71 protein-coding genes and 2 tRNA genes (2 of these 73 running past the window's edge) are annotated in these 56,716 nt (G+C 31.2%); 26 read left to right on the top strand and 47 right to left on the bottom strand.

The features are described 5' to 3' along the window. The 4 genes in view from cobT to topA are tightly spaced (at most 18 nt apart) and all read right to left on the bottom strand, a layout consistent with a single transcriptional unit that may run on beyond the window. Positions 1–188: the beginning of a nicotinate mononucleotide-dependent phosphoribosyltransferase CobT gene (gene cobT, locus HA148_RS02285; RefSeq protein WP_209129834.1), read on the bottom strand. 970 nt of this gene lie to the left of the window's left edge; 188 of the gene's 1,158 nt are visible here — the first part of the coding sequence; its start codon is at positions 186–188; its stop codon lies off the left edge, out of view. A 10-nt stretch (positions 189–198) separates the two neighbouring features. Beyond that, positions 199–837 (bottom strand): DUF2232 domain-containing protein, encoded by a 639-nt coding sequence (locus tag HA148_RS02280; protein WP_209129832.1) that lies wholly within the window; start codon positions 835–837, stop codon positions 199–201. A gap of 18 nt (positions 838–855) precedes the next feature. Beyond that, positions 856–1,359 carry a hypothetical protein gene (locus HA148_RS02275; RefSeq protein WP_209129830.1) on the bottom strand — a complete coding sequence of 168 codons (504 nt, stop codon included), beginning with the start codon at positions 1,357–1,359 and terminating at the stop codon, positions 856–858. 5 nt (positions 1,360–1,364) lie between these two features. Then, the gene (gene topA / locus HA148_RS02270; RefSeq protein WP_209129828.1) at positions 1,365–3,971 is read right to left on the bottom strand and encodes a type I DNA topoisomerase; all 2,607 of its coding nucleotides are present in this window, start codon (positions 3,969–3,971) and stop codon (positions 1,365–1,367) included. Positions 3,972–4,146: 175 nt separating this feature from the next. Here topA and HA148_RS02265 point away from each other — a divergent pair, with 175 nt between their 5' ends. Beyond that, positions 4,147–5,667, top strand: coding sequence for an NAD(P)H-quinone oxidoreductase subunit N (locus HA148_RS02265; RefSeq protein WP_209129826.1), 1,521 nt, complete (start codon positions 4,147–4,149; stop codon positions 5,665–5,667). A gap of 16 nt (positions 5,668–5,683) precedes the next feature. Continuing rightward, positions 5,684–6,370 (top strand): ABC transporter ATP-binding protein, encoded by a 687-nt coding sequence (locus tag HA148_RS02260; protein ID WP_209129824.1) that lies wholly within the window; start codon positions 5,684–5,686, stop codon positions 6,368–6,370. A gap of 2 nt (positions 6,371–6,372) precedes the next feature. On the opposite strand, the gene HA148_RS02255 is transcribed toward HA148_RS02260, so the two are convergent. Then, on the bottom strand, positions 6,373–7,122 hold the full coding sequence (locus tag HA148_RS02255) for a biotin--[acetyl-CoA-carboxylase] ligase (RefSeq protein ID WP_209129822.1): 750 nt from the start codon (positions 7,120–7,122) through the stop codon (positions 6,373–6,375). A gap of 75 nt (positions 7,123–7,197) precedes the next feature. On the opposite strand from HA148_RS02255, the gene HA148_RS02250 reads away from it, so the two are divergent. Beyond that, positions 7,198–7,683 carry a DUF721 domain-containing protein gene (locus HA148_RS02250; protein WP_245151979.1) on the top strand — a complete coding sequence of 162 codons (486 nt, stop codon included), beginning with the start codon at positions 7,198–7,200 and terminating at the stop codon, positions 7,681–7,683. Between the two features lie 5 nt (positions 7,684–7,688). Here the strand turns inward: HA148_RS02250 and ubiE are convergent, their stop codons facing one another. After that, the gene (gene ubiE, locus HA148_RS02245) at positions 7,689–8,390 is read right to left on the bottom strand and encodes a bifunctional demethylmenaquinone methyltransferase/2-methoxy-6-polyprenyl-1,4-benzoquinol methylase UbiE (protein ID WP_209129820.1); all 702 of its coding nucleotides are present in this window, start codon (positions 8,388–8,390) and stop codon (positions 7,689–7,691) included. 46 nt (positions 8,391–8,436) lie between these two features. Further along, positions 8,437–9,207, bottom strand: a complete 771-nt coding sequence (gene hisF, locus HA148_RS02240; protein WP_209129818.1) for an imidazole glycerol phosphate synthase subunit HisF — start codon at positions 9,205–9,207, stop codon at positions 8,437–8,439. A gap of 59 nt (positions 9,208–9,266) precedes the next feature. Here hisF and petP point away from each other — a divergent pair, with 59 nt between their 5' ends. From petP to HA148_RS02225, 3 genes are read left to right on the top strand one after another with little or no spacing between them, the layout of a single operon-like run. Next, the gene (gene petP / locus HA148_RS02235) at positions 9,267–9,491 is read left to right on the top strand and encodes a cytochrome b6f subunit PetP (protein WP_209129816.1); all 225 of its coding nucleotides are present in this window, start codon (positions 9,267–9,269) and stop codon (positions 9,489–9,491) included. A gap of 8 nt (positions 9,492–9,499) precedes the next feature. Further along, complete coding sequence (chlG, locus tag HA148_RS02230) at positions 9,500–10,447, top strand: chlorophyll synthase ChlG (RefSeq protein ID WP_011375987.1); 948 nt, start codon at positions 9,500–9,502, stop codon at positions 10,445–10,447. A gap of 1 nt (position 10,448) precedes the next feature. Then, positions 10,449–12,218, top strand: coding sequence for a transglycosylase domain-containing protein (locus HA148_RS02225; protein WP_209129814.1), 1,770 nt, complete (start codon positions 10,449–10,451; stop codon positions 12,216–12,218). Between the two features lie 9 nt (positions 12,219–12,227). Here HA148_RS02225 and HA148_RS02220 read toward each other — a convergent pair whose 3' ends face one another. From HA148_RS02220 to HA148_RS02190, 7 genes are all read right to left on the bottom strand, one after another. After that, on the bottom strand, positions 12,228–13,544 hold the full coding sequence (locus HA148_RS02220) for a 16S rRNA (cytosine(967)-C(5))-methyltransferase (RefSeq protein WP_209129812.1): 1,317 nt from the start codon (positions 13,542–13,544) through the stop codon (positions 12,228–12,230). A gap of 213 nt (positions 13,545–13,757) precedes the next feature. Next, the gene (locus HA148_RS02215) at positions 13,758–13,937 is read right to left on the bottom strand and encodes a hypothetical protein (protein WP_209129810.1); all 180 of its coding nucleotides are present in this window, start codon (positions 13,935–13,937) and stop codon (positions 13,758–13,760) included. Positions 13,938–14,042: 105 nt separating this feature from the next. Then, positions 14,043–15,533 carry a cryptochrome/photolyase family protein gene (locus tag HA148_RS02210; protein ID WP_209129808.1) on the bottom strand — a complete coding sequence of 497 codons (1,491 nt, stop codon included), beginning with the start codon at positions 15,531–15,533 and terminating at the stop codon, positions 14,043–14,045. After that, positions 15,530–15,661, bottom strand: a complete 132-nt coding sequence (locus HA148_RS02205; RefSeq protein WP_071813202.1) for a DUF2256 domain-containing protein — start codon at positions 15,659–15,661, stop codon at positions 15,530–15,532. Before HA148_RS02205 ends, HA148_RS02210 begins: the two co-directional genes overlap by 4 nt. 3 nt (positions 15,662–15,664) lie before the next feature. Then, positions 15,665–15,901, bottom strand: coding sequence for a TIGR03643 family protein (locus HA148_RS02200; protein ID WP_209129805.1), 237 nt, complete (start codon positions 15,899–15,901; stop codon positions 15,665–15,667). Between the two features lie 2 nt (positions 15,902–15,903). Continuing rightward, positions 15,904–16,296, bottom strand: a complete 393-nt coding sequence (locus HA148_RS02195; RefSeq protein ID WP_209129803.1) for a thiol-disulfide oxidoreductase DCC family protein — start codon at positions 16,294–16,296, stop codon at positions 15,904–15,906. 177 nt (positions 16,297–16,473) lie between these two features. Beyond that, positions 16,474–16,677 (bottom strand): hypothetical protein, encoded by a 204-nt coding sequence (locus tag HA148_RS02190; RefSeq protein ID WP_209129801.1) that lies wholly within the window; start codon positions 16,675–16,677, stop codon positions 16,474–16,476. A gap of 96 nt (positions 16,678–16,773) precedes the next feature. Here HA148_RS02190 and trmH point away from each other — a divergent pair, with 96 nt between their 5' ends. Then, complete coding sequence (gene trmH / locus HA148_RS02185) at positions 16,774–17,445, top strand: tRNA (guanosine(18)-2'-O)-methyltransferase TrmH (RefSeq protein ID WP_209129799.1); 672 nt, start codon at positions 16,774–16,776, stop codon at positions 17,443–17,445. A gap of 2 nt (positions 17,446–17,447) precedes the next feature. Here trmH and HA148_RS02180 read toward each other — a convergent pair whose 3' ends face one another. The 3 genes from HA148_RS02180 to HA148_RS02170 all read right to left on the bottom strand — a co-directional run bounded on the left by HA148_RS02180 (position 17,448) and on the right by HA148_RS02170 (position 21,732). After that, positions 17,448–18,203: an ABC transporter permease gene (locus tag HA148_RS02180; RefSeq protein WP_209130234.1), complete on the bottom strand. Its 756-nt coding sequence runs from the start codon at positions 18,201–18,203 to the stop codon at positions 17,448–17,450. A gap of 168 nt (positions 18,204–18,371) precedes the next feature. Further along, positions 18,372–20,180 (bottom strand): translation elongation factor 4, encoded by a 1,809-nt coding sequence (lepA, locus tag HA148_RS02175; RefSeq protein ID WP_011817927.1) that lies wholly within the window; start codon positions 20,178–20,180, stop codon positions 18,372–18,374. Between the two features lie 55 nt (positions 20,181–20,235). Then, positions 20,236–21,732: a malate:quinone oxidoreductase gene (locus HA148_RS02170; RefSeq protein ID WP_209129797.1), complete on the bottom strand. Its 1,497-nt coding sequence runs from the start codon at positions 21,730–21,732 to the stop codon at positions 20,236–20,238. Positions 21,733–21,802: 70 nt separating this feature from the next. Between HA148_RS02170 and HA148_RS02165 the strand changes: the two genes are divergently transcribed. Beyond that, positions 21,803–22,048, top strand: a complete 246-nt coding sequence (locus HA148_RS02165; protein ID WP_002805305.1) for a NifU family protein — start codon at positions 21,803–21,805, stop codon at positions 22,046–22,048. 23 nt (positions 22,049–22,071) lie between these two features. Here HA148_RS02165 and HA148_RS02160 read toward each other — a convergent pair whose 3' ends face one another. Beyond that, the gene (locus HA148_RS02160) at positions 22,072–22,329 is read right to left on the bottom strand and encodes a hypothetical protein (protein WP_025887572.1); all 258 of its coding nucleotides are present in this window, start codon (positions 22,327–22,329) and stop codon (positions 22,072–22,074) included. Between the two features lie 253 nt (positions 22,330–22,582). Between HA148_RS02160 and HA148_RS02155 the strand changes: the two genes are divergently transcribed. From HA148_RS02155 to HA148_RS02145, 3 genes are all read left to right on the top strand, one after another. Continuing rightward, positions 22,583–22,756 carry a DUF4278 domain-containing protein gene (locus tag HA148_RS02155; RefSeq protein WP_071813219.1) on the top strand — a complete coding sequence of 58 codons (174 nt, stop codon included), beginning with the start codon at positions 22,583–22,585 and terminating at the stop codon, positions 22,754–22,756. A gap of 77 nt (positions 22,757–22,833) precedes the next feature. Next, complete coding sequence (locus tag HA148_RS02150) at positions 22,834–23,628, top strand: methyltransferase domain-containing protein (RefSeq protein ID WP_209129795.1); 795 nt, start codon at positions 22,834–22,836, stop codon at positions 23,626–23,628. 36 nt (positions 23,629–23,664) lie between these two features. Continuing rightward, entirely contained in the window at positions 23,665–24,840 is a 1,176-nt protein-coding gene (locus HA148_RS02145) for an aminotransferase class V-fold PLP-dependent enzyme (protein ID WP_209129793.1), read from the top strand. A 28-nt stretch (positions 24,841–24,868) separates the two neighbouring features. On the opposite strand, the gene HA148_RS02140 is transcribed toward HA148_RS02145, so the two are convergent. The 4 genes from HA148_RS02140 to yidD all read right to left on the bottom strand — a co-directional run bounded on the left by HA148_RS02140 (position 24,869) and on the right by yidD (position 27,743). Continuing rightward, the gene (locus HA148_RS02140) at positions 24,869–25,573 is read right to left on the bottom strand and encodes an SDR family NAD(P)-dependent oxidoreductase (protein WP_209129791.1); all 705 of its coding nucleotides are present in this window, start codon (positions 25,571–25,573) and stop codon (positions 24,869–24,871) included. A gap of 84 nt (positions 25,574–25,657) precedes the next feature. Continuing rightward, positions 25,658–27,190 (bottom strand): UDP-N-acetylmuramoyl-L-alanyl-D-glutamate--2,6-diaminopimelate ligase, encoded by a 1,533-nt coding sequence (locus tag HA148_RS02135; protein ID WP_209129789.1) that lies wholly within the window; start codon positions 27,188–27,190, stop codon positions 25,658–25,660. Positions 27,191–27,199: 9 nt separating this feature from the next. Further along, a complete protein-coding gene (locus HA148_RS02130) occupies positions 27,200–27,502 on the bottom strand; it encodes a glutaredoxin family protein (protein WP_209129787.1) in 303 nt (100 codons plus the stop codon). Positions 27,503–27,506: 4 nt separating this feature from the next. Next, positions 27,507–27,743: a membrane protein insertion efficiency factor YidD gene (yidD, locus tag HA148_RS02125; protein ID WP_209129785.1), complete on the bottom strand. Its 237-nt coding sequence runs from the start codon at positions 27,741–27,743 to the stop codon at positions 27,507–27,509. A gap of 95 nt (positions 27,744–27,838) precedes the next feature. Here yidD and rpsD point away from each other — a divergent pair, with 95 nt between their 5' ends. The 4 genes from rpsD (at position 27,839) to cysK (ending at position 32,232) form a co-directional block, all read left to right on the top strand. Beyond that, positions 27,839–28,447, top strand: a complete 609-nt coding sequence (gene rpsD / locus HA148_RS02120) for a 30S ribosomal protein S4 (protein ID WP_209129783.1) — start codon at positions 27,839–27,841, stop codon at positions 28,445–28,447. A 77-nt stretch (positions 28,448–28,524) separates the two neighbouring features. Further along, a complete protein-coding gene (locus HA148_RS02115) occupies positions 28,525–29,688 on the top strand; it encodes a trans-sulfuration enzyme family protein (protein WP_209129781.1) in 1,164 nt (387 codons plus the stop codon). A gap of 3 nt (positions 29,689–29,691) precedes the next feature. After that, positions 29,692–31,161, top strand: a complete 1,470-nt coding sequence (locus HA148_RS02110) for a PLP-dependent transferase (protein WP_209129779.1) — start codon at positions 29,692–29,694, stop codon at positions 31,159–31,161. Between the two features lie 84 nt (positions 31,162–31,245). After that, positions 31,246–32,232: a cysteine synthase A gene (cysK, locus tag HA148_RS02105; protein WP_209129777.1), complete on the top strand. Its 987-nt coding sequence runs from the start codon at positions 31,246–31,248 to the stop codon at positions 32,230–32,232. A 2-nt stretch (positions 32,233–32,234) separates the two neighbouring features. Here the strand turns inward: cysK and queA are convergent, their stop codons facing one another. The 5 genes from queA to lipB all read right to left on the bottom strand — a co-directional run bounded on the left by queA (position 32,235) and on the right by lipB (position 38,056). Next, positions 32,235–33,359: a tRNA preQ1(34) S-adenosylmethionine ribosyltransferase-isomerase QueA gene (gene queA, locus HA148_RS02100; RefSeq protein WP_209129775.1), complete on the bottom strand. Its 1,125-nt coding sequence runs from the start codon at positions 33,357–33,359 to the stop codon at positions 32,235–32,237. Between the two features lie 6 nt (positions 33,360–33,365). Further along, positions 33,366–34,733 (bottom strand): dihydrolipoamide acetyltransferase family protein, encoded by a 1,368-nt coding sequence (locus HA148_RS02095; RefSeq protein WP_209129773.1) that lies wholly within the window; start codon positions 34,731–34,733, stop codon positions 33,366–33,368. 219 nt (positions 34,734–34,952) lie between these two features. After that, a complete protein-coding gene (locus tag HA148_RS02090) occupies positions 34,953–35,396 on the bottom strand; it encodes a YlqD family protein (protein ID WP_025880659.1) in 444 nt (147 codons plus the stop codon). Positions 35,397–35,434: 38 nt separating this feature from the next. Then, positions 35,435–37,378, bottom strand: a complete 1,944-nt coding sequence (locus HA148_RS02085) for an AMP-binding protein (RefSeq protein WP_209129771.1) — start codon at positions 37,376–37,378, stop codon at positions 35,435–35,437. Positions 37,379–37,405: 27 nt separating this feature from the next. Continuing rightward, positions 37,406–38,056 carry a lipoyl(octanoyl) transferase LipB gene (gene lipB / locus HA148_RS02080; protein ID WP_209129769.1) on the bottom strand — a complete coding sequence of 217 codons (651 nt, stop codon included), beginning with the start codon at positions 38,054–38,056 and terminating at the stop codon, positions 37,406–37,408. 44 nt (positions 38,057–38,100) lie between these two features. Between lipB and hpf the strand changes: the two genes are divergently transcribed. From hpf to HA148_RS02060, 4 genes are all read left to right on the top strand, one after another. Further along, complete coding sequence (gene hpf / locus HA148_RS02075; protein WP_209129766.1) at positions 38,101–38,685, top strand: ribosome hibernation-promoting factor, HPF/YfiA family; 585 nt, start codon at positions 38,101–38,103, stop codon at positions 38,683–38,685. A 7-nt stretch (positions 38,686–38,692) separates the two neighbouring features. Next, positions 38,693–39,352 carry a 2-deoxyribose-5-phosphate aldolase gene (locus HA148_RS02070; protein WP_209129764.1) on the top strand — a complete coding sequence of 220 codons (660 nt, stop codon included), beginning with the start codon at positions 38,693–38,695 and terminating at the stop codon, positions 39,350–39,352. Further along, on the top strand, positions 39,353–40,138 hold the full coding sequence (recO, locus tag HA148_RS02065) for a DNA repair protein RecO (protein ID WP_209129762.1): 786 nt from the start codon (positions 39,353–39,355) through the stop codon (positions 40,136–40,138). It abuts the gene before it with no gap. Between the two features lie 84 nt (positions 40,139–40,222). Beyond that, entirely contained in the window at positions 40,223–41,380 is a 1,158-nt protein-coding gene (locus HA148_RS02060) for a glycosyltransferase family 4 protein (protein ID WP_209129760.1), read from the top strand. Between the two features lie 5 nt (positions 41,381–41,385). Here the strand turns inward: HA148_RS02060 and proC are convergent, their stop codons facing one another. The 10 genes from proC to aroQ form a co-directional block, all read right to left on the bottom strand. After that, positions 41,386–42,198, bottom strand: coding sequence for a pyrroline-5-carboxylate reductase (gene proC / locus HA148_RS02055; RefSeq protein WP_209129758.1), 813 nt, complete (start codon positions 42,196–42,198; stop codon positions 41,386–41,388). Between the two features lie 10 nt (positions 42,199–42,208). Next, positions 42,209–42,781, bottom strand: coding sequence for a cell division protein SepF (locus HA148_RS02050; RefSeq protein WP_209129756.1), 573 nt, complete (start codon positions 42,779–42,781; stop codon positions 42,209–42,211). Positions 42,782–42,931: 150 nt separating this feature from the next. Next, the gene (locus HA148_RS02045; protein WP_209129754.1) at positions 42,932–43,567 is read right to left on the bottom strand and encodes a YggS family pyridoxal phosphate-dependent enzyme; all 636 of its coding nucleotides are present in this window, start codon (positions 43,565–43,567) and stop codon (positions 42,932–42,934) included. 3 nt (positions 43,568–43,570) lie between these two features. Beyond that, positions 43,571–43,837, bottom strand: a complete 267-nt coding sequence (locus HA148_RS02040) for a PII-interacting protein PipX family protein (RefSeq protein WP_075439436.1) — start codon at positions 43,835–43,837, stop codon at positions 43,571–43,573. A 19-nt stretch (positions 43,838–43,856) separates the two neighbouring features. Next, on the bottom strand, positions 43,857–44,771 hold the full coding sequence (locus HA148_RS02035) for an energy-coupling factor transporter transmembrane component T family protein (protein WP_209129752.1): 915 nt from the start codon (positions 44,769–44,771) through the stop codon (positions 43,857–43,859). Further along, positions 44,771–46,144 (bottom strand): ribosome biogenesis GTPase Der, encoded by a 1,374-nt coding sequence (der, locus tag HA148_RS02030; RefSeq protein ID WP_209129750.1) that lies wholly within the window; start codon positions 46,142–46,144, stop codon positions 44,771–44,773. Before der ends, HA148_RS02035 begins: the two co-directional genes overlap by 1 nt. Positions 46,145–46,216: 72 nt before the next feature. Next, a complete protein-coding gene (locus tag HA148_RS02025) occupies positions 46,217–46,702 on the bottom strand; it encodes a DUF1823 family protein (RefSeq protein WP_209129748.1) in 486 nt (161 codons plus the stop codon). Then, positions 46,702–47,457 carry a precorrin-2 C(20)-methyltransferase gene (gene cobI / locus HA148_RS02020; RefSeq protein ID WP_209129745.1) on the bottom strand — a complete coding sequence of 252 codons (756 nt, stop codon included), beginning with the start codon at positions 47,455–47,457 and terminating at the stop codon, positions 46,702–46,704. Before cobI ends, HA148_RS02025 begins: the two co-directional genes overlap by 1 nt. Positions 47,458–47,473: 16 nt before the next feature. Continuing rightward, entirely contained in the window at positions 47,474–48,082 is a 609-nt protein-coding gene (locus HA148_RS02015) for a tRNA-(ms[2]io[6]A)-hydroxylase (protein WP_209129743.1), read from the bottom strand. Then, positions 48,083–48,523 (bottom strand): type II 3-dehydroquinate dehydratase, encoded by a 441-nt coding sequence (gene aroQ / locus HA148_RS02010; protein WP_209130232.1) that lies wholly within the window; start codon positions 48,521–48,523, stop codon positions 48,083–48,085. A gap of 102 nt (positions 48,524–48,625) precedes the next feature. Between aroQ and HA148_RS02005 the strand changes: the two genes are divergently transcribed. The 5 genes from HA148_RS02005 to HA148_RS01985 all read left to right on the top strand — a co-directional run bounded on the left by HA148_RS02005 (position 48,626) and on the right by HA148_RS01985 (position 49,802). Next, positions 48,626–48,707 (top strand) — tRNA-Tyr (locus HA148_RS02005). Between the two features lie 10 nt (positions 48,708–48,717). Next, positions 48,718–48,789: transfer RNA gene (locus HA148_RS02000), tRNA-Thr, on the top strand. 246 nt (positions 48,790–49,035) lie between these two features. Beyond that, entirely contained in the window at positions 49,036–49,227 is a 192-nt protein-coding gene (locus HA148_RS01995) for a hypothetical protein (protein WP_209129741.1), read from the top strand. A gap of 225 nt (positions 49,228–49,452) precedes the next feature. Then, the gene (locus HA148_RS01990) at positions 49,453–49,590 is read left to right on the top strand and encodes a hypothetical protein (protein ID WP_209129739.1); all 138 of its coding nucleotides are present in this window, start codon (positions 49,453–49,455) and stop codon (positions 49,588–49,590) included. A 26-nt stretch (positions 49,591–49,616) separates the two neighbouring features. Further along, positions 49,617–49,802, top strand: coding sequence for a hypothetical protein (locus HA148_RS01985; RefSeq protein ID WP_209129737.1), 186 nt, complete (start codon positions 49,617–49,619; stop codon positions 49,800–49,802). Positions 49,803–50,107: 305 nt separating this feature from the next. Here the strand turns inward: HA148_RS01985 and HA148_RS01980 are convergent, their stop codons facing one another. From HA148_RS01980 to HA148_RS01945, 8 genes are all read right to left on the bottom strand, one after another. After that, positions 50,108–50,497 carry a putative quinol monooxygenase gene (locus tag HA148_RS01980; protein ID WP_209129735.1) on the bottom strand — a complete coding sequence of 130 codons (390 nt, stop codon included), beginning with the start codon at positions 50,495–50,497 and terminating at the stop codon, positions 50,108–50,110. Positions 50,498–50,863: 366 nt separating this feature from the next. Next, positions 50,864–51,121 carry a DUF1651 domain-containing protein gene (locus HA148_RS01975; RefSeq protein ID WP_209129733.1) on the bottom strand — a complete coding sequence of 86 codons (258 nt, stop codon included), beginning with the start codon at positions 51,119–51,121 and terminating at the stop codon, positions 50,864–50,866. 32 nt (positions 51,122–51,153) lie between these two features. Further along, entirely contained in the window at positions 51,154–51,435 is a 282-nt protein-coding gene (locus tag HA148_RS01970) for a DUF3303 domain-containing protein (protein ID WP_209129731.1), read from the bottom strand. Between the two features lie 39 nt (positions 51,436–51,474). Next, a complete protein-coding gene (locus HA148_RS01965) occupies positions 51,475–51,753 on the bottom strand; it encodes a DUF3764 family protein (protein ID WP_209129729.1) in 279 nt (92 codons plus the stop codon). A gap of 52 nt (positions 51,754–51,805) precedes the next feature. Next, entirely contained in the window at positions 51,806–52,126 is a 321-nt protein-coding gene (locus tag HA148_RS01960; RefSeq protein WP_209127624.1) for a DUF3303 domain-containing protein, read from the bottom strand. A 389-nt stretch (positions 52,127–52,515) separates the two neighbouring features. Next, positions 52,516–52,893, bottom strand: a complete 378-nt coding sequence (locus HA148_RS01955) for a phosphoenolpyruvate carboxykinase (RefSeq protein WP_209129727.1) — start codon at positions 52,891–52,893, stop codon at positions 52,516–52,518. A gap of 67 nt (positions 52,894–52,960) precedes the next feature. Further along, complete coding sequence (locus tag HA148_RS01950) at positions 52,961–53,428, bottom strand: cupin domain-containing protein (protein ID WP_209129725.1); 468 nt, start codon at positions 53,426–53,428, stop codon at positions 52,961–52,963. 69 nt (positions 53,429–53,497) lie between these two features. Beyond that, a complete protein-coding gene (locus HA148_RS01945; RefSeq protein ID WP_209129723.1) occupies positions 53,498–53,641 on the bottom strand; it encodes a hypothetical protein in 144 nt (47 codons plus the stop codon). Between the two features lie 182 nt (positions 53,642–53,823). On the opposite strand from HA148_RS01945, the gene HA148_RS01940 reads away from it, so the two are divergent. Continuing rightward, positions 53,824–54,009 carry a hypothetical protein gene (locus tag HA148_RS01940; RefSeq protein ID WP_032515599.1) on the top strand — a complete coding sequence of 62 codons (186 nt, stop codon included), beginning with the start codon at positions 53,824–53,826 and terminating at the stop codon, positions 54,007–54,009. Positions 54,010–54,028: 19 nt separating this feature from the next. Here HA148_RS01940 and thiD read toward each other — a convergent pair whose 3' ends face one another. Both thiD and HA148_RS01930 read right to left on the bottom strand, forming a co-directional pair. Then, positions 54,029–54,808, bottom strand: coding sequence for a bifunctional hydroxymethylpyrimidine kinase/phosphomethylpyrimidine kinase (thiD, locus tag HA148_RS01935; protein ID WP_209129721.1), 780 nt, complete (start codon positions 54,806–54,808; stop codon positions 54,029–54,031). A 49-nt stretch (positions 54,809–54,857) separates the two neighbouring features. Continuing rightward, a complete protein-coding gene (locus HA148_RS01930) occupies positions 54,858–55,481 on the bottom strand; it encodes a TenA family protein (RefSeq protein ID WP_209129719.1) in 624 nt (207 codons plus the stop codon). An 86-nt stretch (positions 55,482–55,567) separates the two neighbouring features. Between HA148_RS01930 and HA148_RS01925 the strand changes: the two genes are divergently transcribed. Continuing rightward, positions 55,568–56,716: the 5' portion of an FAD-binding domain-containing protein gene (locus HA148_RS01925; protein ID WP_209129717.1), read on the top strand. The gene runs 348 nt beyond the window's last position; only the first 1,149 of its 1,497 coding nucleotides appear in the window; its start codon is at positions 55,568–55,570; its stop codon lies beyond the right edge, outside the window.

The following is a 56,716-nucleotide window of genomic DNA, read 5'->3' as shown; positions in this document are numbered from 1 at the left end:
GTTCGCCTTGATTTTGCATTAATACCTGCAGCGGAAATTCCTGAAATTTGAGATGTACTAGTGCCTGCAATTACAAGAAATATTTTGAAATTATTAATATTTTTTTTCAGTATTTCTATCTTATTAAGTTGTCTTTTTTTATTGGATTCATTACCAAAAAAATTTATCCCTAATTCTGTACTATACATTTTTACTTTTTTAATTATTTAAATCAACTAAGCTATTTAGAAATTTTGGAGGATCTGGGATATTTAATTTAAATCTTGGGAACAGAGAATATGCAACTACATGTACCGTTAAAACATAAACTATTTCTTGAAAAATTATTAAAAAAATTGCACATAATTGGATACTTAAAATTGAAGGAGAAAAAGGTAAATTTAATAATCCAATGAAATTTTCTAGTAGACCATAACTTGCTCTTGTAATTAACACCCAAAGATTATCACCAACCAATGTAGATAATGCTATTACTCGTAGGAAAAAGCCAAGTGATCCAATAATAACTCCTACAGTCAAACTAAATCTCCAACTTTTTTTTCTTAACCAACACCAGCCCAACCAAAAAGCCAAGATCCCATAAGGAAATAAAAATAAAGTTCCTCTAACAGGACCCATTATTATAAATAAAAGTAGAAATTGTATTAGGAGTCCTTCCAATGCAGTTTTAGTTCCTCTTCTCAAGTGCAACATGATCATTGGGAGAGGTAAAATCAACCTTAATAAAGCTCCCCCAATTGGTAAATAATATAATGCAACCCATAACAAAGATGAAAGAGATGCTAAATAAGATGTCTCGACAATATTTAATGCTTCAGTTTTTGTTGTTATTTTCATTACTATTGAATATTTTAATTAATTTTTATTAGTACTTTTATTTTTTGAATCCAAGATACGTTCAATCTTTTCTATTTCAAAATTTACCTCAGAATTACTTAATATGGAACTTAACTCTTCAGTAGGATCTTTGGGATCTACATCTTTTAAGATGAATATTATTTTGTAAGATTGAAGATCAATATTTCTTTTTTTTGAAAGATTCTTAATTTTTTTATTTTTTTTATCATCAAATTTTTTGTTTTCTTTTTCTAAATTTATATCGTTTTTATTTTCTGAAACATTTTTTGGCTTTTCTACTTTTTTAATCTTTTTATTTTTTTTATCATCAAATTTTTTGTTTTCTTTTTCTAAATTTATATTGTTTTTATATAAAAAGTTATTTTGTAAATCTTCATTTTTGCTTTTTTTTTCTAAATCATTAAAACTACTTTCAAGAAAATTACCAATCCTACCTCCAGAGCATGATTGCAAGAAAATTAAAAAAATTAATAAAAAAAGTTCTTTTTTTTTAAGAATCATATTTTCTAACTTTTCTTTTTCCTTATAGTTTTTTTATTACTAATCTTTGTTTTTTTTAAAATTACGCCTTTTTTATCTTTTAGTTTTTCTTCTAAAAGAGATACTGCGTCATCAATAGTAAATTTTTCTATGTCAGTATCTTTGGCAATCGAAACATTAGTTTTTCCACATTTTAAATATACGCCATATCTTCCATTTAATATTTGAATTTTTTCTTTAAATTCTTTCGGTTTTCCAAAGTCTTTAAGTACCTCTTGACCACCTCTACCCATTTTTGGCATCGCAAGAATTTCTAATGCTCGTTTAATATCAATTATAAAAACATCATCCTCTTTCTTTAAGGATCTATTTTCAGATTCATTTTCATTTTTAATCCATTTAATATAAGGGCCAAATCTTCCTCTATCAGCCTCAACAACTCCTCCTTCAGGATGAGCTCCTAACAATCTAGGCAAACTTAAAAGTACAAGAGCCTCATCTAGGGTTAGATCATCAGTTTTCAACTCTTTGGGTAATGAAGCTCTTCTTGGTTTAGCTTTATCTTGATCATTATTTCCCAACTGTACGTAAGGTCCATAACGGCCAAATCTTAAAAAGACTTTTTCCCCAGTTTTCGGATCAGTTCCAAGATCTGATGGGCCACTTAAAATTTGATCAACTTGCTTTATATCTAAATCTCCAGGAGTAATATCCATTGGAAGGTTCCCTTTAGCCTGAATTTCGTTGCCAGATTCATCAATTTTTGTACCCTCAAGCCAAGGTCCGTTCGAGCCTATTCTGACTACGCAAGGAAGGTCTTCGAAATCAACTTGTCTATAAGCTTTACCATCAATATCACCCTCTGTTTTCTGAACTTTTACCTCAAGACCATTTTTACCTTTATAGAAAGTCTCAAGGTATGGTAGCCACTCAAGATTACCTGAAGATATTTCATCCAATGAAGATTCCATTTTTGCAGTAAAAGTTGTATCAACCAAATCAGGAAAATGTTCTTCTAAAAGAGCAGTAACAGCAAAAGCTGTAAACGTTGGAGCTAAAGTATTGGAAGATATATTTGCATAGCCTCTATCCACAATTGTCCCAATAATGCTTGCATAGGTAGATGGTCTTCCAATCCCTTCTTTTTCAAGAACTTTAACTAATGCAGCCTCTGTATATCTTGCGGGCGGTTTAGTTTCATGAAAAGTAGATTCCTTATTAGTAACTTCAAGACATATTCCGGTAGTTAAGTTTGGGAGAATAATTTCCTGTTGTTCAAGGGATGAGCTTGGGTCATCACTTCCCTCAACATAAGCTCTGAAGAATCCTGGGAAATCAATACTTTTCCCACTCGATTTAAATAATCCGTCCCCCACACTAATTTCAGCATTAATCATTGTTAGCCTAGCTTCCGCCATTTGACTAGCTACAGTTCTTTTCCAAATCAAATCGTAAAGAGATAAGTCTCTACCAGTTAGATTTGTTTCCTTTGGTGTTTTAAAGACCTCACCTGCAGGCCTAATTGCTTCGTGTGCTTCTTGAGCATTTCTTGCAGTTGAACTAAATTGTCTTGGTGAGTTAGATAAATATTCTTTTCCATACATAGAGCTGACACATTCTCTAGCAGCTTTTGTAGCTTGTTCGGAAAGATGGACCGAATCAGTCCTCATATATGTTATGAACCCTCTCTCATATAGGCCTTGGGCACATCTCATTGTTTCTCTTGCAGACAAACGAAGCTTCCTGTTTGCTTCTTGTTGCAATGTACTAGTTGTAAATGGAGGAACTGGCTTACGAGTAGATGGTTTTTTTTCTATTTTTGAGACTAACCAATTCTCAGAGGAAAAAATCTTCAATAAGTCATTTACTTTTTCTTCTCCAATTATTAGAGATTTATTTCCTTGTTTTAATTTGCCGGTCTGTTCATCGAAATCAGAACCATTAGAAATTCTTTGACCATTTAAACTAAATAACTTAGTTTCGAAAGTAACATTATCTTTTACTAGGGAAGCTTTAATCCCCCAGTAACTAGCTTTTTTGAAGGATCTTCTTTCTCTCTCTCTCCTAACAAGAAGTCTTACAGAAACTGATTGAACACGACCAGCAGATAATCGGGGTGCTACCTTCTTCCAAAGTAAAGGGGATAATTCATATCCAAAAAGCCTATCCAAGATTCTTCTTGTTTCTTGAGCCTGAACAAGTTCCATATCAATTTCTCTTGTTTGGTCTAAAGCTTTATTAATTGCCTTTTTCGTAATTTCATGAAAAACCATTCTCTTAGTTGGTATTTTTGGCTTAAGTATTTGCAGGAGATGCCAGCTAATACTCTCTCCCTCTCTATCTTCATCAGTTGCCAGTAATAGCTGGGTCGCACCTTTCAATGCATCTTTTAACTCTTTAACAACCTTTTTCTTATCTTTTGGAACTATATAAAGTGGTTCAAAATCTTCTGTTGTATTAACTCCTATCCTTGACCATTTTTCTTTTTTAACCGCAGCAGGTATTTCAGCAGCTCCTTTTGGAAGATCTCTTACGTGTCCCATTGAAGCTAGAACTTCATAATTAGAAGGCAAAAACTTTCTTATGGTTTTTGCTTTGGTGGGACTTTCAACAATAACAAGTGTGTGATCCAAGGTTTATTTCAAAAATTGGTGTTTTTGTTCAGTTAGGGCATATTATGATTATTTGAAGCTTTTTCAAGTAATTTCTTCTTAAAATTTCAAAAATCATACCCACAAATTATAATCAAGTTAAGATTAACTCTTAGACCCTTACAATCAAACATCTAATTTAATCCAATTTAATAAAGTGCCCAACGAAATCTTTACAATTAATTTAAATGCTCAAGCCATTATTCCAGAGGCTTTTATTTTATTAGGTATTGTTGGAACACTTCTTGTAGATTTAGCTGGAGAAAAAACTGCATCAAAATGGGCACCAATAATTTGCTATTTATCAATTGGGAGTTCTCTTGTTAGTTTGGCATTGCAATGGAGTAATCCGGTAGAAAGCGCATTTCTTGGGTCCTTTAATTCAGATAATTTAGCAATCGCATTTAGAGCAATAATTTCTTTATCAACCTTAGTATCTTTACTTATAAGTTGGCGTTATACAGAACAAAGTGGCAGCCCAATTGGCGAGTTTGCCGCGATAGTTCTTTCGGCCACACTTGGTGCAATGCTTTTGTGTGGATCTACTGACCTTATTAGTGTATTTATTTCGCTGGAAACTTTATCTGTAGCAAGTTACTTACTTTCTGGTTACCTCAAGAGAGATCCGAGAAGTTCAGAAGCGGCTTTAAAATACCTCCTTGTTGGATCAGCGGCTGCTGCTGTCTATTTGTATGGATCCTCTTTTCTTTATGGATTAAGTGGTTCAACAAATTTAGCAACAATAGGTTTAGAAATTATCAATAAGCCATCCTTTATTACATCACTAGCTCTTGTATTTGTTTTATCAACAGTTGCATTTAAAATTGCTGCAGTTCCCTTTCATCAATGGACTCCTGATGTATATGAGGGTTCACCTACACCTGTAGTAGCTTTTTTATCTGTTGGTTCAAAAACAGCAGGCTTTGCATTTGCAATAAGGATATTAAGCACAACTTTCTCTTCTTTTGACGAAGAATGGAAACTTTTATTTACCATTTTGGCCATATTGAGCATGGCTCTAGGAAATGTTGTAGCTCTAGCTCAAACCTCAATGAAAAGGATGCTGGCTTACAGTTCTATTGGTCAAGCAGGATTTGTAATGATTGGAATAGTATCTGGCACACAAGATGGTTTATCAGCAGCTGTTTTATATTTGGCTGCATATTTGTTTATGAATTTGGGTGCATTTTCTTGTGTAATACTTTTCTCACTAAGAACTGGTTCTGACAGAATTCTTGATTACTCAGGACTTTACCAAAAAGATCCTCTCATTACATTAGGCTTAAGCCTTTGTCTTCTATCTCTTGGAGGTCTACCTCCAATGTTAGGATTTTTTGGAAAGATATACTTGTTCTTTGCAGGTTGGGCTAATCATCAATATCTATTAGTAATAGTTGGATTAGTAACTTCAGTTATATCTATTTATTACTACATTTCAGTGATAAAAATGATGGTAGTTAAAGAACCACAGGAAGCTTCTGAAATAGTCAAATCATATCCTGAAATTAATTGGGGAATTGTAGGTTTACCTCCCTTGAGAATTGCACTTTATACTTGTGTCGCAGTAACTGCTCTTGGAGGAATCCTATCCAATCCTCTTTTTAAATTAGCTAATACAGCAGTTTCAGAAACTCCTTTCCTAAAAGATATTATTGCTATAGCAAACAATATTTCCTAGAAGAATTCTTCAATAAATGTCTAAGAAAGTTGCGAGTTTAGAAAATATATCTAAAACATATGGGAAAGAGGATCTAACTGTTAAAGCTTTAGACAGCATAAACTTAGAAATTTATAAAGGAGATTATTTAGCTGTAATGGGAGCTAGTGGTTCAGGCAAAAGTACAGCTATGAATATTATTGGATGTTTAGATAGACCATCTGAAGGTATTTATAAATTAAATGGTATTCCTGTTGAGAATTTATCTGATGATGAGCTCGCAGAAATACGTAACCAAAAATTAGGCTTCGTTTTTCAACAATTTCATCTTCTATCAGACGCAACTGCACTTGAAAACGTAACTTTGCCGATGATTTATGCTGGTATTGATCCTGAAAAAAGATTAGAGCGAGGTAAGAATGCCTTAAAAAAAGTTGGCCTTTCAGAAAGGATGAATAATCGTCCAAACCAATTATCCGGAGGTCAACAACAACGAGTTGCTATCGCAAGGGCTATTATCAATAACCCTGCAATTTTATTAGCAGACGAACCTACTGGAGCACTAGATTCAAAAACCACTGAAGATGTATTAGATCTGTTTGACAAGCTGCATGAATCAGGAATAACTATAGTTTTAGTTACCCATGAAGATGAAGTTGCAAATCGCGCAAAAAAAATAGCTAAATTTAAAGATGGAAGAATAGTTGAATTAAAAGTTAATTAAATTCAAAAACTTCTAATTACCTTAAGTTGAGTTTCATTTTCAATTCTTAAATTCCCATTGGAATCAATATCTTTAATTTTCCATGTGTGAGGACAATATCCACTTGGCAAAAAACTTTTAGTAAGAAACTTATTTGCAGATTTAATCACATATTCTGTCTTCTTATTACATTTAATTGAATCATTAAAAGCTTTAAGAACTTTGGCTGTCCAATAATGTTGATTAATATTCTTAGTTTGAAGTACTTTTGATAATGAAATACCCTCTGATGGAGTGTAATTTAAAACATTCATACCAAGTCCTACTCTTACATAGATAATTTCTTTGCCTCTTGTTATCACCCTTGGTAAAAATCCAATCAACTTTTTTGAACCAAAAAAAATATCATTTGGCCATTTCAAACAAACATTTATATTCTTTTCTCTAAGCATTTCACATAACTTAACACCTAAAGATAAATTAAATATTTGACTTGCAAATTCTTTTGAAAATATTGGGTAAGCGGCACTTAACCAAATGCCGCCATTTGGAGAAACCCAAGTTCTTGAGTTTTGTCCAAACCCTGAGAACTGTTCTCTTGCGATTATCGCTACTGGCTTGTTTCTCTTTAGTTCAGAATATCCAAGCAGGTTTGTTAGCTCATTTTCGGTACTTTTACATTTTATTTTGTAAAGAAGTCTCCAGCTTGGATATTGACTCTGAATTTTTTTTAAATAAAAAACTGTCTTAGCTGCAGATCCAATAACTTTCACAAATTCTTTATTAAAACAACAAGCATCTTTTTGAAGATTAGTTTAACTTTAGTCTTAATAAGTAAATTTTACAAATTGGACAACAAGTATTTGCCAATATTGAATAGAAGGGATCCACTTCCGTTAAAAAGTTGTCTTGATAATTTCAAAAAATCATGGGGAGACTTAGATAAACTTTCTAAAATCAACGAAAACTGGAAGAACTTAATCGGTTTGGAACTATTTCAAGAATGCAAACCATTAAATATTGAAAAAAAAATACTTACTATTGCAGTAAATCATCCACAGTGGCGCCAAGCTTTAATTTATAACAAGCATAAATTAAAAGAGAGAATAGAGAAAATTGGAATAACTTTGAATGAAATAAAAATAATACAAAATTACGAAATTAAAAATAAAAATATTAAAGCTACTAATGCAAAGATAGTCTGGGCAAAGCATCCAAGCAGAATCCATCAAAATAATATGTGCATTTGTACTCTCTGTAATTCCCCAACTCCTGAGGGCGAAATCAAAAGATGGGGTAAGTGTTCTTTTTGTTGGAGAAAAAAAAATAACTAAATTCTTTATTTAGTTAAAATTAGTATTCCCATTTGCCCCCCCAAAATAGTCCTATATTCAGCTTTTTTAAATCCAACTTCCTTAGCAATATTTATGAGCTCATTTTTCTTTGGAAAATTACTAATACTTTTTTCAATATACGCGTACTCTGGACCTAAACTAAAAAGCCGTGAAATTGTTACTACAATTAATCTCAAATAAATTTTCTGAAAAATATTAGATAAAGAATTTCTTGTTGAGTGATTAAAATCAAGAAATCCTGCCCTTCCCTTATCCTTCAAAAGATCAAAAACTTTTTTTATTCCTTCTTCAACATTATTCAAGTTTCTTAGTCCATATGACATGCAAATCCCATCAAAACTTTTTGAATAATCATTAATTTCTAATACATCTTTAATTTCCCACTGAATAAATTTATTTTTCTTAAGCTCTGATTTTTTCTTTGCAATATTTAGGATATTCTCAGCACTGTCAATCCCAGTAATTGAACCCCTTGGACTTACTCTCTCAGAAATTAAGAATGCTAAATCTCCAGTTCCGCAGCATAAATCAGCCCAATCTTCACCATCTAGAGGTTCCAATAAATTAACTAATTTCCTTTTCCATAATCTTTGAAGCCCAAAACTAAATAGATTATTTAAAAAGTCATATTTATAAGAAATTTTATTAAATATATTTTTAACTTCGATAGTTTTTGTGAATTTCATTTTTAAGTTTTAAACTTATTTATTTTTTGGGATTAAATTAAATTTTTTATTCATATGGTCTAATTGGAAGTTTTTTTTCGAGGAGGAAAGTCTTTATTTCTCTTAAAGAAAGTTTCTTATCATGAAGTAATGATGCCAAAAGTGCCGCAGATGCCCTGCCTTCATTGAAAACATCGTAGATATCTTCTAAACAACCTGCTCCTCCAGAAGCAATCACTGGAATGTTAACAATATTGGCAACAGATTCAGTCAGATGTAAATCATATCCATTCTGCGTGCCATCACCATCCATTGAAGTAAGCAAAATTTCTCCTGCGCCTAACTCCTCAACTTTTTTTGCCCAACTTAATACATCTATTCCAGTATTTTCTCTCCCTCCTTTTACATATACCTCCCATTCATCAGTCTTATTAACTTTTCTTTTAGCATCAATTGCTATCACGATACATTGATTACCAAATTCTCTAGAACTTTTAGAAATTAAATCTGGATTTCTAACCGCAGAAGAATTCAAACTCACTTTGTCCGCTCCAGCTCTTAAAAGATCATTTATTGAAGAAACAGAATCTATTCCTCCACCTACTGTAAATGGGATTTTTACTGATTTTGCGGTCCTAGAGACTAGTTCAACTAATGTATTTCTATTTTCTACACTAGCTCTAATATCTAAGAATACTAATTCATCTGCGCCCTCATCAGAATATCTACAAGCCAATTCAACAGGATCGCCTGAGTCTCTCAAGTTAACAAAATTTACACCTTTAACCACTCTGCCATGAGCGACATCTAAACAAGGAATTAAACGAAGAGCTACCATTTTAGTAAAAATTGTCCAAATGCTGTTAATCTTGCATAATAGATTCCATTTTACCTCTTATGGCTGAAACAAAATTATTACCCAAAATCGGTAGTAAAATCAAAATTAACATTAACAAAGTAAAAGATAGACTACCAGATAAATTAATCGATCAAATATCCTCGAATCCTAAAGCAGTAATAACAGGCTATAAAATGACAGACGGCAGAAGTATTGGCATCACGGCGAAATTACAGAATGGTGAGCAAAATTGGTTTTTCCCAGAAGAAATTGAGAAAGGTTAAAGAGTAAAGTGAATGATCCAAAACAATTATTAGGAATTAAGGGTGCCTCTGAAACATCAAGTATATGGAAACTCCGTATACAGTTAATGAAACCCATAACGTGGATCCCTTTGATATGGGGAGTTATTTGTGGAGCAGCTGCAAGTGGGAATTTTGAATGGACATTTAGTAATGTTCTAGCTTCATTAGCATGTATGTTGATGAGTGGACCGCTTCTGGCTGGTTATACACAAACCATAAATGATTTTTTTGATAAAGAAATTGATGCAATTAATGAACCTAATAGACCAATTCCTTCTGGGAAAATTTCAATTAAAGATGTAAAAATACAAATCTGGGTATTACTTATAGCGGGCTTAATAGTTGCTTTTCTATTAGATTTATATGCTAAGCACAGCTTTCCTTCCGTCTTACTTTTGGCATTAGGAGGTTCCTTTGTTAGTTATATATATTCTGCTCCACCACTTAAATTAAAACAGAATGGTTGGCTTGGAAATTATGCATTAGGAGCATCTTATATAGCTTTACCTTGGTGGGCAGGACAAGCCTTGTTTGGTAAATTAACTATCGTGACGGCATTACTAACACTTGCTTATAGCCTTTCAGGACTTGGAATTGCTGTTATTAATGATTTCAAAAGTGTTGAAGGAGACTCAAAGCTAGGCTTAAATTCTCTACCCGTAGTATTTGGAATTAAAAATGCAAGTAGAATTAGTGCAGGACTGATTGACATTTTTCAATTAGCAATGGTTGTAGTATTAGTCATTATTGGTCAACATTTAGCCTCTGTAATTTTGGTTTTATTGGTTATTCCACAAATTACATTTCAAGATATGTGGTTACTAAGAGATCCTCTAAAGTTTGATGTCAAATATCAAGCAAGTGCCCAACCATTCCTTATAACTGGAATGTTAGTTACAGCTTTAGCGATAGGACATAGTTTTTTAGTTGCTTAAGGTGCAAAAGATTAAATTCAAATCTTTTGTTTTAATAATTCCAATATTAATTTTTTCTGGAATATCTTTTTATTTTTTTAGTCTAATATTTAGTACGTTAAAATTTGACGTTTATAAAAATAAAAAGTCTCGGGAAACCAAATATTCTTATGTAATAACATCTGCTGATAATAAGATACTAAGCAAATTAAGCAGCAAATTTGAAATAGATAATAGTTATCATAAAATCCCATTTTTTCTTAAACATTCTTTTATATCTTCTGAGGATAAAAGATTTTATAAACATAATGGAATAGATGTAAAAAGTATTTCACGTGCCCTTATTCAAAATATTAGAAGTGGTTATGTTAAAGAGGGAGGAAGTACGATTACACAACAAGTTGCTAGATTACTTTTTCTAAATAATGATTTAAGTTTTCAAAGAAAAATAAAAGAAATATTTATATCACTCATACTTGAATTTAGATATGACAAAAATCAAATTTTAAAATTATATTTAAATAATATTTATTTAGGATCAGGAGCATACGGGGTAAACGAAGCTGCACAAGTTTATTTTGGAAAATTTATAGAAGAGTTGACATTATCAGAGATCGCATTAATTACAGGATTAGCTCCAGCCCCATCAATTTATTCACCTTATCAAAATTTAGAACTAGCTATTAAAAATAGAAATAAAGTTCTTGAATCAATGTATGTTGATGGTTATATTTCTCTTGCAAATAAGAATAAGGCTATTAAAGAAAAAATAAAATTAAATTATCAAACAGCTGATAATTTTTTAGATGATAAATTACTAATAAACTTTATTCTTCAGGAAACAGATAAAAGAGTTGGAAGTAAAAATGATTATAAGTTTTTAAAAATTAAATCTTCTATCAACAAAGATTGGCAAATCAGAGGACAAAAAATATCAAGATATGCTGGACCTAAAGAACTTGAATTTGCTCTGTTATCTATCGAATCAAACACAGGACTAATCAGAACAATGATAACCAGCAAAAATCCATCAATTAATGAATACAATAGAGTAATATCATCTGTAAGACCTTTAGGATCTACTTTTAAAATAATCCCTTATGCTGCTGCATTAATAGAAGGAATTAAATTAAGTGATAAATTTGAAGACTTACCAATATGCTGGGAAAGTTATTGCCCAAAAAATTTTTCAGAAGACTATAGAGGTTCAATATCTTTGATTGAATCATTTAAAAGTTCATCAAATATCGTTCCAATATCAATAACAAAAAAAATTGGCTTAATAAATATTATTAATTTAGCGAATTCATTTGGACTAGGTTATAAGCAAGAGTTTGAGGAATTCCCATCATTAGCTATTGGCTCCTACGGAGACAATCTTTTAAACATCACAAATGCATATTCTGCAATAAACAATAATGGGAAGATTCAAAGCCCTAAAATCATAGAAAAAATAGAATCATTTAAAAAACAACCTATTTGGGAATACAAATCTATTTCCAAGAAAATACTAGATTTAAAAATAAACAAGAAAATAAATAAACTTCTTGAAAAATCTGTAAAAGAAGGCACTTCGAAAGCAGCCTCTATAAAAGGAAAGAAAATTTATGGGAAAACAGGAACATCTGATGGAAATAAAGATCTCTGGTTTATTGGTTCCATTGATAACCTTACAACAGGGATCTGGATAGGTTACGACGATAACAAGGAATCTGAATTATCTAGTGGCAATGCAGCTTATTTATGGAAAAAGTTCATATCTGAAATTTATAAAATTCGAATTAAAAAATAAATTATATTTTTAAGATTTATAAGAAATTATTGCAGAATAAAATCCATCACCAGGATAATCCAATCTAGGTAAAATTTGCTTTTGGCTAACCAATTTTAAAGTTTTATTTTTTTCAATAAATCGTTCAATTAATAGATTATTTTCATCGGGACAAATAGTACAAGTTGAATAAACTAAAGTGCCATCTTTTTTCAAAAGAGGAAAAACACTCTCCAAAAGTTTTTCCTGTAATAAAGTTAAAGATTTTATTTTTTCTTTACTTAAAGACCATCTAGAATCTGGATTCCTGGAAAGAGTTCCAATGCCTGAGCATGGAGCATCTAATAAAATCTTATCAAAATAAGATATAAACTTAGGATTTAATTCAATCAAACTCGTAGCATCAGCCTGAATGGTATTAACAGATTTCAAATTTAACCTTTCTAAATTTGATTGGAGTATTTTCAATCTTTTTGCTGATCTATCTACGGCAATGATATCAGCACTATCATTTGTTAATTCTGCTAAGTGGGTAGACTTACTTCCTGGAGCTGCACAAGCATCTAAAATCTTTTCACCTTCTTTTGGATTTAATAGAGGTGCTATCCACTGAGACGATCTATCCTGAATTGTCCAAAGTCCATCACTATATCCTGGTAAATTTTTTATTGATCTTGGATTAGATTTTAAAGTAATTCCATTATGTAAATCTTTAATAATTTCAGCATCAATTTTATTTTCATGAAGTACTTTCAAAAAGTTATCTAAATTAGTTTTTAATTGGTTAATTCTCAAATCAATTGATGGTTTTTTATTAAATGCCTTAATGATATTTTCACCCTCGCTATTGCCGACCCATTTATAAAGATCCTTGACAAGCCATAATGGAAATGATTCAAGATATGAAATTCTTTCTTTTCTATCAGAAGATAATTCCGGAAAAATTTTTTGTTCTAATTTTCTTGATGCATTTCTCAATATCGCATTTACGGTTCCCGCTAAACCATTTAAATCTGTTTTTTTGGCTACTTCTACAGTGGTAGAAATAGCAGCAGGAAATGGAATTTTATCCATTTTCAATAGTTGATATAAACCTATATGGAGAAGCCATCTTAACTTTGGAGGCTGCTTTTTATGAGTAATTTTTGATGTATGATCCGTCCAAAGATCAAGAAATTTTCTATACCTTATGCAACCAAAAGATAATTCCGTAATAAAAGCTATATCAAGAGGATTAAATTGATAATTTTTTAAAACCTTTTCAAGAGCATGATCAGAAAAATCACCAGAACTAACTTTTAATAAAATTTCCCAAGCTGCCTTTCTTTGTAAATATCCTATGCTCAAAATATAATTTATTATTAAAGATAACTTTAATATACAAAAAATTCAAAAAATTAAACTACTTTTTTAATTGCAGTATTCAACCAAATAAAACCTAAGATTGAAATAAGTGAAAGATTAAATCCCAAAAAAAGAAAAATATTTAAAGAATGGATTCTTTCCCGAAAAAATAATTTTTTTTCTTCTTGATACTTCATAAGTAAAATAAAAACTTAATCAGGATTTCAAACGGCAACCAATATTGATAGATCCTGCATCAAGCATTCTTCCTAATTTAATTGCTATGGATTCCTCCAACCTTGTGAAATTAGATTGATGGGTAGTTATCCAATCTAATTCAGAAAAAGTGATAATGCCCGTCGAATTACTTTTTAAAAAAAGTGTTCCAATTCCCATTAGATAAATCTAATTTTTCCTAAATTAACATCCGTACTTAATATTTCGTCCTAACATAATATTCTTTTAATTTTTCAAAGACAAGTGTAGTTTATTACTCTTAATTTATTGAATATCTCTTAAAAATTTATCGGCCGTTTTTAAGTGATTATTTAATTTTCCCTCTGACATTTTATCGAGATTTCTCGTTAACATTGCCAGACGATATTGCTTTCTAAAAAAGCTTTCATTATCTTTAATAAATTTCCAAAATAAGCCATCCCATATTTCACACCATGGACCATTTTTAAAATTAGACATTTTTTTTACATAATTAGAGCTTGATATATATGGCTTTGTTGAAAAGATACCTCCATCACTAAACTGACTCATTCCGTAAACATTTGGGACCATAACCCAATCATACGAATCAATAAACATTTCCATAAACCATTTATAAACTTGGTTGGGGTGAATTCTACATAGAAGCATAAAGTTGCCAACAATCATTAGCCGCTCAATATGATGACAATAACCAAATTTAATAATATTTTTTATAACAACGTCAACTGGTTCAATTCCTGTATTTCCTTGATAAAAAGATTTTGGGATTGGCTTATCTTCAAAATTCCAAAAATTACTATTTCGCATTTTTGTTCCATACTTTTTATAGACTAGGCAAATAAATTCTCTCCATCCAATAATTTGACGAATAAATCCCTCTAAAGAGTTAATAGGAACATTATTATTTTTTGCAAAAAGTAATGCTTTATTTACTACTACATCTGGGGTTAATAAGCCGCTATTTAAAAGAGGAGAAAGTAAACTATGCCATAAAAAAGAATTTTCTTTAGAAATAGCATCCTCATAATCTCCAAATAAGAAAAATCTATGTTTAAAAAAATCATTTAACCATTCATCTGCCTCTTCAAAATTAGTTGGATATAAAAAGTTATTACTTTCTCCAATAAACTCAATATCAAAATTGGCTAATGATCTTTCTGCATTAACTACAAATTTATTTTTTTGTAATTTAGGTGTATCAGGTATATTTATTTTTTTTGGTAATTTTTTTCTGTTCATTTCATCGAAACTCCATTTACCACCTTCAGGTGTATCATCAGGATTAACTAATATCTTTTGGCTCTTTCTTTGATTCTCATAAAATCTCCCCATAAGAGGTTTTTTTGCATTTGATGCAAATAACTCTTTTATATCTTCACTGCTCATAAACATAGGAGAAGGCAAAATATTTAAAGCTAAATTATTACTTTCAACAAAATTATTAATCCTCTTCATTATTAAAAAATCATGAGGTTCAATGAGATTTATTTCCTGATATTTATTTTTAATAAATTCCGATAAGTAATCAACTGTAGAAACATTATTCTTGTTTTCGATATATAAAACTTTAAAGCCAGATATTTCTAAATAATTTTTATAAGCGAGCATAGATGCTCTATGAAAAACTAACTTATTTTTATGGTTAATTAACTTATGAAATTTATCATTTCCAAAAAATAATGAGTCTTCCAAAAGCAAAACTTCACAATTTATTTTTAAGATTGGGCTTTTTCTAAAAAGTTGATTCGGGAAAATAATTGATACTTGTTTCATCTTTGCGACTTCCTGTTACTGCATCTTTTTGAACAGTAGATAACATCATCCCAACAGTTTTTCCATTTTTTACGCCACTCAAACGGCCTATTGCAAACAGGACAAGTTTTAGTAGAAAGATTTTTCAAAATTTATAATTTTCTTTTATGAGTAGATTTAAATCTAGTTGAATCTTTAAGGGACATATGTTTTGTATTTCTTCCCGAAACTCTCTTTCTCCAGACTTTGAAAGATTTGGGTTTAAGATTTTGACGCATAATTTTTATCGCATCTTCCTCTTTTAAACCAAATTGATACTCGATAGCTTCAAAGGGTGTTCTATCTTCCCAACACATTTCTATTATTCTGTCTATATCGATACTTTCCATATTTATTGTTCACATCGTGAGGTACAAAGTTCTTCAATATCGGATCTACCTGTAATTTGAAGTCTATATTTTGCCCAATATCTGTAAACCAATCTCAATAATGGAGATAAGAGCTTAATCTTCAAGGGATAATAAACCCAACCTAAACCAACTAATTCATAAGAATATGCAAGTACATCTAGTCCCCTAATAATTTCACCATTTTCAATAATCCCATGCAGGTTTGACATAGCTTCTGAATATGAGATGTCATTATAAAGACTTTGATCATAATCCTTACTATTAATGTCTATGAATGCAATTTGATTTAAGGTATCTCTTTTTTTAAGAAAATTTGTTTCTCTCAAACAAAGTGGACAACCACCATCGAATAAAAAGGTTAATTTATTTTTCATATTTTTATTCAAATATAGAAATTAAATAACTTTTTTGTGGAATAAAAAATTTTTTTTTGAGTACAAGCTTTATGAAGCCTTAATAATTGCCAGTTCTAATTTATAGAAAATATATTATCTTATTAATTAATAAGCCATTGATTAAGGGATACATCAATGGTTTAAAACTATTTATGATTAGTCATCTAGAAGATGAACTCCCTCTCCTATGTCAGGAGTAAATTTGCAATATTTTTCAAAAATAATTCCAACACCTCTCATTTTTTCTCCTAATTCATCGTTAAATTTATTCCATTCTTCAGATTCACGATCAGGTAAATCCCACCCTTGTTTTTCTACCATACTTGTTATTACCGTATAGTCCCATTCTATGTATGCCATTGAGTTAATTTAAACTACCAAAATATTATAAACCAAGAGATTTAATAGGTAATCAATATTTTTTGAATATAATTTAAAAGTGTGAAAAAATTATAAATGTCAATTTTGCCAAGAAGATTTGAACGAATCAAAAGTGTTTTAGATTGCAGAATGAAAAACTTGACTGTTTTAGTTGAGGATGTCAATAAACCACATAATTTATCTGCGATATTAAGGACATGTGATGCAGCAGGTGTTTTCGAAGCAAATTTTATTAGCAAAACGAATGCCGTTAAGACTTTTAATAGTACTGCTCAAGGAAGTCAAAAATGGGTAAAACTAAATAATCATGAAAACACTATTTCAGCAATATCTGATTTAAAGAATAAGGGTTTTAAATTATATGGAACGACTCTTAATAATGAATCAGTAGATTATAGAAATTTTGATTATTCTCAAAATACATGTTTTGTTTTAGGAGCCGAAAAATGGGGACTAAGTAATGAACTTATATCAATGGTTGATCAATCAATTTTTATACCTATGAGAGGTATGGTTCAATCCCTTAATGTTTCAGTTGCTGCTTCCATATTATTATTTGAAGCTATTCGCCAAAGAAAAAATAAAGGTATATTGCCCGCTAATGGAGAAGGTTTAAATATGGATGAATATCAAAAAACACTTTTTGAATGGTGTTACCCAGAATTAGCTGCGATGTACAAAAAATCAGCTAAAGAATATCCAAAGTTGAATAATCAAGGAGAACTTTATCCTATTAAAGATAACTAAATTTATTCAGAATTTTGACTATCAAAAATTTCTTCAAGATCCTCTCCTATAAAAGAAAGACCTAAAACTAAAAAAAACATTGCCAAACCTGGGAACAAAGCCGTCCACCATATACCTGTAGGTAAAGCGGCAAGAGCAAGATTTAAATCACTTCCCCACTCTGGGACATCTGCAGGAACACCAAGGCCTAAAAATCCTAAACTTCCTAATACCAAAACTGCATCCGCAGCATTTAGGGTAATCAGAATAGGCAAAGGTGTTATTACATTTGGGAGAATATATTTAAAAATAATTGTTTTAACATCAGCTCCTGTAACTTGAGCTGCCTCCACATAAGTTTCGGATTTAACCAATATTGTCTGATTTCTGATTAATCTAAAATATTGAGGAGAGTAAACAATACACAATGCCAAAGCAGCGTTAAGGATGCCCTTACCCAATACAAAAGCCACAACAACTGAAAGCAAAATTACAGGTATTGAAAAAATAGTATCCATTATTAGTGATAAGCATTTATCAAAAAAACCACCAAAATATCCACTTAATAATCCCAATGGCAAACCCAAACTTAATGAAAAAAGAATAGCTAAGAATACAACTTCTATCGCTAATGATGATCCTTGCAAAGTTCTTAAGCAAACATCTCTTCCTAATCTATCTGTGCCACAAAAATGATTAAGAGAAGGAGGGGCAAAGATATCATTGCTTAACGTTGAAAATGAATAGCCAAAAAAATTATTGGCATCTAAAAATTTCATTATTAAAACAACAAGAAGATAAAAAAGTACAATTAAAAATCCAGCTTTTCTGATATTTGCGCCGACACGATTAAATGAGTTAATTTCCAAATTTTTTTTTACAGATATAAATGAAATATACCCAATTCTTTTAATAATAAATAGCTATAAATTTTAAATTAAAAAAAATTACTGATTTAATTTCAGGACTGCCATAAAAGCTTCTTGGGGGACTTCAACCTTACCCATTGCCTTCATCCTCTTTTTACCTTTGGCCTGTTTCTTTAAAAGTTTCTTTTTCCTAGATATATCTCCTCCATAACATTTAGATAAAACATCTTTTCTCAAAGCACTTATACTTTCACTTGCAATAATCCTGCTACCGATTGATGCTTGGATAGGTATTTTAAATTGTTGTTTTGGAATAAGTTCTTTTAATTTCTCAACTAAACTTCTGCCAATTCCATAAGCTTTATCTTTATGAACAATAGAAGTTAAAGGATCTGCTCTTTCTGAATTTATTAGGACATCTAATCTAACAAGGTCATTCTTTCTATAGCCAATCAAATGATATTCCATTGATGCATAACCTTGGGTTCTACTTTTCATTTGATCAAAGAAATCTGTAACAACTTCTGCTAATGGAATTTCATAAATCAAGGTAACTCGATCTGTTGTTATGTATTTCATATCTATAAATACTCCCCTTCTTTCCTGACATAAACCCATTAATGTTCCATTAAATTCATTGGGAGCATAAATTTCCATTTTCACATAAGGCTCTTCTATTGATTCTCTAAGTTGTGGATCAGGAATTGTAGAAGGATTATCAATAAAAATATGTTCCTGCTGATTTAAATTAACTTTATAAATAACTGATGGTGCCGTTACGATTAGATCCAAGTCATATTCTCTTTCTAATCTTTCTTGAACAATCTCCATATGAAGAAGTCCTAGGAATCCGCACCTAAATCCGAAGCCCATTGCGCTACTAGTTTCGGGCTCATATTTTAAAGCTGCATCAGATAATTGTAATTTTTCAAGAGATACTCTTAAATCTGGGAATTGATCGGCATCAGTCGGGAATAAGCCACAAAAAACCATTGGATTTGCAGTCTTATAACCAGGCAAAGGATCATTTGCAGGTGAATTTAAAAGAGTAATCGTATCTCCTACTCTCGCATCAGCAACTGATTTTATAGACGCAGCTAAATAACCAACTTCTCCTGCATGTAATTCATCAACTTGCTGCTGATCAGGGGCCATTATTCCTATCTCATCCAGTTCATAATTTTTTTTACTCGCCATTAATAATATCTTTTCTCTCTTATTAAGAGACCCAGATATCACCCTGAAATAAACAATAACTCCCCTGTACGGATCATAATAAGAATCAAAAATGAGTGCCTTTGTAGGTAGTTTAATTTCATCTTGAGGAGGAGGTACTCTTCTTACGATTGCTTCCAAAATATCTTTAATACCAACTCCAGTTTTTGCTGAACAATTTATTGCATTAGATGTATCAAGTCCAATAATTTCCTCTATTTCTTGTTTTATTTTTTCAGCATCAGCACCTGGTAAATCAACTTTATTTAAGACAGGAATAATTTCAAGATTATTTTCTAAGGCAAGATAAACATTAGCTAAGGTTTGAGCTTCTACGCCTTGACTTGCATCAACAACGAGTAAAGCGCCTTCACAAGCTTGAAGAGATCTACTAACCTCATAAGAGAAATCAACATGCCCTGGAGTATCTATTAAGTTCAAAACATATTCTTGAGAATCGTCAGCTTTATATTTCATCCTAGCGGCCTGTAACTTGATAGTAATTCCTCTCTCTCTTTCAAGATCCATACTGTCCAAAAATTGTTCTTGCATATCCCTTTGCTGCACAGTACCAGTATCTTGGAGCAACCTGTCAGCAAGGGTAGATTTGCCATGGTCAATATGAGCGATTATGCAGAAATTTCTAATTTTTGAAACCGATATATCAGTCATATAGAAAGAAAAACTCTCCTCTTATTACATCTTGATTAATATTAGCTAATTAGAATTATGGATGGAAACCAAAAATGGAATTATTTCTTTTTTTGATGTCTTTTATTAAGCTACTGTTTTTTTCAGAGTCCGATAGTTCTGGATAGATTAAGTCATTTATTTTTTTCTGAAGATTATGCTTGTCGTTTAAAAATAAGACAGATTTTTCTAGAACCTTAACCATAATTGAGACCGCAGTACTTGCTCCGGGAGATGCCCCTAACAAAGCAGATAATGATCCATCAGATGAATTTACAATCTCAGTTCCAAATTTCAAAGAACCACCAGCTTCTGTTTTTTTAATTATTTGAACTCTTTGACCAGCATTCTTTAAATACCAATCAGACGAATTAGCTGATGGCATCATATTCTTTAAATTTTCAACTCTTGAGTTATGGTTCTTTAATGATTGCGATATTAGATAATTAATTAAATCATTGTTCTTGAAACCAACGTCTAACATAGAAAAAATATTATTCTTTTTAATTGAACTAAATAAGTCAAAGTATGAACTTTGCTTTAAAAATTTTGTTGTAAATCCTGCAAAAGGTCCATATAAAAGAAGTTTTTTATTATCAATCCATCTGGTATCTAAATGAGGCACAGACATTGGTGGGGATCCAATATCAGCCTTACCATAAACTTTTGAGTTATGTTTTTCTGTTAGATCTTTTTTCTCGCAAATAAGCCATTTCCCACTAACAGGAAATCCACCATAAATTTTTGCTTCTGGAATTTTTGATTTTTGTAAATAATTAATTGTTTTTCCACCAGCACCAAGAAAAACATAGCCAGTTCTAATTGAAGTTTTTGTACCTTCTGAACTAATTTCTAGTTCCCATTGTTTTTTATCAATTTTCTTTAAATCTACTAATTCTGTTTTGTATCTAATTTCAACATTTTTGTTTAAAGAAACTAATGACAAATACTCTTTAGTTAAAGCCTCAAAATTAATATCAGTTCCTCTACCTATTCTGGTAGCAGCAATATTAGTAGATGAATTTCTATCTTTTGTTATTAGTGGAGCCCATGATGAAATTTCATCAAAAGATGTGGAAAATTCCATATCGATAAATTCAGGATTTTCAGTCATTTTCTGAAATCTTTTTTTTAAAAAAGAAATATTATCCTGACCAGACACAAAACTAATATGAGGAATAAATTTTAGAAACTTTTTAAAATCAATTTTCCCTGCTTCATACAATGAGGCCCATAAAGACATAGATGTTTCAAAAGAACGATTTATTGAGAGCGCTTTATCTATTTTAAGATTTCCTTTTTCATCTAAAGGGGTATAGTTTAATTCGCAATTAGCAGCATGTCCTGTACCTGCATTATTAAAAGCACCAGTACTTTCACTTCCTGGAGCTTTTAATTTTTCTATAATAAGAAACTTTATATCTGGTAAAACTTCTGAAATTAGAAGGGCTAAAGTACTGCTCATTATCCCTGCTCCTACTAAGACTGCATCAAAGTAGCTATTATCATTAGTGGGATTTTTAGATGAAGTCACAACAGAAAATTATCTTTTTTGCAATTAATCAGATTTCTTTCTAGGCTTATTATAAAGTTAATCCAAAATTATGAGTACTGAAACACTCTCGCTGACAAACGAAAATGTAGAAAAGGTCCTTGACGAGTTAAGACCTTTTTTAATTTCTGATGGAGGTAATGTAGAGATTGCAGAAATAGATGGTCCAATTGTAAAAGTCAGACTTCAAGGAGCATGTGGCAGTTGCCCAAGTAGCACTATGACTCTAAAAATGGGTATTGAAAGAAAGTTAAAAGAAATGATTCCTGAAATAAGCGAAGTTGTCCAGGTTTTATAAAAATTTTTTAACTGAAATATATATTATTTAGTTTTTAATTCCTTTAACAAAGATGATTCCATATCAAGGCAATCAATCGGAAGTCCTTGACCAATAGCGATTAAAAGAGGTGCAAGAATTCCTAAAGTAAAAACTAAATTTGATTGGCTTACATCATATTTACTCAAAGTAAAAGTTATCAAATAAACAATTGAAAAATACGCATGTAGTGAAAAGAATTCTTTTGGCTTTAAAACTGGCCACCTTAAAGTATTTCCCAAGAAATATAAAAAACCTGTCATAAATAAATAGTTACATGTGTATTAAACAAATATAAACATAAACCTTTTTAGAGACTATTTATAAAAAAATTTACCTAAGATAATAATTAAAAAAACATTAAATCTTCGTTTCTATTTGTAAAAGCTAGACATGTCTAGGATAATTCGTTTATAATAATTTTGTAGCAATCGCTACTTTTCGTTCACCCTCATTCGAGGGCGCAGTTCGAGTCATACCATGGAACGGGGGATGGCCGTTTTGTCACATCGAAACATGACTACTTTAACTTACAGAGGTAAAAACTACGTTCAAAACAAAGAAGCTGCTAAAAAGCAACTTGTTGAACTTACCTATAGAAGAAACGTATACACCAACAGAATGGATGACGCTTCTTCAAGTAATGAAAAAGCAGAATTAAATTACAGAGGTGTTAATTACACTAAATAATTTAACTAAACAAATTAAAGGCCCCTTTTTCAGGGGCTTTTTTTTTGGCTATATTTATCAAGAGTCCTTTAAAAAATATGTCTGAAAGTTGCTGTAATACAAACACATCGAATAAAGCACCTAATCAATTCGATCATAAAGATGCGATTCAAGAAAGATATGGCTCAGCCGCACAAGAAAAAGAAAGTTGTCTTTGTACACCAGTTGGGTTTAATCCCGTTTTACTTGAAGCAATTCCTCAAGAGGTAATAGAAAGAGACTATGGGTGTGGTGATCCAACAAAATATGTTCAAAAAAATGATATAGTCTTAGACCTTGGAAGTGGTAGCGGCAAAAATGCTTTCATTTGTGCCCAAATTGTTGGGAAAGAAGGGAAAGTTATTGGAGTTGATCAGAATCCTGACATGCTTTCTTTATCAAGATCAGCCTCTAAAGAAGTTACAAAAAATATAGGTTTCAACAATACAGAATTTCTAGAAGGTTCAATTGAAAAACTTGATGTACTAGATAAAGATTTAAATCCATTAATCGCAGATAAATCAGTTGATATTATTTTAAGTAATTGCGTTTTAAACTTGGTAAGTCCAGAATCTAGAAATAACCTTTTAAATAACATAAAAAGAGTTTTAAACGATAATGGAAGAATTGCAATTAGCGATATCGTCTCTAACAAAAAAGTTCCTTTAAGATTGCAAAATGATCATGATTTATGGACAGGATGTATTAGTGGAGCATGGTACGAGCCAGAGTTTATAAGTGATTTTAAAGAACTAGGATTTAAAAATTTAAAATTTGCAGAAAGGAGTACTAAACCTTGGAAAGTAATTGAGGATATTGAATTTAGAACAGTAACTTTAGTGGGCAATATTTAAAAAAATTCAAGAGTTGAAAATATAATATAAATTTCCATGAGAAATAATCTAAGAGATCAAATACCCGCATTAAAAAATAAGTATTATTTCAACTATGGCGGTCAAGGACCATTACCAAAATCTTCTCTAGAAGCAATAGTTAAAACTTGGGAAATTATCCAAGATTTAGGACCATTTACCAATGATATGTGGCCTTTTATTTACAAAGAAATATTGACCACAAAAAGAATCATTGCGCAAAAATTAGGTGTCAATTCAAAGAATGTAGCTTTTACCGAAAATATCTCTTCCGGTATGATTTTGCCCTTTTGGGGAATAAAAGTAGAAGAGGGAGAAGAGTTGTTAATAAGTGACTGTGAACATCCTGGAGTAGTGGCTGCAAGTCGAGAATTTTGCAGAAGAAATAAATTAATATTCAAAATTTTGCCAATCCAAAAAATTAAAAATCTAAACGACGAAAATATAATTTTAGAGATTTTGAAAAATCTAAATAGTAAGACTAAGATCCTAATTATTTCTCATATCTTATGGAACTTTGGATATAAAATTCCTTTAAAACAAATTTCTATCGAATTAAAAAATAATCGAGAAGATTCTTATTTACTTGTTGATGGTGCTCAAACCTTTGGGCACATAAATATTGAAAAAGAAGTTTTTTATTCTGATTTATATTCAATAACTTCTCATAAATGGGCCTGTGGCCCAGAAGGGCTTGGAGCCATTTATGTCTCAGATAGATTTATTCATGAAACAGATCCAACAATAATTGGTTGGAAATCATTAAAAAAAGAACAAGGCATTTACGAGCCTTCAGATAATCTTTTTCATGATGATGCAAGGAAATTTGAAATAGCTACCTCTTGTATTCCTTTACTTGCTGGGCTCCGGAATTCTTTAGATCTTTTGGATAAAGACTGCCATGAAAAAGAAAAAAACAAAAATATCAAAAAATTAAGTGGGAAACTTTGGGATGAATTAAATCAATTAAAGGGTGTTGAATTAGTTTTAGAAAAAAAATATTTAAATGGGATTGTTAGTTTTAATATCGAAAATATTAAAGATAAGGATAAATTTGTAAAGAAACTTGGAGAAGAGAAAATTTGGATTAGAGTTTTAGAAGATCCAAAATGGTTTAGAGCATGCGTACATCAAATGACTACAGAAGCTGAGGTTGATTTACTTGCTAGAGAAATAAAAAAAATATTGACTTAAAGATCTATTGATATAAAAAAAATTTAGTTTACCAAGGTATCTCCGAGTTGTCCCATGCAATAAATTTTCCTGTAGATTCTGGTGATTGATTTTTAATAATATTAATCAAGAATTGGGAGGATTTTTCTTTACTAAATAATTTATGTTCTGGAACAAATTTATGAAAAGGTCTAGATAAATCAGTATCTACTGTTCCTGGATGAAGCAATGTGATAGTAGCCTTTGGGAAACGTCTAGCCCATTCAATACTTAAAGATTTAAAAAACTGATTTTGCGCAGATTTTGCAGCTCTATATGAATACCAACCTCCAGTTTGATTATCTCCAATGCTACCAACTCTTGCACTTACACTTGCAAAATTAAAATCAAAATCTTTTGGTATAAATTCTTCAATCGCTTTAGCTAATAAAATAGGAGAAAAGGCATTTATTGAAAAACTTTCCATCATATTTTTTTTATCAAGATGTTGTAATCTTTTTTCTGGTTGAAGAGAATCACTATGAAGTCTACCTGTAGCATTAACAACTAGCCTCAATTTTGAAGGATGATTTGATATTTTATTTTTCAACTGCAAAAGGGATTGAGAATCCTCTATGTCTAATTCCCAAAAAGGATTAAATTCACTTTGTCTTCCACACAAAACAACATCTAAATCTTTTTCACTTTCATTCAGATCTTTAGCTAGTTGTGTTCCAATTCCACCTGCACCTACAACTAAGGCTAAGCCTTTCATTTTATTAAAAATAACTTCATTGATTCTAAGAAACTTTTCTTGTGATTTGCGTAAAGATCTTACTTATTTGATTAGGAAAATTTATTAAGATTTATTTTTTTCTTTTAATAATTTATAAGCTATTTTTCTATCATCAAAATTAATAACTTTATCATTGAGAATTTGGTAGTCTTCATGTCCTTTACCTGCAATTAAAACAATATCTTTTTTTTTGGCAAATTTAATAGATTCATTTATTGCTTTAAATCTATCAATTTCAATTGTTATTTTTTCTCTTTTTTTTATACCCATCAAAATATCATTTACTATCCTTTGGGGTTCTTCTGATCTTGGATTATCTGAAGTTATAAAAAGTTGATCAGACAACTCTTCAGCTATTGATCCCATTAAAGGTCTTTTACTACGATCACGATCTCCGCCACAGCCAAAAACAGTTATTATTTTCCCTTCACAAAGTTTTTTAATTGATTGCAAAACTTTTTTTAATCCATCAGGAGTGTGGGCATAATCAACAATTACTGTTGGAAGAGATCTTGAAACGTTATTATTATCAATTTGTATTTTCTCCATTCTCCCAGGAGCACCAGGGAAAGATTGTATTAACTTTGATAGATCTTTTAACGAAAAATTAAATTTATACAAAATTGTTATTGCTTGAATCGCATTCATTAAATTAAATTCACCCACAAGTGGAACAAAAAGTTGAATTTTTTCCCTAGGTGTATGAAAAATACAGGTGGAACCACTTTCAGTAAATTTTTTATCTGTTACGAAAAAAAAATCATCATTTTCAAATTGACTTTCAGTAATCTTTGTAGAGACTAATAAAGATCTTTTTTCAAGATCAGATGATAATTTAGATATCCAATGGTCATCATGATTTAATACACAAATCCCATCTTTTTCTTTTAAGTAAGGTGGGAAGAATAATTTTCTTTTTGTTTGAAAATATGATTCCATATCTGAGTGATAATCAAGATGATCTTGAGTTAAATTAGTAAAAATAGCCGCCTCAAATTCGCATCCTGATATCCTGTTTTGAGCAATAGAATGTGAACTTACCTCTAATATCGCGAATTCAGATTCTGCCTCAACAGCAGCATTTAATTTCTTTTGAAGTTTATCAGCGAAATCAGTTGTATGAGAAGCCACTTCTGAGAAGCCAGGCCATCTATTAAACAGGGTCCCAAATAATGCAGTCTTTTTCCCTAATTTTTTTAAAAGATATTCCAATAAGAAAGTGATTGTCGTTTTCCCATTTGTACCAGTAACACCAATAAGTTTAAGTTTTCTTGAAGGCCTATTCCAAAACTCAGCGACAATTTGACCAAAAATATAATCTAAATTATCCTCAATAACCAAAATCCTTTCTCGATCAATAGATCCAATTTTCTCTTTTGCAGCAGACCCAATAATGGCAGCCTCCGCGCCATTTTCAATAGCCTCAATACAAAATTTTCCTCCATCAACATTTAAACCAGGCATTCCTAAAAATAAAGTTCCTTTTTGTACTTCTTTAGAGTTAAAAGAAATATTATTAATTTCTTGATCGATAAGATTTAATGAAGGAATAATTCCTACCAAATCTAAAAGTTTATGTAATTTTATAGATCTCATATAAAAAAATTATTTCTCCAGAATGGTAGTAATATTTTTATGAAACCAATTCTTTAATAGATCATCTTTTAATCTTGGAGAAATGCGAGGCAATTCTATGATCTCCTCAGACCTAATTCTTTCAACAGCAATAACAGGTACTTCATAATCATATTTTTTATATTTATCTTTATATAAATCGACCCTATCAATATCAATTTCTTTAAGCTCCTCTAGATTAGGGAATAACTCATAAAGATTTATTTTTGCAAGTTTATTTTTTAATGAATCACAAAGGCAACATCCCTGCCTAACAAAAATAAATATTTTCATTCATTTAGTCAGGCACAGGGTCACATCCACAGGGAGTTAAAGGATGACATCTGCTTAATCTTTTTAAAGTTAACCACCCTCCCTTCCAGGGACCATGTCTAGTAATTGCCTCATATCCATAAGAGCTGCAACTTGGAATAAATCTGCATCTTGGCCCAAAAAAAGGAGAAAACCACTTTTGATAAAACGCAATCATAAAAAGAAGCATAGAAGTAATTGATTTATTAATAGTTTTGAACACTTTAATGATGTAAAATAATATTTCCAGTAGTAATTAGTTTAATTGAATTTAATCAATTATCCAATTTATTGCAATTTTTTATTTAATTTAAAATTATGTCAAGATACCGCGGCCCCAGATTAAGGGTTACGCGTCGCTTGGGAGAACTACCAGGTCTCACCAGGAAAGCTTCAAAGAAGTCTAATCCTCCAGGTCAGCACGGCCAAGCCCGTCGCAAGCGATCAGAATATGCAATTCGTCTAGAAGAAAAGCAGAAACTTAGGTTTAATTATGGAGTTTCTGAAAAACAACTAGTACGTTATGTGAAAAAAGCAAGAGCTCAAGAAGGATCTACAGGTACTAACCTACTAAGACTTTTAGAAAACAGACTTGATAATGTTTGTTTTAGATTAGGTTTTGGAGGTACCATTCCAGGCTCAAGACAATTAGTAAATCATGGCCATGTAACCGTTAATGGAAAGGTTCTTGATATTGCTGGTTATCAATGCAAATCAGGCGATGAAATCGGAATTAAAGAAAACAAAGCAAGCAAAAAACTTGTTGAAGGTAATATAGAATTCCCTGGATTAGCAAATGTCCCGCCTCATCTTGATTTAGACAAGCCTAAATTAACGGGAAAAATAAATGGGAAATGCGATAGAGAGTGGGTGGCTCTTGAAATAAACGAACTACTAGTTGTTGAATATTATTCAAGAAAAGTTTAATTCTACTTTTGTTTGGATTATTAAATCTCTCATTTTTTAAAAAGAGAGATTTAATTTAATTCTTATTTTTAAAAATAATGGGAAATAAGGAAAATAATATAAAAAAGCCAGGTTTTAAGACCTTATCTATTCATCATGGGGAAACATTTGCAGAAGAAACTGGATGCGTTATGCCTCCTATTTTTTCTACATCTACTTTCAAACATGGAAATAAAGATCATTTCGACTACACCAGATCAGGCAATCCAAACTTTAGAATTCTAGAAAACATCCTTAAATCAATAGAAGATTCTAAATACTGTACAGTTTTTGGATCTGGAATTAGCGCAGTAACTGCAATTTCATCAACACTAAAATCAGGAGACAAGATACTCTGCGAGTCAAATCTCTATGGTTGTACAGTGAGGATGTTCGAAAAAGTTTTCAAGAAATTTGGACTAGAAGTTTTATACACAGATTTTACAAACGAAAATAATATCAAAAAAATTTCAAACTTCGAGCCAACCTTGATATGGCTAGAAAGTCCAACTAATCCACTTTTGAAAGTACTTGATATTAAGGCGATTTGTGATGAAGCGAATAAACTCGAAATACCAGTAGTTGTAGACAACACATTTTCTACAGCGCTTATTCAAAAACCATTGGACCTTGGTGCAACACTATCGGTTGTAAGCACCACAAAATTCATTAATGGGCATAGTGACGCACTTGGCGGAGCAGTACTGACAAATAATGAGGAATGGAATAGTAAGATGCTTTTCTCTCAAAAAGCTCTCGGGCTTCAACCATCTCCTTTTGATAGTTGGCTCATTACGAGAGGAGTAAAAACTCTTCCTTTAAGAATCGAACAACAAACTAAAAGTGCAGAATTTATTTCTGAAGAATTAGGGAATCATAAAATAATTAGTGAAATAATTTACCCTTTTAATCAAGAACATCCACAATTTAATTTAGCAAAATCACAAATGAAATCTGGAGGTTCAATGATCACTTTAAAATTAAATTTAAATAAAGAGGATACTTTTAAATTTTGCAAATCTCTCAAATATTTCTCTTTAGCAGAAAGCCTTGGAGGAGTTGAAAGTTTAATTTGTCACCCTGCAACAATGACTCATGCTTCTGTTGATGACAAAACAAAAAATCTGCTAGGGATAGATGATGCTCTTATCAGATTATCAATTGGATGTGAAGATACAAACGATTTAATCTCGGACATTTTATTTGCTTTAACTAAATTCTGAAAATTGAGAGATTTACTTAAAAAACCTATATGGAAAAATTTTGAGTTGGGATATGCAATTCCTGATAGTATTCATGCCGTTTCTGTAGCATTACCAACTTGGAATGATGTAATAAATTACGAGGAAAAAGATCAAGAATGCATGAATTTATTGAAGTCCATTTACCCACGATTCGGGCTAAACCCCATAGTGAAAAGATTATGCGAAAAAGTAAAAAAGCAAAATTACTACAACAATAAAAGTATCTGGCCATATCCGAATGAAAGCATAGCTTTTAAAGCTAAAAAATACATTGATAGAAATACTCCTGAACAATTCTCGTTAATAGAAAAAAGAAATAATTTAGCTTTCTTAATAACTGAAAAAGAAGGAAGTATTTATGCAAAATATTTTTGGCAACATACTGGTCTTGGTCTATCTTCAAGGGCTGCTGCTATAGAACTAGGTCTTGAAGATTGCCCTCCAAAATCTTATGTCAATGAATGTTCTCAAAGAATAAAAAATAGAATTTCTAAATCTACAAAAATTAACTCTAATGATATTCACTTAACTTCATCTGGAATGTCTGCATTGCATACATCATTAGAAATCATATATAAATTATTTCCAGCTAAACCAACACTCCAAATTGGTTTTCCATATGTAGATGTACTTAAATTACCAATGAATATCTTTCACGGAGCTAAGTTAATTACAGAAGAAAATAGCGCGGATATTGAATTAGAAATCAAAAGAATAAATCCATCAGCATTAATTATTGAACTCCCGAGTAATCCAATGCTCAAATGTGTAAACATTAAAAAAATTTCAAAAATAGCAAAAAAGTTAAATATTCCCTTAATTGTTGACGATACAATTGGTTCAAATTTAAATATAAATTCCTTAGAACATGCAGATATAGTTTTTACTTCACTTACAAAAATTTTTTCAGGAAGTGGTGACATTCTTGCCGGATCATTGATACTAAATCCAAAAAGCAAATGGATTGATCAATTTAGAAATGCATTAAACGAGATTAATCTTCCAACACTTTCCGATGGAGATACAGTTTATCTAGATAAAGTTAGTAGAGATGTAAATCAAAGAGTTTTTGAACAAAATAAAGCATGTTTAGAATTAAAAAAAAGATTAGAGACCCATAGCGAGATTAAAAATATTTTCCATCCTGAAAATTGTCCAAATTTTAATTCTTTACTTACTTCTGATGGGGGATACGGCTGCTTATTATCGTTTGAATTGAATGGAGGATTGAACAAAGCTAAAAAGTTTTATGATTCTCTAAAAGTGTCTAAAGGACCTAGTTTAGGTACAAAATTTACTCTAGTTTGTCCTTATGTTTTACTAGCTCATTATGACGAGTTGGATTGGGCTGAAAGTTTTGGTATACCCTCGCACCTTATTAGAGTATCAGTTGGATTAGAAGACCAAGCTCAATTATGGGAAACCTTTTCTGAGGCACTAAATAATTTATAAATTCCTAGTATTTACCGAATAGAAACTTATATACTCTTTTTCTGAATAATAGTTAGTATTAAAATATATTTTCTCAATATATAAATGGCAAAAATTTATGAGGACAACAGTTTTGCTATTGGAAACACTCCATTAGTAAAATTAAAATCAGTTACTAAAAACGCGAAAGCTACAGTACTTGCAAAAATTGAAGGTAGAAACCCTGCTTATAGTGTCAAATGCAGGATTGGCGCCAACATGATCTGGGATGCCGAGAAAAGTGGGAAGCTCACAAAAGACAAAACTATTGTTGAGCCAACTTCTGGAAATACAGGAATTGCTCTAGCTTTTACTGCTTCAGCAAGAGGTTATAAACTCATCCTTACAATGCCAGAATCCATGTCAATTGAAAGAAGAAGGGTTATGGCAGTGTTGGGTGCTGAAATTGTTTTAACAGAAGCATCTAAAGGTATGCCTGGAGCAATAGCTAAGGCTAAAGAAATTGCAGAAAGTAATCCTTCTCAATATTTCATGCCAGGTCAATTTGATAATCCAGCAAACCCCGAAATTCATTTCAAAACTACTGGACCAGAAATCTGGGATGATTGCGATGGTGAAATTGATGTCTTAGTTGCAGGGGTTGGAACTGGCGGCACAATTACAGGAGTTTCAAGATACATTAAGCAAGAAAAGGGCAAAAAAATTACTTCTGTAGCTGTAGAACCATCACATAGTCCTGTTATTACACAGACAATGAATGGAGAAGAGGTTAAATCTGGACCACATAAAATTCAAGGAATTGGAGCAGGATTTATTCCTAAGAACCTTGACTTAACAATTGTAGATAAGGTTGAACAAGTGACAAATGACGAGTCAATCGAGATGGCTCTTAGATTAGCAAAAGAAGAAGGTTTATTAGTCGGAATATCTTGTGGAGCTGCTGCTGCTGCTGCTGTTAGATTAGCTGAACAAGATGAATATGCGGGGAAAACTATTGTAGTTGTTCTACCTGATTTAGCAGAGAGATATTTATCATCAATTATGTTTACTGAAGTTCCAAGCGGAATCATTCAAGAACCAGTCAAAGCCTAAATCTATTTTTTCTCCAGTAATGAATCTGGTGAAATATACATCGCATCGCCATAAGAGAAAAATCTAAATTTTTCTTTTATGGCTTTTTCATACAAATCTAATAATCTTTCTCTACCAATCATTGCGCTTACTAAAAGTAATAATGAACTTTTAGGAAGATGAAAATTAGTTAATAATCCATCCACTACCTTAAATTTATAACCTGGCTTAATTACTAAATCCACGTACTTCGCTATGGGAATATAGTCATTAATTTCGTGAGAATAACAACTTTCAAGAGCTCTCACGCTAGTTGTCCCAATAGCAATTATTCTTCTATCTGTTTTCTTTATTTTTTTTATTTCCTCCACTACTTCCTTATTAACACTTACCCATTCTTTATGAAGTTTTAAGTTACTTAGATCTTCTTGATCAATTGGTTTGAATGTTCCATAGCCCACGTGCAAAGTTATCGGTAAAATTATTACTCCTTTTTTTTTTAGATTGGAAATAAGACTTTTGCTTAAGTGTAAACCAGCAGTTGGCGCAGCAACGGCCCCTGGATTAGTTGCATACTCAGTTTGATAACTATTCTCATGAAAAGATTCTTCTTCGGTATTTTTTATATAAGGCGGGAGAGGGATTTCCCCATATTTATCAAGAAGATCATTCATTGAATTAAGATCAGTTATATTTTCAGGAAATTTAATAAATCTCCCTCCAGTTTCTTCATCAACCCCATCAACCATCAAATTAATATTTTGTGCAGAAGGAGATTTTAATATTATTTTTCTATTTATTTTTAACTTTTTCGCTGGCTTTGCCAAACATAACCAAACACATTCATGGGATCTTTCTAAGACTAATAATTCGACTAACGTTCCATTTTCTAATTCAACCTTTAACCTAGCTTTCATTACCTTAGTATTGTTAACAACTACAAGATCGCCTTCTCTAAATTCATCTAAAAGATTCTTAGTAAATTTATTAGTTAAGCAGTCTTCTTCTAAAACACTATTTCTAACTATCATCAATCTTGATTCATGCCTAATTGGAGAAGGTTTACTAGCAATTAATGAAGGATCAAGTAAATAATCATAAGATTCAAGCCTGTAATCACTTTCGTCTTTATTAATTTGAGAAATCAATTAAATTTAAGATACAAGTGTCTCTGGCTCATTTTCAATCAGGTTAGCCAAGTCTTTCAAGAATGAAGCACCATCAGCTCCATAGATCACTCTGTGATCAGCTGTAAGATTTACTTGCATTATTTTTTTAACAGATATTGAACCATCACTATTTGCTACAACAGTTGGTTTCGATGATGCTATCGCTAAGATCGCACCGGTCCCTGGGGGTAGTATTGCGTCAAATCTATCAACACCAAACATACCAAGGTTAGATAATGTAAAAGTTCCCGTTGAGTATTCATCTGGTTCTAATTGTTTTGATCTCGATCTTTTTACGAGATCTTTCCATTCCCTAGATAATTCAAATAAATCAGTATTGCATGGTTCTTTTAATACTGGAGTTATTAGTCCCCCATCTTCCATTGCAACAGCAACAGCAATATTTATATTTTCTGGATAAGAAATCCCATTTTCTGAAAAGCTTGAGTTAACTTGAGGATGTTTCTTTAGTGTCTTTGCAACTGCCTTTACAAGTAAAGCAGTCATAGTAACTCCGTTCTGTTTTACCTTTTTATAGAAATTATCTAATTTATTTGTATTGATAGAGTAACCTACCCTAAAACATGGAACTTCTAAACTAGATTCCATATTTTTATTTACCGCTTTTTGAAGAGTATTAAATTGAACTGTTTCTCCAGGATTGCCAAAACTATTTCCTGGAGTTTCTGGTTTACTTTCAACTCCCAAATTTGCACCAGGAATACTTGCAGGAGAACCACCTTCTCCTATCCATGGTATAGAAACAGGTTGGCCATTAGCTTTTAAAATATCATCGGCTTGAATCCTTCCGTGAGGGCCAGATCCATGAACTTTTGCTAAATCAACACCCATTTGAGAGGCAAGTTTTTTAGCTCTTGGAGATGCAATTATCCTAGAAGAAACATTACTTGTTGCAGCATTAATTTGATCAACATTAAAAGATGAGACAGGCTTTTCACTCTTTAAGACAACTTCTTCAGCTTCTTTCTTGATATTTTCAGTCTGGACTACTGGTTTTTCTTCAGTTTTATTGCTTACCAATTCCAGTTGGTCTGAAGTTGAGACTTCGGATTGATTTCCTTTATTTTGTTCTTGGACAGAAGCTATCTCGTCCTCATTTTCTACAATGAGACCGATAGTTTCTCCAACAGGTGCAGTGCTGCCGGCAGGCATTAAAACTGCTGCAAGATATCCATCTTGAAAAGATTCAACATCCATATCTGCCTTATCAGATTCAACAACCAAGACAGATTCACCTCTTTCAACCTTATCTCCCGGATTTTTCAACCATTCCACAATCTTGCCCTCCGTCATAGTAGAACTCAAGGCAGGCATAAATATTTCGTGAGACATAGGAAATTAGTTATAGCAATGGTTTTCAAGGACTATCTACCAAAGTGTCTACTATTTATGAGGTTAGACGCCTTTTAAACACTTGTTACTATTATACGAAATCATGTTCACAGTGGAAACTCTTAAAACTTAAGAAAGTTATAATTTAGATCGATTAAATTTAAAACTTTTCGCATTTAAGATTTACTTATTTTTAACAAAAATACTAAATCTTTTTATTTAATTATTATCTATAGATTGAATAACTCCATCTTTAACGGTAATTGAGACTTGCATTTTTTCAATAAGATTGTCTCCCACAGTGACATCACAGAAACTATCGACTTGTCCTTGATCAACAATTTCGTCCATTTTTAATTCGCGCACTTGACTCTGTTGTTGAAGTAGATTTCTTTTTTGTTCTTCAATTTCATTTCGTTTTGCTGCCACTTGTTGTTGCACCTGACTAACCTGTTCTTGGACTCTTGGATCCAGAGGATTAACCGATTGGGATCGAATATTATTTACTATTTGCTGCCCCTCCTGCTCAAGTTGAGATAATTGCTGGTCAATATTTGAAATTGCTTTACTTAATTCTTTTTCAGCATCCTCTTTCCAAGTTGGTGTAACTACAGCTTTAATAGCTATTGAGCGCTTTATAGATATTGAGTTTTTTGTTTCCATAAAAAATTAAATTCCCTTTTCAATATAGATAGAACAAATCAAATTTTCTTACTAAATTTGTTTTCATACATATTTTCTATTTGTAATGAATACTTTTTTTCTATTTCTTTTCTTTTTTGTTTAAGAGTTTGTGTTAGCAAACCATTTTCTAATGTAAAGGCATCAACAAAATAACAATCTAATATTTGTTCTTCTGATCTTGCTCCTAATCGACTTTTAAGCAAATTATTAATTTGTGATTTAAAAAATTTACCAATATTCTTATTAAGGTTTAATTTCGAAAGGTCTTCCTCCAAAAACTTGTTTTTAACCAATTCGACATTAGGCACTACTAGGGCTGTTAAACATTTCTTGTCTTGTCCTACTAGTTGAATCTGATTAATAAATTCAGAACTAAGGATTTCGGTCTCAAGCGGATTCGGTTCTATATTTTCACCACTTGAAAGCACTATTGTATCCTTAGCTCTTCCTGTTATAAAAAGAGAACCATTTGGTATTAGGAAACCTAAATCACCAGTATCAAACCAACCATCCTTGGATAAAACATCTTTTGTAGCTAATTCATTATTAAGATAACCTTTCATAACTTGTGGCCCCTTAACAAGAATTTTTCCGACTTCTCTGAACTTCAGAATCTGTCTTTTATCATCATTCACTATTTTGATTTCGGTAAATGCTAGAGGCTGACCGGATGATCCTCTAACATTTAATTCTCTTCTCCTACAAGTTAATACTGGACTAGTTTCTGTGAGTCCATATCCCACCAAAACATCTACACCTAAAGATTCAAAAAAAAGATCCACATGTTCTGGCAATGCACCTCCCCCATTAATGGGAAATTTCAGTTTTTCTCCGCATAGTTGTCTAAGAATATTTGGCCATAAAAAAATAGTAGATAATTTATGTAAAGGATATCGGCCAATAACAGTAGCCAGTAAGGGGATTTTTGATTTGAATGATATTTGATTGATATCTAAATTTCTGATCTTTCTTAAATTTCTTTTAAAAACAGAACTATTACTTATCAAAAACTTAATAAGTTTTTGCTTTTTGGAAGGCATTTTTTTCAACGCCTGAAAAAAACCATCATGTATTGCCTCCCATAGTCTTGGTACGGTAGCCATGACAACAGGTTTTATTTGTGTAATATCATCTTTCAAGAATTTAGGAATTGTATAGTATTGAGAACAACCACATGAAAAAAAGAAGTATTCAGCACTCCTCTCATAAGAATGCCAGATAGGCAACACACTTAATACAGAGGTCCCAGGTTCTGGATCAGCAATATAGGCTAAGTTGATTATTTGATGCAAAAAATTTGCATGAGTCAAAGGGACACCTTTAGGTTTTCCGGTCGTCCCAGAAGTGTAAAGGATAGTAGAAACATCATCAATTTTTGGATTATATTTTTCAATATTATTAGTTTGTGAATTTTCTTTTTCTCCCGCACTTATAAATTGATTCCAACTTATTAAACTTTCAAATTGTTCATCTTCTAAATTGATTATAAATTTCAGTCTTTTTTTTAAGTCTTCTTTGTTTTTTAACTTTAGCCAAATCTCCTTAGATTGAACTATTAGACCTACTGAATTAGAGTGCTCAATAATATATTCTAATTCTACTGAAGGAGAATTAATACCTCTCACTGCATTTATAGCTCCTAAACGCATTAAGCCTTGATCAACTACTAGCCATCTTGGAGAATTTTCAGAAATTACAGTAACTACATCCCCCTTTACTAAACCATAATTTTTAAAAGAAAAAGAAACTTTTGTTATTAAATCAGCCAGCTCGGCATAAGAAAATTTTTCTTTGTATTTCCCTCTCAAATCGCAAACAGCTAAAGTATCACCACATTTAATTTTTAATTTTTCCCAAATTTGATCTATGTGATGAAGGTTCTTAATAAAATCTCTATTTTTAGCAAATTTATCTTTTTTAGAATGAGGTTTAGCTGAAGGCCAGTATGCTAAATCACGCATATTAATTTGATTTTGAAATTTTAATCTCTATTTTGATACAAAATCAAAATTAAATTCTTCCTGAATGATTTTTTTAACAATTCTCTTGACTTCTTGAATATTTAATTTTTTATTGTAATCAATCATATTTGCCATAAGACAATTTTCTATTCCGCAAGGAACAATTCTATTAAAGTTTTCTAATTCGCAGTCAATATTGATTGAAAATCCATTTATTGTAATCCATCTTTTGCAACCAATTCCAATTGAAGCAATTTTCTTATTTCCTATCCAAACACCAGTGAAACCCTCTCTTGAATGACAATTTATGTTAAAAGTTCCAAGAATTTTTATAATAATTTCTTCAATTTTTCTTAAATACCAATTTAAATCTTTATTCAAATTTTTCAAATCTAACACCAAGTAAGTTACTAATTGTCCTGGCATATGACAAGTAACTTCACCGCCTCTATCAATCTTAAAAACATCATAATTATTATCATTCAAAGAAAATAATAAATTATCGTAATTTGATCCTCTACCCAACGTATAACAGAGTTGATGCTCACCTATCCAAATAAAATCAGGATTAGAGTTATCTACAATCAATGCGTCCTGATATTCTTTTTGTAATTTATAAACATCATTGAAAAAAGAAATATTATCAGGTTGTTTAATTATTGCTGTTCTATTAACCATATTTAAGTAGATTAAGAAAGTAAGTAAATATTTTTAGATTTGTTATGAAAATTTTAATCCATGGGAAAAATCTTGAGCTCACTGGAGCATTAAAAGAATATACTGAAGCAAAGATAGAAAAAGCAACACATCATTATAAGGATATCGTTAAAGAAGCAGACATACACCTTTCAATAGAAAAAAATCCAAGAGTCTCCTTCCAGACTGCAGAAGTTACTATTTTTGCAAATGGTACTGTAATTAGAGCCGAAGAGAAAACTGAAAATCTATACTCAAGCATTGATTTAGTTTCAAATAAACTTTGTAGAAAATTACGTAAGTACAAAGAAAGAAACAATAAAACGATCCATAATAATCAATTTAAAAATAAAGAGTCTTTCCCAATTGAAAATACAGAATCAAGATTTTTAGATGAAGCTTTACTTAAAGAAGGAATAGAAGCAAGTCTTCCTGAGCCATCTATAAAAAATAAATACTTTGAAATGAATCCAATTTCATCAGAAGAAGCAAGAAAACAATTAGATCTAATTGATCATGATTTTTATGTTTTTCGAAATAAAAAAAATAATGAACTTCAAGTTATTTATAAGAGGAATCATGGAGGTTATGGACTGATTCAATCCAAATAACTTTTAAATGCCTAATATTAAATATGAATTAAACGAAAAAATTCATGCAATTATTATTAACCCGTATTTAACTTGGGAAGATTTTTGCGCGAATTGCGATTTAATAAAAAAATATAATATTAAGAATATTTCAACTTCACTAAATTATTTAACTGATCTTAAAAACTGTTTGGGTAATTACAGTGCGAACATAAACGCACTCATTTCTTACCCTTTAGCAGATTTACCAGTTTCATTTATTGAAGAATTAGTTAATTTTGCAAAAGATAAAGGTGCAAACGGAATTGAATATGTCCCAAACTTTATCAATTTATCCAAAAGAAACTTAGAAACTTTCGCTGCTGAAATTGAGCAATTGAAGTTATCTGGATTACCAATTTCAATAATCATAAATAAATCAAAACTACAAAAAGAAGTTTTGTACAATGCGATAGAAATATCTTTAGAGTTAGGAATAAAAAATTTTCAATTCGGGGACGGGTTTGGGGGGCCTATTACATTAAATGATGTAGCGGAAATATTAAAAATAACGGGCTCTCAAAATCACATCAAAGTTGTAGGTGGTATAGAAAAACTGACGCAAGTTATTGATTTGCTTGATAATGGAATAAGTTGCGTAGGAACTTCAAATTTTTGTGAGATTTTTCAAGAATTAAAGGTTATATAAATGTCTGGTTCTGGTGAGTGCAGACTAGAAGGTCTCTGCATTAAAGCTTCTCCATTAGGCGAGAATGATAGATTAATAACTATTCTTACTGATGAGCAAGGGATTGTTCGATTAGCGGTACCTGGTGCTAGACGTCCTAAAAGTAGTCTTGCCGCAGCTACTCCATTAACATATTTAAGTCTGCAGATTTTTGGGAAAAGAAATCTTAAATCTGTACGTCAAATTAAAATATTAAAAAGCTATTCTGGTCTAGGGAAAAATATTGAATGTCTTGCAGCCGCGCAAGCAATAACTGAATTAACTTTTTTATTAGTAGGTAATAATGACAAGCAACAAAACTATTTATCTTGTGTTCTTGCACATTTAGATAGGATTTATTTGTATGAAGAATCCAAAGAGGAGGATATTAAAATGCTCTCAATGAGTATTCAATCTTTAATCCATCTATTAGCAATTGGAGGTATAAATTTACCTATTCATCATTGCTGTAAAACTGGAGAACCTATTATTCCACCTTTAGGAAATTGGGAATGGAGTTGTTATTATTTGCCAAGTGAAGGGTTTTCGTCCATGGAAGATCCTCAAAGTAATCTAAAAATAAATGCATCTGAAGTCGCTCTATTGCAGAGACTTCTTTTCCCTGAATTACCAATAAAATCTAATGGAGAGTTATTGGGACCTAAAAAAGTCTGGCTTAAAATATTATTAATTATTGAAACTTGGATCTCTACTCAACTAGAGAAAGATCTATCTTCACTAAAAATGTTGAGAGAAATATATAGTTAACATTTTATAGACTATGAATAAAATTTAAAATTATGATCTTGGGTGCTCTGACTGTTAATTTAATAAATAGTTAATTCAATTAATGTGGTTCACGTTGCCTGGTTGGGAAAGAAATCTCCTTTTTGTGGAAATGTAACTTATGGCAATTCAACTAATGAGAAATTAAGAGCCAGAGGTCATAAAGTTAGTTTCATTCATTTCGATAATCCTTCTAGTTCAAATTCATCAAAACCATTATTTCTGGCAAATGATCCTGATGTAAGTCTTCCATATTTAATTAAGTCCCAAGTTTACACAATACCCTCACCAAGAGCAGAAAAAGAGCTAAGGCTATCCTTGGAAAGATTAAAGCCTGATTTAGTACATGCAAGCTTAACTTTATCTCCTTTAGACTTTAGACTTCCAGAGATTTGTGCTGAAATTAATCTTCCACTCATAGGAACATTTCACCCACCATTTGATGCAAAAAATAGAAATTTAACTGCAAGCACTCAACAGTTAACATATCAACTTTATGCTCCCTCTTTATCAAAGTTCGATAAAATAATTATTTTTTCCGAACTTCAAAAAAATGTTCTTTATAAATTAGGAGTACCTAAAGAAAAACAAATAATTATTCCAAACGGTGTTGATGAGAATATTTGGAAACCTTTTTGCGAAAAAGATAAAAAATTTGATCAGGTAAAAAACAAACTTGGAAATGAAAGAATCTTTTTATATATGGGTAGGATTGCCAATGAGAAAAATATCGAAGCACTTTTACGTTCTTGGCGCCAAACAAAAACTCACAATTGCAAATTAGTTATTGTTGGAGATGGACCAATGAAGCCAACATTGGAAAATAGTTTTTCTAACCTTGGTAATGAGAAATTAATTTGGTGGGGTGCCGAATTAGATTTAGAAACAAGGGTAGCAATAATGCAAATAGCAGAAGTATTTTTCTTACCAAGCTTAGTAGAAGGTTTATCATTATCACTTTTAGAGGCAATGTCTTCTGGTACTGCTTGTGTAGCTACAGATGCCGGAGCTGATGGTGAAGTTTTAGATAACGGAGCAGGAATAGTAATTTCAACTGATAATGTGGCTGCACAATTAAAAACTATAATCCCAATTCTTGTAGAGCACCCTTCATTTACAAAAGATCTTGGAGAAAAAGCTAGAGAACGTATACTTGAGAGATACACAATTGCTAAAAATATAAATTTACTTGAAAAAGTTTATATGAATTTAAAAGATAATTGAAAAACCTAACGAAACTCTTTACTTCGATTACTAGCTGAAACTATTGATTCCATTAATGCTGACCTTACACTCTTTTTTTCTAAAACCCTTAAAGCAGAAATAGTTGTTCCACCTGGAGAGGTTACTAAATTTTTAAGCTCAGAAGTAGTAAGTTTATTTTCCTTTATTAGACAAATAGTCCCCAGTATCATTTCCATAACAAGTTCCTCTGAAATTATTTTTGGTAATCCCCCGCTTAATCCTCCATCACTTAATGCTTCTATAATTAAAGCAATAATTGCAGGACCTGATGAAGTTAAAGCTAAAAATATATCAAGGTAATCTTCATTAAATTCATAAACTTTACTTGTATTTTCAAATAATTTTTTTGTAAATTGTTTCTGATCTTCTGTAATTTCTTCTCCCCAAGAAATCCCCGTTAAACCTTTTCCAATAGTTATTGGGATATTTGTAACCACCCTCACACATTTATGATTAGGAAACTTTTGAGTAAGTCTGTTTATTGAAACCCCGGCAAGAATTGAAACTATTAAATTGTCCTTATTTTTTATATGATGGGTCTCACTTATATCATTTAATTGTTGGGGTTTTATCGAAAGAAGTTTATATTGACAATCCCAAATTATTTTTGACTCTTTAGTACCTGATTTATAAACGTTTATATTATGTTTATAATTTTTTTTTATGTTTTCTAAACTTTTTTCTGTATTTACAACACAAAAAATATTCTCTGGATGAATTAATTTGTTATCTAATAGAGGAGTAACTATAGCACTTGCAATATTTCCAAAACCAATAATCGCAATTTTATCTGTCACAGATTAATCATTAATAAGCACTTAATTTAGAATTACCCCATGCTGGTTCAGGAGTAGTATTTTTACCCAAGCTATATTGTGGTGTGTTTTCTGTAGACACAGAAGAAGGAGAAGCTTCTTCTGGAGAAGAACTAGTTACATTTACACAACTTGGAGCGAAAAGAAAAATACTTTCACCGACTCTCTCTTGATGTCCATCAATTGCATATGTGCCCCCAGCAATAAAATCAACCGCTCTTTGAGCTTGATCAGGATCCATCATAGTTAAATTGAGAATTACAGTTTTTCTCTCTCTTAATGCTTGTATAGCTTGAGGCATCTCATCAAAACTTCTTGGTTCCATTAAGCTTACTTCTGAGGATGAATTTGAGATTCCAGGCATACCAACTACTTTTGATGATCTGTTGTTATTCATAAAATCAAACGGATTTGAATTTGCAAGGGCATTTGCATTCTTTGGATTTTGTTTGAAATTATTAATATCATTTAATTCATCCTCTGAAGCATAATCCAACTCATCAAAATCATCATCGAGATACTCATCCCCTGCAACTACTGCCTTTAATCTAGAAATAAGTGACACCTTTTAAATCCTCTTGAAATTGATTACTAAGGTTTAAGAACCTTGAGTAATAGATTCATTTTTTAAATGAATAAACTACCTATACTTAAATAACGTTAGTTGAACTTTACTGCAAGTTTATAAATAAGATTTTTATAAAAAAATAACTAATTAGGTTCTGCCTCCAAAAATCAATGATCCTAATCTTAACCAAGTTGATCCAGCGTCAATAGCTTCCTCCCAATCACCAGACATCCCCATGGAACAATCTGGTAGTTGTAGAGAATCAGCAAGAGCACGACATTTTTTAAACAACCCTGAATTTTCTTTAGAGCTAAGTCCTTTAGGATTGATAGTCATCAAGCCGGTTAATGAAATATTTTTCAACTCTTGAATTTCTCTCCATTTCAATATTAAAAATTCAGGATTAAAGCCCCCTTTAGTAGGGTCATCACTCAACTTAACCTGCAACATTATTAATGGATTTTTCTTCTCTTCAAAAGAAATATTAGAAATCTTTTCCAACTTTTCAAATGAATCTACTGAATGAATATATTTAAAATTTTGTACTATTTTTCTTATTTTATTACTTTGTATTCTTCCAATAAAATGCCAATTTATTTGTTTAAGGTCTTTTAAGATAAATTGTTTTTCAAACGCCTCTTGAAACTTACTCTCACCAAAATCATTCTGACCCATTTTTTGAATAGTTTTGATTTCTTGACTTTTAAATCCTTTACTTACCGCAAGAATATTTACATTTGATGGTATTTTATTTTTTATTTTTAAATAATTTGCAGAGTTCACCTTTTATAAGAAAGTTTGCGTGAATAAATTGTCCCATTTAGATAGCTCTTCAGAACCTTTTCTTCTAGCTTTTTGAAGGTTTAATTCAGCTTGATTACGGGCATCTAAATAAGGTATAACTTCAAAAAAAACTTCTCTCTGTCGAACTTCTACCAAAAAAAACATTTTTTGAGCGTATAAAGTCGCATAAATATCTCTCCCATCATTTCCAGGAGAAACTTGGTATAACATGCCAAATGTTGGATGGTTTAAATAACGCTCAGAACTCAAACCTAAAATATTGTGTTATTTATAATGCACCATACAGTTTTCTAAGAAAAATTGCTATGCAAATAAAACAAATCGATAATGTATTAACAATTACATTGAGAGATTTTGAAGGATAAAGAGTTCTAAATCTGTTGGTTTTTATAATAATTTTTTTCTTTGAGAGTAATGACTCTGCTCCATGATCAATTCTCAGAAATATATTTTGAAATAACCTTTCCACTAAGATTAATAAAACATTAAAAGATTTCTTTAATCCTAAATTTCGAAAATTTATTGATCTAACTGACACTGCTTTAATAATATTTTGAAGTTCTTCCTGCACTAGAGGAATAAAACGTAATGCAATTAACAACTGAAAAAGCCACTTACTAGTTGGCAATCCAATCTTTCTTAATGGATACATAAACCAACTTAATCCCCATACAATGTCTTCCTGCAATGTGGTTAAAAGCATCAAATTTACACTATGAATAACGGTAAATATCAAAGTGGAGGTTTTTATTCCTAGTTCAAAGGCTTTTCTTGATAAGTTGTAGGGGCCAAAATTAATAAACCATATCTTCTGCGAAGGAATTTGCAAAATATTCCATTCTTTTTGGCTTTCCAGTACTACTTGCAGTTCATTGGGATTTCTTAAGTAGCTATCAAGAGATTGAATATCAGACGAGGCAAGTATTGATATACATCCAATTAATAGTGACAAACATGAGAGAAAAAATAATGATCGCCACCATACTCTAGATGGCAATAAACTTAAAAAAGTAATTAATAGTAAAAAACCAACTAAACTCAATCTCCATATTGGACCTGCCCAAATTGGAGTGATTAAAAATATCATTACCATAATTATTTTTAATCTACTATCTATAATTCTTAGCCAACTTCTATTACCATAAACGTATTGACCAACAGAAAATTTGGTTAGCAAATTCATTAATCTTTTTGAATTAACTCAATATTTTCTCTTTCGACTTCTTTATTTAAAGCTCTTTGCTGTTTTCCTCTCCAAAGTAAAATGAGGGGTGTTCCTTCGAAGCCTAAATTTACTCTAATTTGTTTTTCAATATATCTTCTATAAGTTATTCCGAATAATTTAGGGTCATTTACAAAAAGAGTAAAAGTGGGAGGTTTGTTCTTTACTTGAGTACCGTAATAAAGCCTTCCTTGCTTGCCGCTTCTCTTCGTTGGAGGACTTTTCCAACTGATTGATTCTTTAAGTACTTCATTAACTACTGATGTTGTAACTCTTCTTCTATGTTGATTTACAGCATTAAGAGCATGCTCAAAAATATTATCAACTCTTTGACCAGTTAGGGCAGATATAAAAATCATTTTTGACCAGTGTAAAAAATAAAGTTTAGATCTAAGTTCTTTTTCTACTTGATAAATGGTTGAACTATTTTTTTCTACAAGATCCCATTTATTAACAACAATTATGCAAGCTCTGCCTTGTTCTTCTATGCGCCCAGCCAGCTTCTGGTCTTGATCAGTTACTCCGTCAACGGCATCTATAACTAACACACAAACATCACTTCTATCTATAGATTTAAAAGCCCTATTAATACCAAAGAATTCAGTACCATATTTAACATTCTTCTTTCTTCTAATCCCTGCAGTATCAATAATTTTCCAATGATTATCACCTTTTTTAATAAGCGTATCTATTGAATCAGTTGTTGTACCACTAATATCACTAACTATTGCTCTTTTTTCTCCACAGATTGAATTTAACAAACTAGATTTACCAACATTAGGCCTACCAATAATTGACATCATTATCTTTTCTTCATCATCCTGAACATTATTTTCAGGAAGTTCGCCAATAACGAGATCTAAAAGATCTCCAGTACCTGAACCATGAATGGCTGAAACAGGGTTGGGTTCGCCCAATCCTAATTTCCAGAACTCTGAAGCTAAGGATATTCCTAAAGTAGTCGATTCGCATTTATTAACAGCAACAATTGTTTTGCAGCTTGAGTTTCTTAACCATTTTGCTATTGATAAATCACCATCAGTGACGCCTTGATTTCCATCTACCACCAGTAACGCAAGTGAAGCCTCTTCTAGAGCCAAGAAGACTTGTGTCCTTATCTCTGGGAGAAATTCACTATCGTCATCAAAAACTAAACCTCCAGTATCAACTATTTGAAATTCCTTACCTCCCCATGAAGCATTTTGATAAGTTCTATCTCTTGTAACACCAGGCTTATCAAATACTATTGCATCATTACTTTGGCAAAGACGATTAACTAAGGTAGATTTCCCAACGTTCGGTCTTCCGATAATTGCTATTGTAGGAAGAATCAATACTTCTCTCCAAAGAAAATAGTATCCATTACAACTATACCTTTAATAGAATCATTTACCTTATTAAAAAACTTATTTAATTTCTGGATCGCCAAAATGTCCTTTAACTGGATTAGCCGGAGGTGAACTAGGACTTGGCATTAATCCATTATCTTCTGAAAAACAATCATTTTCAATCGCCCAATAAATTAACCAATTTACTGCCGTCGCTCTTCTAGTTCTTCTTGGATAAAGTTCATTAATCCTATAACCTTTAAAATTAAGAAATTTTTTCAACCCCTGTTTATAGTCTTTTGGAATTGATCGAGTCAAATGTACTGAGGCTGGTCGCTCTGAAATTATTTGAGGAGCTTTTTCAAATTTTTTTGACCAATAAGAAGGAGTTAATGCGCTAAAGGCCCAATCATTTAAAGATAGTTCTTTAGTATAAAAAAGTCTTTCCCAAACTAATTCACAAACAAATACATCACTAAGCTTATCTTCAAGAATAAGAAATAATAGTTTTTTACATATTGGCCATGTAAATTGATTTTCAACTAATTTTTCTTTTTTATACATTAATCGAACCTTATCAAAATTAAAGAAAAATAAGGCATAAATTCCTTTTTATATTGTGATGCATATTGAATAATTTGATCAGGCATCCCAACACTTAAAGCTATTAATGTTGTATTCATGATATCCTCTTTTTTCAAAATTTCCTTGACTAAATTCCATCTTTTGCCAACTTTCATAATGGCCAATACCGTTTTATTGGCCTTACTTCCCCTAAGTAGGGTTGTTAATTCAGATTCTGAAGAAGGGCATTCTTTGATGATCAATGTCTCGCCTTTTTTTACCAAATCAAAATCATTCAAAGCTGCTGCTGCTGAAATAGAGGAAATACCAGGTATGGTTTTGGTAATTATTTCAGCATGATTATTTTTTACTAACCTCAAAATATTAGAAGAACTTGCAAATAGTGAAGTATCTCCAAGACAAAGTAAAACAACTGATTCACCATTTTGTATAAATTTCACAATTTTTTCTACAGCATTAGACCATATTTCATCTGGATCAAAATCCTTCCTAGCCATTGGAAAAATGATAGGGATATTTTTTTTAAATTTGGTGTATTTCTTGACTATTTCCGCAGCGAAACTCTTTTTATTATCATCTGATATTGGGAAAACTATAACTTTCGCTTTTTTTATTGCTTCTACAGCAGCAATTGTTAAAAGCGATGGATCTCCAGGCCCTACACCAACGATGGTGAATGTTGGTAAATCAGTTTTATATGGATTAAGAAAACTTAAGAACTTTTTTATTATCATTTTTATTTTATTAACTTTAGCTATGTACTCTTGGCAATATAAAAGTTTCAGCCAGTATTGCTGACTCAATTTCAGACAATTCCTCTAACCTTTTGAAAGTTTGATTTTTAGAGAATTTAGTTTGCGCTAGTTTCCAGTAAACTCCAAAATGTCTTGCCTCACTCTCTAGCAGAGACTCATAAAGGGATTTAAACGATTTATCTTCAGAATTCAGCGCAAGCAAGCTTAATCTTTCATGACTTCTTGCTTCAATAAGTCCTGCTATTAAGAAACTATCAAGCATTCTATTGGGCTCTTCCTTTCTTATATTCTTGGACAATTCAGCTCCATATGGAGGCGGTTTTAAGGCCTCAAGAGAATGTCCAAGATCCTTTAAAAAATAAAGTATTTTTTCAAAATGCTCTAATTCCTCTCTCGCTATTGGACTTAAAACTTCTGCCAGATTTGGTTCTGATGGATATCTAAACATCAATTGAATAGCTACTCCTGCTGCTTTTCTTTCACAATGAGCATGGTCAATAAGAATATCAATTGGATTAGATAATGCGAGTTTGATCCACTCATCTGAGGTTAATGACGATAAATATTTAATATAAGAGGTGGGTCTTTTAAAATCGACTAGCATTTAATCCTTACTAATTAAATATCCAATGATTCCTTCAAGAGCTAAGGAATAACTTGATATGCCAAATCCACTAATAATTCCAATAGCTTTATCTGTAAGAAAAGATTCTTTACGAAAATCCTCTCTACTAAAAATATTTGAAATATGTAATTCTACAAATGGAATTTTTGATCCTATTAAAGCATCGCGAATAGAAATAGATGTATGAGTAAAAGCACCAGCATTTATAAGAATGCCCTGAATACTTTTTACAGAATCCTGAATCTTATCTACTATTTCTCCTTCATGATTACTTTGAAAACATTCAAGATTAATACTTTTTTCTTTAGCAACTTTTGTTAAATCTTTTTCTATCTCACTCAATGTTTTATTACCGTATATTTCAGGTTCTCTAGTGCCCAAGAGATTTAGATTTGGTCCATTTATCAATAAGATATTCATCATCAATAAAGTCTTTTCTTTACAAATGCTATCTAGAAAGAAACAAAAAATCCAAAACAATTTCACACAAAGTGTCCATTAACTGATAAGTTCAAATAGTGGGGGTCGGTGCCCGAGTGGTTAAAGGGGGCGGACTGTAAATCCGCTGGCTCTGCCTACGTTGGTTCAAATCCAACCCGGCCCACTTTAAAATTGCCCTTGTAGCTCAGCGGTAGAGCACTCCCTTGGTAAGGGAGAGGTCTCGGGTTCAAGTCCCGACGAGGGCATGAACAAGAAGTATCTCCATAACTGAGTTTATAAGTATTTGAAAAAATAAAATAATTTTAAGAGTACTAAACATAAACCAATTAGAGTAGAAATTAGAGCATAATTATTCCTTATTAAAATAATTTACTTCGCTTGGTAAGGGAGAGGTCCTGAGTTCTGGTCTCGGCGAGGGTATAGCCCAATAAAACTAGTTAGTCTTAAAAAACTTTTATATATTTTAGAATTTAAAAATATTGTTATAAGAAATGCCATTATCGTCATACAGGATGCATAGAATATATCTTGCGGCAACCATGAATTATGGTCTTGGCTCTGATGATTCAGAAGAGTTGGCATACTACAATAAAATCAGAAAAGAGATGAATGATATGAAAAAAGACCCAATTAAAAAAGGGATAACTTTTAATTGGAATATCCTCGAAGAAATAGAAAAATGAATCTAAATACTTTTTTATTAATCGATGGGGCTCTAATGCTTATTTGCCTGCCAATGCTGATGATTCTTAAAGGGAAAAAGTGATCCAAATTCTTAACATCTTAACCATATTCAAATTCAATTGTTGATCCTTTATCCGTATATGGGAGTACCTCAAACCGTACATATTTATAAGTCGTATGGCCTGTCTGACTAGTTAGAACATAGTTGTAGTCGTCATGAGCAAATGTCTACCAAATCCAAACTAAAAGAAAATTATAAATCTGAGCTTGAAGAAAGATCAGAGGAAGAACTTCTTGAGGAAGAAATCAGAAATCAACAAACATTGGATAGCTTTGTTGAGTCTGACAAAAACTGGAGCTAATCAAAACTTATTTTTAGGAGATTTTTATGAACTTAAAAAGATCACCATTTTCAATACTAAATAAAGAAAGAAGAGAAATTGACTATATCAAGGGAGTTTATAAGAGAAAAATTCAAGCTGAAATTGAATCTTATAAAGATCCCCAAGATGAAGATAAGAGAGATACAATTCAAGCTCAAGATGTATTGATGCTTGATAAAATCTCAATTTAATTTTCATTTACTGATCTGTAGATCAATAATCTTGCTATTAATTAGGTAGAGACTTTTTTATTTAATGCCATTAGACGTATTTCTAATGAATATGTGTGTTGTAGTTATAGCTCTGCTTATCAGAAGAGAAATCAAACTTAAGAAAGCAAGATAAATTATGAAGACGCAAATTTTTAAAGAGCAATACATCCCAAATGTTCATGCTATTACTCTTTTACTAATGCTTCTTCTATGTTTGTGGTTACCTCTTGCACTCAGATTCTTATTAATAATTTAGTCGAACTAATTAGCTAATACTCTCATCTTTAAAATCTGCTATAACCTAATTTTGTTTTAAAGATCTTATATGGAACTCCTGTTCCGTTCATTGCTTCAATAACTTTATCTCCAACAGTTCCATAGAATTCAACAGAAAGATCAGTTCCTAGTGCAGCATGAGCCTCAAGATAAACACCTAAAGCTGGATTAGCTAAATGAGCTAGTAAAGCATCATCATTTTTATAAACTTCTGACCACACGAAACGAAGAGGCTCATCAGGATCTTGATCAAAAGTATGATGGAGCATTCCTGGTTCGTCAGCTTCAACAGCTTTATCTGTCCTATCCGCAATTTCTAAGTATTCTGCAACCTTATCTTCCTTTACTTTAATTTTTGCAAGAAGCATAAATGGAGTATCTGTTCCAAAAATAGACATAAAAAAAAGACTCTTGCGAGCCTGGATGATGGGGATCTCCATCATGACAAATTAACTAGAAACAAACAACTCCATCAATAGTTAATTTTTATTACTTACAAACACCATATATAGTGCTAGTATTTTTATAAAGGGCCGGGTGATGGGGATCATCCCTTCTTTTTGACTGGGGCGACGCTAACGCCCTTTTTTTATGATCATAACTTTTTAATGGCTTCTTGTTGTTTTTTTTTATTTCTTCAGCATCATAAACAGGACAAGTATTCTGATGAAGTGATGAGAAAAAAGCATTTTTTTATAACGTTTGAATATGAGAGTCAATAGTAAACTTTTCATTTTTATATTTGTTAAGTTGCCCAAAAATACTTATCTCCCTTTTTTATTCCAAACTTCCTCAGTTTTACTCCATCCATGAGCGATTAACCTTTCATAAATTTCTCTAGCTAAATCTATATCTACAGAAATTGTTGTTGTCATTACAGGTGGTTCTTTTCCAAACACACCAACTATTTTTCCAGTATCTACAAACATATACTCAAAAACACCATCTACACTCTTATCGTTTTTGATAAATCTTTTTACTTCTGTTCTTTTTGAGTTAATCAACCAATAAGATTTATTCATTAATTAAAAAGGTATCAGTAATAAGCCTTTCATTAACAATATAGAGCTACTGTTTGATCTAAATCTGCACAAGGTTCAATAGTAAATTCCAATAATTCTCTCCAAGGACTCCACTGTTTCCAAATAGTTTCTAAAGAATCAGCATCTACAACAGAGTAACCATTGCCATGTTGAGGTAAGAAAATCCAAGATTTAACGTCATAACCCTCCGGTCTATTTTGTGGCCCTCCTTTGTAGTACCATTCTTTTAACATTTTTGATCCCTTGTCTTGGGCATTTGCATCATTAAATTTATAAGAAATTAAAAAAAGCATAGATAAATAGTTTTCTAAAGTAATTTTTTGAGTCTAAATTTAAAAATAACTTGATATGACAGTCGAATCATAAATATGACCTGCACTCTCAATTAATGGTTTCACTGCTGGATCTTGAAACATAGCTATTGATTTACCTTCTTCACCCTGTTCAATAAGAATTACACTGGTTGGATCATCTTTCTTTACACCTTTATATAAGCAAACAATTCCCCGTTCTTTATTCATTTGTATATTTTCTTGGCTGTCATAAACTCCAGCCCATTCCTCAAAAGGGACGCTTATTTTGAATGTAAAAACAGTAGTTTCAAGAGTCATTAAAAAAGGAGCTAGTTGCTCCTTATTCTAGATCGACTGTCAATCAATCTAATTATCCCATTGCAGCAACAGCATCGGCAACTTGTTTGTTTCTTTGAATAACCTCATCATCATTTAAAACAGCGGTAATATTCCAATCAAGTCCAAATTTCGCTCTCCACACTCCAAAATGTTGAGATATTGCTAAGTGATTATCAGCCTTGAAAGTCACAAAAACCTCGCCTGTTTCAGGCGCATGGAATCTACTTACCAATTCAAATCCATCAAAATTATCCATAGGTGCACCGGAAGCAATATACTGCTCAAACATCTTGTAACCTTCGGACTGAGAAATTCCGTCTGGAATAAGTCCATGAACGTGATAGTAAGCCATAAATAAAAATCATGAATGTAATTTCAATTTAAAAACCATATTTTAAAAAGCATTTAAATTATCTTTAAATTTAGATTTATAAGACTTTTTCAATACAAATTCTCAAAAAAATATCTTTGTTTGGTATCGCTTGTACCGTTTATAAATTTTTTGTTGGCTATTAATTGGATATGAGTTATTTTGCAGAACCTAACCATATTGAATATGATGCATGGTTCGATGAAAACATCGACCCAGTGGATCTTGTGAATTACTCAGATGAAAAGGAGTTCAGTGATTCGGTACACTTTAAGTTCCATAAGATGTCCACAAGAAATTTAACGATTGGATCTTCTGATAATTTTCACTGGTAATTAAAGGATTTTTCACTCCATAAATATTTATGAATCTTACGCAGAATATGTTCCATCACTTTCTCTTCTTGCCTTAGCTAATACAATTTCATCTACAACTTTTTCAATCATGTAAGCACTTTTTTTACCAAAGCATTTTTCTTTTTTAATACTCTCAAAATCATTTGGGATTAAATTATTACGTTCACAACAATCGCATTTAATATCAATTTTCATACCTCTATAAACCTCTAAGGCCCTAGAAAAAATCCATTGCTGAACTGAAATACTTTCCCAACTATCAAAATTAGACCATTTATCAAAATCCCTATTAAGGATATTTTTTAATCCATCAACCTGATTTACATATACTAAGTGTGAATCTTGTCTTGATTCATCATTAATACCAATTGTTTTGACAGAATTTTGATTCATTAAATATAGATTGATTGAGCTCTATAAATCTAAAGGATAATTTCAAAAATATAAACGAAAAAATATCTCAAATAAGATCATTTATTGCTTTATCTAATCTAGAAGTATGATTTGTATCCCTGAGTAATTCAAAATCCTTAAAATCAAAGCCGGGGCCAACACAACAACTCACTAAAGTAAATTCACCTGTACTTTTTGCAGCTTGCCAATATCCAGATGGGATCATTTCTACTGGATTATTGGAATCTAAAATTAAATTTCTTATTAACTTATTATCATTATCTAGGCACCATAAATTCAGAGGGTCGCCTCTTAGATAAATCCAAATTTCATCAGCATTTTTTACTCTGTGCCAAGCACTTTTAGCATCTCTTTCCAAAAGATAATAAATTCCCGTAATAAAGTTTCTACTTTGGCCATCTTCCCTAACTAGAGAATTCTTACTCCTTACGATCTCCTTAAACCATCCACCTTCAGGATGAGGCGATAAATTAAATTGTTTTATTATTTCAATATTTTTCTGATTAGGATTCACTTTACAAAAATATAATTTAATTTTGTCTTAAATTAATAAAACCTGAAAATAAATATATTCTCTAAAAAATTAAGCACAAATAATTGATAAATCTACAAAATTTTTATTTTCATCTGCTAGTTCAGTTATGATTCTCTTGAGCCATTCAGAGGTAGTTTCACAATAGCCCACGTTTAAAATAGTTTTTTGCTTTGCTGTTTCTTCTTTATTCATAGTTAAAGTATTTTTATATAAATTAGTCTTTAATTAAATACATGTGAATAAGTCTTAATTACTATCTATTTCAAAAAGTTGTATTTAATACATATTTAAGAACCACTCGTAAACAAATAAAATTAAATCGTTGACAAGAAAATCTATACAAGTAAGAGTAGAACAAATTTATTATTTAACCTATGAATAACATCAAGATTGAGGAATTGATGAAAGTAAGGTTCGATGGTATCGCTAATAGAATTGGGCAATTAAGCAAAAGGGAAAGTGAGTCTTTATTGCTTGAGCATCTTGAGTGGTTGGAGGGAGGATGGGAGACTGAAGAAATCTTATTTTTAAAAAAGCCCTACAGAAAATGGTGGTTCTAAATCCACTTCTATAAATAATTCAATGATGGCCTAATGGACCAGGGCCAGATCCTATTTTGTAAGAATTTTCTAAAGATTTCTCAACAAATAATTTCGCTTTTTGTATGGAATCAAGTAGATCAAAACCTAGAGCTTTGTAACCACAAATAGCAGCACTCAAAGTACAGCCGCTACCGTGGGTATTTTTTGTATTTATAAAATTATTAAAGAGCCACTCTTTTCTACCATTTAAGTCAAGAAAAAAATCCTTACCTTTCATATCTTTTAAACCACCACCTTTTATAAGTACCGCTTTAGCTCCAAGACCAATAATATTTCTTGCTGAATTTTCGAAATCTTCTTTACTCCTTATTTCTAAACCAGAAAGTAGATTTGCTTCATAAATATTTGGAGTTACCAAATCAGAAATTGGTAATAAGAGTTTTTTATAAGCATTAATAGCAGAATCTTCCAGTAATTTAGAACCAGTTCTTGTAACCATTACTGGGTCAATAATTTTGGTTATTTTGTATGAGTTTAATTTTGAAGCAGTATCATTAATTATCCTTTCATTTAATAACATCCCAGTTTTTAAAGCATCAATACCAAAATCAGCAAATAAAGTATCTAACTGATTTAATAAAGTATTCTTCTCTACTGGTTGAACGCATGTAACCTCTATACTATTTTGTGCCGTAATACATGTAATAACAGAACATCCATGTACTTTAAGAGCCATGAAAGTTCTCAAGTCAGCCTGTATGCCTGCTCCACCTCCAGAGTCACTACCTCCTATTGAAAGTGCAATTTTTGAATACATAATTTAATAACTCATTTTTGAAAGTACTATAAATAAATTTTAATTTAAATCAAAAGTTTGAATATGCATTAAAAAAATCTAACTCCAATTCCATAGCTCTCCTGTATAAATATTTAGCATGATTAATATCATATAATTCTTTATTAGTCTCAATAAGATTTTCAAGTGAATCTGCTAGCTTTTCAAAGCTCTCATCAGAATAAGTAATTATCCATTCTTTATATTTAATGTCAAAATCCTCCTTATACAAACTTTTTCCTATCCAAGAATAAAGTCGCATACATGGAGTCATTGCAAACATTATTTCAACGGAGCTAAGTCTTTTGGAAGTATCATCAAGAAAATCTGTATAATTTTTAGTGGCTTTTTTTATATAGTTATTAGACAAATCAATATCCCATTCTTTTGCATAGGTTTCATGAAGTATTAACTCCTCTGAAACGCCCATTAACAGTTCACTTAACTTCCTTATTGAGTACTTATCTTTTGATTTGGAAACAGCAAGACCATAAGCCCTAGCAAAAGTCTCTAAAAAGAAATAATCTTGAGCTAAATATTCTTGAAATATATTTTTAGGGAGACTTCCATTCTTTAAACCTTGAACAAATTTTGTATTTAAACTCAGTAAAGCAATCTCATAATTATCCTCCCAAAGTTTTTTTGTTATTTTCATTTTTTTGATTTTTAGTTATTCTAAAATTTTTTATATTTTTTACCTACAAACTTAATCTTATTTTTCTAGGATTAAAAGAAAAAATTATGAAAGAAATAAATATTTTATGGTTTAAGAAAGATTTAAGAATTTTTGATAACGAAGCTCTCTGTGAGGCTATTAAAGATAATTATATTTTACCTATTTATATTATTGAGTTAGATATTTGGAGCCAAAATACTCATTCAGATAGACAATGGCAATTTTGCAAAGAAAGTTTAATAGACTTAAGAAATGCACTTGCTGAGATTGGACAACCATTAATTATTAGAACTGGCAATGTTATCAATATTTTTGATGAAATTAGTTCAAAATTTAAAATCAAAGGTATATATAGCCATCAAGAAACCGGAGATTGGCTTACTTATAAAAGAGATCAAAAAGTAAGAGAATGGGCTTTAAGCAAAAATATTATTTGGAAGGAATTTCTACAATTTTCAGTTTTTAGAGGAAATTTAGATAGGAATAATTGGTCTAAAAAGTGGCAAGAAAATTCTGAAAAAAACTTACTTAAAGCTCCATTAAGAATTAATTCTATTAACTTTGATGTTGGAGAAATACCCTCAGACGGAATTTTTCCCTTTAAAAAAGAAACTTGTCCAGGAAGAATTAAAGGTGGAAGAAAGAGAGGTTTAGAGAGAATGCAATACTTCTTTAGTAAAAAATTAGATTCTTATTCAAAAGATATTTCTAGCCCAGAAAAATCATTTGATAGCTGTTCAAGACTATCCCCATATATTTGTTGGGGATGCATTTCATTAAAAGAAATTTTTAATAAAGCAAATATATCAAAAAACAATAATTCTAGGATGTTAAAAAGTAGATTAACTTGGCATTGTCATTTTATTCAGAAACTTGAAAGTGAACCAGAACTAGAGTTTAGGGAATTCCATCCTTTTTTTAAAAACATTAGAGAAAAAAATAATGAATTACTTTATTCATGGAGTGCAGGTAATACAGGCTTTCCTTTTATAGATGCATGTATGCGCTCATTAAATTTCAATGGATGGATTAACTTCAGGATGAGAGCTATGTTAATGTCTTTTGCTAGCTATAATTTATGGCTACCATGGCAAGATTCAGGTTCAGAATTAGCAAATAAATTTGTAGATTATGAGCCTGGAATACATTGGAACCAATGCCAAATGCAATCTGGAACTACATCTATCAATACCAATAGAATTTATAATCCTATT

The organism is Prochlorococcus marinus XMU1405, assembly GCF_017696275.1.
GTDB classification, from domain to species: Bacteria; Cyanobacteriota; Cyanobacteriia; order PCC-6307; family Cyanobiaceae; genus Prochlorococcus_A; species Prochlorococcus_A marinus_AB.
The sequence above is the reverse complement of the archived record's forward strand: the minus strand, read 5'-3'. Positions and strand labels throughout refer to the sequence as shown.

Coding starts and splice junctions, on each gene's coding strand:
- HA148_RS02280 (WP_209129832.1), bottom strand. CDS start 837: ATGAAAATAACAACAAAAACTGAAGCATTAAATATTGTCGAGACATCT.
- HA148_RS02275 (WP_209129830.1), bottom strand. CDS start 1,359: ATGATTCTTAAAAAAAAAGAACTTTTTTTATTAATTTTTTTAATTTTC.
- HA148_RS02260 (WP_209129824.1), top strand. CDS start 5,684: ATGTCTAAGAAAGTTGCGAGTTTAGAAAATATATCTAAAACATATGGG.
- ubiE (WP_209129820.1), bottom strand. CDS start 8,390: ATGAAATTCACAAAAACTATCGAAGTTAAAAATATATTTAATAAAATT.
- hisF (WP_209129818.1), bottom strand. CDS start 9,207: ATGGTAGCTCTTCGTTTAATTCCTTGTTTAGATGTCGCTCATGGCAGA.
- petP (WP_209129816.1), top strand. CDS start 9,267: ATGGCTGAAACAAAATTATTACCCAAAATCGGTAGTAAAATCAAAATT.
- HA148_RS02215 (WP_209129810.1), bottom strand. CDS start 13,937: ATGGGAATTGGAACACTTTTTTTAAAAAGTAATTCGACGGGCATTATC.
- HA148_RS02210 (WP_209129808.1), bottom strand. CDS start 15,533: ATGAAACAAGTATCAATTATTTTCCCGAATCAACTTTTTAGAAAAAGC.
- HA148_RS02200 (WP_209129805.1), bottom strand. CDS start 15,901: ATGGAAAGTATCGATATAGACAGAATAATAGAAATGTGTTGGGAAGAT.
- HA148_RS02195 (WP_209129803.1), bottom strand. CDS start 16,296: ATGAAAAATAAATTAACCTTTTTATTCGATGGTGGTTGTCCACTTTGT.
- HA148_RS02190 (WP_209129801.1), bottom strand. CDS start 16,677: ATGGCATACATAGAATGGGACTATACGGTAATAACAAGTATGGTAGAA.
- trmH (WP_209129799.1), top strand. CDS start 16,774: ATGTCAATTTTGCCAAGAAGATTTGAACGAATCAAAAGTGTTTTAGAT.
- HA148_RS02180 (WP_209130234.1), bottom strand. CDS start 18,203: ATGAAATTTTTAGATGCCAATAATTTTTTTGGCTATTCATTTTCAACG.
- lepA (WP_011817927.1), bottom strand. CDS start 20,180: ATGACTGATATATCGGTTTCAAAAATTAGAAATTTCTGCATAATCGCT.
- HA148_RS02165 (WP_002805305.1), top strand. CDS start 21,803: ATGAGTACTGAAACACTCTCGCTGACAAACGAAAATGTAGAAAAGGTC.
- HA148_RS02160 (WP_025887572.1), bottom strand. CDS start 22,329: ATGACAGGTTTTTTATATTTCTTGGGAAATACTTTAAGGTGGCCAGTT.
- HA148_RS02155 (WP_071813219.1), top strand. CDS start 22,583: ATGACTACTTTAACTTACAGAGGTAAAAACTACGTTCAAAACAAAGAA.
- HA148_RS02150 (WP_209129795.1), top strand. CDS start 22,834: ATGTCTGAAAGTTGCTGTAATACAAACACATCGAATAAAGCACCTAAT.
- HA148_RS02145 (WP_209129793.1), top strand. CDS start 23,665: ATGAGAAATAATCTAAGAGATCAAATACCCGCATTAAAAAATAAGTAT.
- HA148_RS02140 (WP_209129791.1), bottom strand. CDS start 25,573: ATGAAAGGCTTAGCCTTAGTTGTAGGTGCAGGTGGAATTGGAACACAA.
- HA148_RS02135 (WP_209129789.1), bottom strand. CDS start 27,190: ATGAGATCTATAAAATTACATAAACTTTTAGATTTGGTAGGAATTATT.
- HA148_RS02130 (WP_209129787.1), bottom strand. CDS start 27,502: ATGAAAATATTTATTTTTGTTAGGCAGGGATGTTGCCTTTGTGATTCA.
- rpsD (WP_209129783.1), top strand. CDS start 27,839: ATGTCAAGATACCGCGGCCCCAGATTAAGGGTTACGCGTCGCTTGGGA.
- HA148_RS02115 (WP_209129781.1), top strand. CDS start 28,525: ATGGGAAATAAGGAAAATAATATAAAAAAGCCAGGTTTTAAGACCTTA.
- cysK (WP_209129777.1), top strand. CDS start 31,246: ATGGCAAAAATTTATGAGGACAACAGTTTTGCTATTGGAAACACTCCA.
- HA148_RS02095 (WP_209129773.1), bottom strand. CDS start 34,733: ATGTCTCACGAAATATTTATGCCTGCCTTGAGTTCTACTATGACGGAG.
- HA148_RS02090 (WP_025880659.1), bottom strand. CDS start 35,396: ATGGAAACAAAAAACTCAATATCTATAAAGCGCTCAATAGCTATTAAA.
- HA148_RS02085 (WP_209129771.1), bottom strand. CDS start 37,378: ATGCGTGATTTAGCATACTGGCCTTCAGCTAAACCTCATTCTAAAAAA.
- lipB (WP_209129769.1), bottom strand. CDS start 38,056: ATGGTTAATAGAACAGCAATAATTAAACAACCTGATAATATTTCTTTT.
- hpf (WP_209129766.1), top strand. CDS start 38,101: ATGAAAATTTTAATCCATGGGAAAAATCTTGAGCTCACTGGAGCATTA.
- HA148_RS02070 (WP_209129764.1), top strand. CDS start 38,693: ATGCCTAATATTAAATATGAATTAAACGAAAAAATTCATGCAATTATT.
- recO (WP_209129762.1), top strand. CDS start 39,353: ATGTCTGGTTCTGGTGAGTGCAGACTAGAAGGTCTCTGCATTAAAGCT.
- HA148_RS02035 (WP_209129752.1), bottom strand. CDS start 44,771: ATGAATTTGCTAACCAAATTTTCTGTTGGTCAATACGTTTATGGTAAT.
- HA148_RS02025 (WP_209129748.1), bottom strand. CDS start 46,702: ATGTATAAAAAAGAAAAATTAGTTGAAAATCAATTTACATGGCCAATA.
- cobI (WP_209129745.1), bottom strand. CDS start 47,457: ATGATAATAAAAAAGTTCTTAAGTTTTCTTAATCCATATAAAACTGAT.
- HA148_RS02015 (WP_209129743.1), bottom strand. CDS start 48,082: ATGCTAGTCGATTTTAAAAGACCCACCTCTTATATTAAATATTTATCG.
- aroQ (WP_209130232.1), bottom strand. CDS start 48,523: ATGAATATCTTATTGATAAATGGACCAAATCTAAATCTCTTGGGCACT.
- HA148_RS01995 (WP_209129741.1), top strand. CDS start 49,036: ATGCCATTATCGTCATACAGGATGCATAGAATATATCTTGCGGCAACC.
- HA148_RS01990 (WP_209129739.1), top strand. CDS start 49,453: ATGTCTACCAAATCCAAACTAAAAGAAAATTATAAATCTGAGCTTGAA.
- HA148_RS01985 (WP_209129737.1), top strand. CDS start 49,617: ATGAACTTAAAAAGATCACCATTTTCAATACTAAATAAAGAAAGAAGA.
- HA148_RS01980 (WP_209129735.1), bottom strand. CDS start 50,497: ATGTCTATTTTTGGAACAGATACTCCATTTATGCTTCTTGCAAAAATT.
- HA148_RS01975 (WP_209129733.1), bottom strand. CDS start 51,121: ATGAATAAATCTTATTGGTTGATTAACTCAAAAAGAACAGAAGTAAAA.
- HA148_RS01970 (WP_209129731.1), bottom strand. CDS start 51,435: ATGCTTTTTTTAATTTCTTATAAATTTAATGATGCAAATGCCCAAGAC.
- HA148_RS01965 (WP_209129729.1), bottom strand. CDS start 51,753: ATGACTCTTGAAACTACTGTTTTTACATTCAAAATAAGCGTCCCTTTT.
- HA148_RS01960 (WP_209127624.1), bottom strand. CDS start 52,126: ATGGCTTACTATCACGTTCATGGACTTATTCCAGACGGAATTTCTCAG.
- HA148_RS01955 (WP_209129727.1), bottom strand. CDS start 52,893: ATGAATCAAAATTCTGTCAAAACAATTGGTATTAATGATGAATCAAGA.
- HA148_RS01945 (WP_209129723.1), bottom strand. CDS start 53,641: ATGAATAAAGAAGAAACAGCAAAGCAAAAAACTATTTTAAACGTGGGC.
- HA148_RS01940 (WP_032515599.1), top strand. CDS start 53,824: ATGAATAACATCAAGATTGAGGAATTGATGAAAGTAAGGTTCGATGGT.
- thiD (WP_209129721.1), bottom strand. CDS start 54,808: ATGTATTCAAAAATTGCACTTTCAATAGGAGGTAGTGACTCTGGAGGT.
- HA148_RS01930 (WP_209129719.1), bottom strand. CDS start 55,481: ATGAAAATAACAAAAAAACTTTGGGAGGATAATTATGAGATTGCTTTA.